Source organism: Pseudomonas sp. SWRI51 (assembly GCF_014268825.1).
Taxonomy (GTDB): domain Bacteria; phylum Pseudomonadota; class Gammaproteobacteria; order Pseudomonadales; family Pseudomonadaceae; genus Aquipseudomonas; species Aquipseudomonas farsensis.
Genome location: NZ_JABWRG010000001.1, coordinates 112645 through 170315, shown reverse-complemented (window position 1 = coordinate 170315; position 57671 = coordinate 112645). Strand labels below are relative to the sequence as shown.

The 57671-nt window shown below is 62.2% G+C and carries 43 protein-coding genes, 2 pseudogenes and 1 riboswitch (1 of these 46 running past the window's edge); of the genes and pseudogenes, 22 read left to right on the top strand and 23 right to left on the bottom strand.

Translation table 11 applies throughout. The features are described from left to right. The first annotated feature begins 481 nt into the window (after nt 1-481). The 8 genes from HU720_RS00755 to HU720_RS00720 all read left to right on the top strand — a co-directional run bounded on the left by HU720_RS00755 (nt 482) and on the right by HU720_RS00720 (nt 9843). A complete protein-coding gene (locus tag HU720_RS00755; protein WP_186516428.1) occupies nt 482-1537 on the top strand; it encodes a 3-deoxy-7-phosphoheptulonate synthase in 1056 nt (351 codons plus the stop codon). Between the two features lie 250 nt (nt 1538-1787). Beyond that, nucleotides 1788-2069: a peptidylprolyl isomerase gene (locus HU720_RS00750; RefSeq protein ID WP_186516427.1), complete on the top strand. Its 282-nt coding sequence runs from the start codon at nt 1788-1790 to the stop codon at nt 2067-2069. Between the two features lie 13 nt (nt 2070-2082). Beyond that, nucleotides 2083-4008 (top strand): extracellular solute-binding protein, encoded by a 1926-nt coding sequence (locus tag HU720_RS00745; RefSeq protein WP_186516425.1) that lies wholly within the window; start codon nt 2083-2085, stop codon nt 4006-4008. After that, on the top strand, nt 4005-5063 hold the full coding sequence (yejB, locus tag HU720_RS00740; protein ID WP_186516422.1) for a microcin C ABC transporter permease YejB: 1059 nt from the start codon (nt 4005-4007) through the stop codon (nt 5061-5063). Before HU720_RS00745 ends, yejB begins: the two co-directional genes overlap by 4 nt. Further along, entirely contained in the window at nt 5063-6079 is a 1017-nt protein-coding gene (locus HU720_RS00735) for an ABC transporter permease (RefSeq protein ID WP_186516420.1), read from the top strand. Before yejB ends, HU720_RS00735 begins: the two co-directional genes overlap by 1 nt. Before the next feature lie 197 nt (nt 6080-6276). Continuing rightward, nucleotides 6277-7047, top strand: a complete 771-nt coding sequence (gene hbdH, locus HU720_RS00730; protein ID WP_186516418.1) for a 3-hydroxybutyrate dehydrogenase — start codon at nt 6277-6279, stop codon at nt 7045-7047. Between the two features lie 87 nt (nt 7048-7134). After that, entirely contained in the window at nt 7135-7410 is a 276-nt protein-coding gene (locus HU720_RS00725) for a peptidylprolyl isomerase (protein ID WP_133323846.1), read from the top strand. A 129-nt stretch (nt 7411-7539) separates the two neighbouring features. Continuing rightward, complete coding sequence (locus HU720_RS00720; protein WP_186516417.1) at nt 7540-9843, top strand: autotransporter outer membrane beta-barrel domain-containing protein; 2304 nt, start codon at nt 7540-7542, stop codon at nt 9841-9843. Here HU720_RS00720 and HU720_RS00715 read toward each other — a convergent pair. Then, entirely contained in the window at nt 9840-10463 is a 624-nt protein-coding gene (locus HU720_RS00715) for a LysE family translocator (protein WP_186516416.1), read from the bottom strand. The two genes, HU720_RS00720 and HU720_RS00715, sit on opposite strands and share 4 nt — an antisense overlap. A gap of 121 nt (nt 10464-10584) precedes the next feature. On the opposite strand from HU720_RS00715, the gene HU720_RS00710 reads away from it, so the two are divergent. Then, on the top strand, nt 10585-11418 hold the full coding sequence (locus HU720_RS00710; protein WP_186516412.1) for an AraC family transcriptional regulator: 834 nt from the start codon (nt 10585-10587) through the stop codon (nt 11416-11418). A 46-nt stretch (nt 11419-11464) separates the two neighbouring features. Here the strand turns inward: HU720_RS00710 and HU720_RS00705 are convergent, their stop codons facing one another. Beyond that, nucleotides 11465-12487 (bottom strand): zinc-dependent alcohol dehydrogenase family protein, encoded by a 1023-nt coding sequence (locus HU720_RS00705; RefSeq protein ID WP_186516403.1) that lies wholly within the window; start codon nt 12485-12487, stop codon nt 11465-11467. A gap of 208 nt (nt 12488-12695) precedes the next feature. Between HU720_RS00705 and HU720_RS00700 the strand changes: the two genes are divergently transcribed. The 5 genes and pseudogenes from HU720_RS00700 to HU720_RS00680 all read left to right on the top strand — a co-directional run bounded on the left by HU720_RS00700 (nt 12696) and on the right by HU720_RS00680 (nt 16240). Further along, complete coding sequence (locus HU720_RS00700; RefSeq protein WP_225917129.1) at nt 12696-13610, top strand: LysR family transcriptional regulator; 915 nt, start codon at nt 12696-12698, stop codon at nt 13608-13610. 277 nt (nt 13611-13887) lie between these two features. Further along, complete coding sequence (locus tag HU720_RS00695; RefSeq protein ID WP_186516401.1) at nt 13888-14466, top strand: NAD(P)H-dependent oxidoreductase; 579 nt, start codon at nt 13888-13890, stop codon at nt 14464-14466. A gap of 163 nt (nt 14467-14629) precedes the next feature. Next, on the top strand, nt 14630-15013 hold the full coding sequence (locus HU720_RS00690; protein WP_186516399.1) for a MerR family transcriptional regulator: 384 nt from the start codon (nt 14630-14632) through the stop codon (nt 15011-15013). Between the two features lie 276 nt (nt 15014-15289). Further along, a pseudogene (locus tag HU720_RS00685) lies at nt 15290-15874 on the top strand (N-acetyltransferase); the annotation flags it as partial. 6 nt (nt 15875-15880) lie between these two features. Further along, on the top strand, nt 15881-16240 hold the full coding sequence (locus tag HU720_RS00680) for a cupin domain-containing protein (protein WP_186516444.1): 360 nt from the start codon (nt 15881-15883) through the stop codon (nt 16238-16240). A 114-nt stretch (nt 16241-16354) separates the two neighbouring features. Here the strand turns inward: HU720_RS00680 and HU720_RS00675 are convergent, their stop codons facing one another. From HU720_RS00675 to HU720_RS00660, 4 genes are read right to left on the bottom strand one after another with little or no spacing between them, the layout of a single operon-like run. Beyond that, the gene (locus HU720_RS00675; protein ID WP_186516397.1) at nt 16355-17407 is read right to left on the bottom strand and encodes a hypothetical protein; all 1053 of its coding nucleotides are present in this window, start codon (nt 17405-17407) and stop codon (nt 16355-16357) included. Continuing rightward, nucleotides 17407-18888 carry a hypothetical protein gene (locus tag HU720_RS00670; protein WP_186516395.1) on the bottom strand — a complete coding sequence of 494 codons (1482 nt, stop codon included), beginning with the start codon at nt 18886-18888 and terminating at the stop codon, nt 17407-17409. Before HU720_RS00670 ends, HU720_RS00675 begins: the two co-directional genes overlap by 1 nt. After that, the gene (locus tag HU720_RS00665; protein ID WP_186516442.1) at nt 18889-19695 is read right to left on the bottom strand and encodes a hypothetical protein; all 807 of its coding nucleotides are present in this window, start codon (nt 19693-19695) and stop codon (nt 18889-18891) included. Continuing rightward, nucleotides 19695-21140 (bottom strand): hypothetical protein, encoded by a 1446-nt coding sequence (locus HU720_RS00660; RefSeq protein WP_186516393.1) that lies wholly within the window; start codon nt 21138-21140, stop codon nt 19695-19697. The genes HU720_RS00665 and HU720_RS00660 overlap by 1 nt, the downstream gene beginning before the upstream one ends. Nucleotides 21141-21575: 435 nt before the next feature. Between HU720_RS00660 and HU720_RS24575 the strand changes: the two are divergent. Then, nucleotides 21576-21668 (top strand): annotated as a pseudogene (locus HU720_RS24575) (cupin); the annotation flags it as partial. A 33-nt stretch (nt 21669-21701) separates the two neighbouring features. Here the strand turns inward: HU720_RS24575 and HU720_RS00655 are convergent. The 11 genes from HU720_RS00655 to HU720_RS00605 all read right to left on the bottom strand — a co-directional run bounded on the left by HU720_RS00655 (nt 21702) and on the right by HU720_RS00605 (nt 41306). After that, a complete protein-coding gene (locus tag HU720_RS00655; protein ID WP_186516391.1) occupies nt 21702-22532 on the bottom strand; it encodes a hypothetical protein in 831 nt (276 codons plus the stop codon). A 505-nt stretch (nt 22533-23037) separates the two neighbouring features. Next, entirely contained in the window at nt 23038-24363 is a 1326-nt protein-coding gene (locus HU720_RS00650; RefSeq protein ID WP_186516389.1) for a carbohydrate porin, read from the bottom strand. 78 nt (nt 24364-24441) lie between these two features. After that, a complete protein-coding gene (locus HU720_RS00645) occupies nt 24442-25761 on the bottom strand; it encodes a cytochrome c (RefSeq protein WP_186516380.1) in 1320 nt (439 codons plus the stop codon). Nucleotides 25762-25769: 8 nt separating this feature from the next. Further along, a complete protein-coding gene (locus HU720_RS00640) occupies nt 25770-27536 on the bottom strand; it encodes a GMC family oxidoreductase (protein ID WP_186516378.1) in 1767 nt (588 codons plus the stop codon). A gap of 17 nt (nt 27537-27553) precedes the next feature. Continuing rightward, nucleotides 27554-28276: a gluconate 2-dehydrogenase subunit 3 family protein gene (locus HU720_RS00635; RefSeq protein ID WP_186516376.1), complete on the bottom strand. Its 723-nt coding sequence runs from the start codon at nt 28274-28276 to the stop codon at nt 27554-27556. A 238-nt stretch (nt 28277-28514) separates the two neighbouring features. Then, nucleotides 28515-29543, bottom strand: coding sequence for a LacI family DNA-binding transcriptional regulator (locus tag HU720_RS00630; RefSeq protein ID WP_186516374.1), 1029 nt, complete (start codon nt 29541-29543; stop codon nt 28515-28517). A gap of 143 nt (nt 29544-29686) precedes the next feature. Beyond that, complete coding sequence (locus HU720_RS00625; protein WP_186516372.1) at nt 29687-32086, bottom strand: TonB-dependent siderophore receptor; 2400 nt, start codon at nt 32084-32086, stop codon at nt 29687-29689. 80 nt (nt 32087-32166) lie between these two features. Continuing rightward, nucleotides 32167-33105: a FecR domain-containing protein gene (locus tag HU720_RS00620; protein WP_186516370.1), complete on the bottom strand. Its 939-nt coding sequence runs from the start codon at nt 33103-33105 to the stop codon at nt 32167-32169. Nucleotides 33106-33107: 2 nt separating this feature from the next. Next, nucleotides 33108-33632, bottom strand: coding sequence for a sigma-70 family RNA polymerase sigma factor (locus HU720_RS00615; protein ID WP_186516369.1), 525 nt, complete (start codon nt 33630-33632; stop codon nt 33108-33110). A 354-nt stretch (nt 33633-33986) separates the two neighbouring features. Further along, nucleotides 33987-39149 carry a RecQ family ATP-dependent DNA helicase gene (locus tag HU720_RS00610; protein ID WP_186516368.1) on the bottom strand — a complete coding sequence of 1721 codons (5163 nt, stop codon included), beginning with the start codon at nt 39147-39149 and terminating at the stop codon, nt 33987-33989. 84 nt (nt 39150-39233) lie between these two features. Continuing rightward, entirely contained in the window at nt 39234-41306 is a 2073-nt protein-coding gene (locus tag HU720_RS00605; RefSeq protein WP_186516367.1) for a PAS domain-containing sensor histidine kinase, read from the bottom strand. Between the two features lie 212 nt (nt 41307-41518). On the opposite strand from HU720_RS00605, the gene HU720_RS00600 reads away from it, so the two are divergent. From HU720_RS00600 to HU720_RS00575, 6 genes are all read left to right on the top strand, one after another. After that, on the top strand, nt 41519-43018 hold the full coding sequence (locus HU720_RS00600; RefSeq protein WP_186516363.1) for a diguanylate cyclase: 1500 nt from the start codon (nt 41519-41521) through the stop codon (nt 43016-43018). Between the two features lie 48 nt (nt 43019-43066). Then, the gene (locus HU720_RS00595) at nt 43067-44317 is read left to right on the top strand and encodes an MFS transporter (protein ID WP_186516361.1); all 1251 of its coding nucleotides are present in this window, start codon (nt 43067-43069) and stop codon (nt 44315-44317) included. Between the two features lie 7 nt (nt 44318-44324). Continuing rightward, nucleotides 44325-45578 carry an arsenic transporter gene (locus tag HU720_RS00590; RefSeq protein ID WP_186516359.1) on the top strand — a complete coding sequence of 418 codons (1254 nt, stop codon included), beginning with the start codon at nt 44325-44327 and terminating at the stop codon, nt 45576-45578. 92 nt (nt 45579-45670) lie between these two features. Continuing rightward, on the top strand, nt 45671-45985 hold the full coding sequence (locus HU720_RS00585) for a hypothetical protein (RefSeq protein WP_186516357.1): 315 nt from the start codon (nt 45671-45673) through the stop codon (nt 45983-45985). Between the two features lie 126 nt (nt 45986-46111). Continuing rightward, nucleotides 46112-46516, top strand: a complete 405-nt coding sequence (locus HU720_RS00580) for a DUF2946 family protein (protein WP_186516355.1) — start codon at nt 46112-46114, stop codon at nt 46514-46516. 75 nt (nt 46517-46591) lie between these two features. Then, nucleotides 46592-48652 (top strand): TonB-dependent receptor, encoded by a 2061-nt coding sequence (locus HU720_RS00575; protein ID WP_186516353.1) that lies wholly within the window; start codon nt 46592-46594, stop codon nt 48650-48652. Between the two features lie 78 nt (nt 48653-48730). Here HU720_RS00575 and HU720_RS00570 read toward each other — a convergent pair whose 3' ends face one another. From HU720_RS00570 to HU720_RS00550, 5 genes are all read right to left on the bottom strand, one after another. Continuing rightward, nucleotides 48731-49687 (bottom strand): arsenic resistance protein, encoded by a 957-nt coding sequence (locus HU720_RS00570; protein ID WP_186516351.1) that lies wholly within the window; start codon nt 49685-49687, stop codon nt 48731-48733. Between the two features lie 164 nt (nt 49688-49851). Continuing rightward, nucleotides 49852-50871: an iron ABC transporter permease gene (locus HU720_RS00565; protein ID WP_186516350.1), complete on the bottom strand. Its 1020-nt coding sequence runs from the start codon at nt 50869-50871 to the stop codon at nt 49852-49854. After that, complete coding sequence (locus HU720_RS00560) at nt 50868-51836, bottom strand: ABC transporter substrate-binding protein (RefSeq protein WP_186516349.1); 969 nt, start codon at nt 51834-51836, stop codon at nt 50868-50870. Before HU720_RS00560 ends, HU720_RS00565 begins: the two co-directional genes overlap by 4 nt. Next, nucleotides 51833-52606, bottom strand: a complete 774-nt coding sequence (locus HU720_RS00555; RefSeq protein WP_186516348.1) for an ABC transporter ATP-binding protein — start codon at nt 52604-52606, stop codon at nt 51833-51835. Before HU720_RS00555 ends, HU720_RS00560 begins: the two co-directional genes overlap by 4 nt. 24 nt (nt 52607-52630) lie before the next feature. Beyond that, nucleotides 52631-54766, bottom strand: a complete 2136-nt coding sequence (locus tag HU720_RS00550) for a TonB-dependent receptor (protein ID WP_186516346.1) — start codon at nt 54764-54766, stop codon at nt 52631-52633. A 108-nt stretch (nt 54767-54874) separates the two neighbouring features. Then, nucleotides 54875-55083, bottom strand: a riboswitch (cobalamin riboswitch). Between the two features lie 108 nt (nt 55084-55191). On the opposite strand from HU720_RS00550, the gene HU720_RS00545 reads away from it, so the two are divergent. Beyond that, nucleotides 55192-57282 carry a TonB-dependent siderophore receptor gene (locus HU720_RS00545; protein WP_272968403.1) on the top strand — a complete coding sequence of 697 codons (2091 nt, stop codon included), beginning with the start codon at nt 55192-55194 and terminating at the stop codon, nt 57280-57282. 382 nt (nt 57283-57664) lie between these two features. Here HU720_RS00545 and HU720_RS00540 read toward each other — a convergent pair whose 3' ends face one another. Beyond that, nucleotides 57665-57671, bottom strand: partial view of a TonB-dependent receptor gene (locus HU720_RS00540; protein WP_186516344.1) — the 3' end only. Its footprint extends 2453 nt past the window's final position; the window shows 7 of its 2460 coding nt (coding positions 2454-2460); the start codon falls outside the window, past its right edge — the gene reads right to left on this strand; it ends in the stop codon at nt 57665-57667.

Genomic DNA, 57671 nt, shown 5'->3' with positions numbered 1-57671 from the left:
GCTCGGGCTCATTCACTGGAGAGCATCATGTCGATACCCGCCCGCAACCCCGCCAATCACACCGGTCGCCCCGCGCACCGCGTGCTGGCTGTTGCCGCTCGTAACGCTGCTGCCTGCTCCTATTTTGGGTATTGGTTTAGCCACTAGGCGCCGATACCTACCCGGCGCCCACCTTCGAGGGGCCGCCGAAACTGAGAATACTCAAACCCCCGGTCGGCTCCCCGACCGGGGGTTTTGCTTTTTCGGGCTTTGACTTTCAACATTTTTATTGAGGACAGTTTCATGACTTACATCACTTATGCCTACCCAAGCACCTACGCATGGCGATTTAGCCAATCCCGTTCGGGCCAGCCTGCCGCCTCCGTTCGGTCGATTTCCGGTGGCACTGCCGCACCTCAACCGAATTTGACGATCTGTCGAACACCTCGATAGGGCCGACCGCGCGGGCCTGAACCCGCCGTCCGCCCAGGGAAATAACACCATGCACGCCTCGAACCTCGCCCTGACCCAACCGCAAGCCGCCAATACCAGCGTCAGCAAACGCCTGCCAAGCCCGCACCTGCTCAAGCAGCAGATGCCACTGTCCAGCGAACTCACCCAGCAAGTCCATAGCCAACGCCAGGCCATCCGCGCCATCCTCGAAGGCCGCGACCCGCGCCTGTTGGTGGTGGTCGGCCCGTGCTCGCTGCACGACCCACGCTCCGCCCTTGAATACGCCGACCGCCTGGCTGAACTCAGCCGCGAGGTGGATGACAAGCTGTTGCTGGTGATGCGCGCCTACGTCGAAAAGCCACGTACCACGGTGGGCTGGAAAGGCCTGGCCTACGACCCGCACCTTGATGGCAGCGACGATATGCACGCAGGCATCGCGCTGTCCCGCGGGCTGATGCTGAGCATGATCGAGCGCGGCTTGCCGGTCGCCACCGAGCTGCTGCAACCGGTGGCAGCCGGTTACTTCGACGACCTGCTGGGCTGGGCGGCCATTGGTGCGCGCACCACCGAATCGCAGATCCACCGCGAGATGGTCAGCGGCCTGGAGCTGGCGGTGGGCTTCAAGAACGGCACCGATGGCGGCATTGGCATCGCCTGTGACGCCATGCGCAGCGCCGCGCACCCGCATCGCCACTTCGGCATGGATGCACAGGGCTACCCGGCAATCATCGAGAGCCTTGGCAACCCGGACACTCATCTGGTGCTGCGCGGTGGCCATCAGGGGCCGAATTACGATGCTGCAAGTATTGCCCTGGCGCGCCAGGGGCTGGCCAAGGCTGGGCTGGCAGCACGGATCATGGTCGATTGCAGCCATGCCAACAGCGGCAAGGACCCCACGCGGCAGCCGGCGGTGTTCGAGGATGTCTTGCAGCAACGCCTGGATGGCGACCGTTCGCTGGTCGGGGTCATGCTCGAAGGCCACCTGTTCGACGGCTGCCAGGCGCTGGGCAAGGGCGCGCTGAAATACGGCGTGTCGATCACTGACGCATGCTTGGGGTGGGCATCGACAGAGGCCCTGCTGCGCGGGGCGGCACAACGTTTGTAGTGCCCGGCATCGCTATCGCACAGAGCGTTATACCTACTGTGGGAGCGGGCTTGCCCCGCGATGCGCAAGCATGACCTCCGTCATTGCTCTTGCTGCCGCAAAGTGGACTGCCTTCAAGAAATTGGACACCCATTCAATTCCTGGGCGCAGTCCGCCGGCCTGAGTCAGGGGATGAGGGTTTGCTCTACGGCGAGACATGCCCCAGGCAAGTGCGTTAGTCTTGCCCTTTTTCACCCAAGGAGCAGCTCTCATGGCCAAAGCCACCGCCCGCCACATCCTCGTCAGCAACGAAGACAAGTGCAACGAACTCAAAGCCCAGATCGAAGCAGGCGCCGATTTCGCCGAAGTCGCCAAGGCCAACTCCACCTGCCCGTCCAGCCGCCAAGGCGGTGACCTGGGCTCGTTCGGCCCAGGCCAGATGGTCAAAGAGTTCGACACCGTGGTGTTCAGCGCCCCGGTCAACACCGTGCAAGGCCCGGTGAAAACCCAGTTCGGTTATCACCTGCTCGAAGTGACCAGCCGCCAGGACTGAGTCATCACAGCCGATGAGCAGCCCTATGGGGGCGGGCTTGCCCGCGAATGCGTCCAGCCAGGCATTATTGTCGCCTGCACGACCGCCTTCGCCGGCAAACCGGCTTTCACAGGGTTTGGCGGCAGTAGCACTGTTATGTTCAGCATTCACCGCCCTCGCCGCCCCCAGCCACGCCCTCACCGTCTACGGTGAAGCCCCTCGCTACAACGCAAGCTTTCAGCACTTCGACTACGTCCACCCCGACGCCCCCAAAGGCGGCAGCCTGCGCCGCTCGGCCATCGAAATCGGCCAGTTCGACCATATCCTCCCTTTTATCGACAAAGGCACCGGCGTCAGTGAAGTCGACGGCTGGCTGTACGCGCCCTTGGCCGTGCGCTCGTTCGATGAGCCTTACAGCGTTTATGGCTTGATCGCCCGCACCCTGGAACGCGGACCGGACGATGCCTGGCTGCGTGTGGACATCGACCCACGCGCCACCTTCGCCGATGGCAAGCCGGTGCGGGCCGAAGACGTACGCTTTACCTTCGAACTGCTGATGAGCAAGGGCAGCCTCAAGTACCGCACGTTATTCGCCGACGTCAGCGCGGTCATCGTCGAGGGCCCGCGACGAGTGCGTTTCGACCTGCGAACACCGCACGGTCGCACCCTGGCGCTGGATATTGCCACCCTGCCGGTGCTGCCTGAGCACGACTGGCAGCAGCGCGATTTTGCCAACGGTGGCGGTTTCGACAAGCCGGTCGGCAGCGGGCCTTACCGGATCAGCCGCATCGACAACGGCCGCAGCATCACCTTTGAACGCGACCCCCAGTGGTGGGCCCGTGACCTGCCCGTAAGCCGGGGGCGCTTCAACTTCCAGCGCATCCGCCTGGAATACTTCGGCGACACCGAAGTCGCCCGCCAGGTGCTCAAGGGCGGCGGCTACGATTACAACCGCGAATACTCTGCCACCGCCTACACCCTGGGCTACAAGGGCGCGGCCCTCGACGACGGGCGCTTGCAACGCGCCCATCTGGGCCCGGCCAAGCCCCAGGTGGCTCAAGGGTTTGTGTTCAACCTCGACCGCCCGGCCTTCCAGGACCGCCGCGTGCGCCAGGCGCTGGGCATGCTCTGGGACTTCGAGTGGAGCAATCGGCAGATGATGCGCAATATGTACATCCGCCAGCAGAGCGTGTTCTCCAATACGCCGCTGGCTGCCCGTACGCTGCCCGATGCCGAAGAGCTCAAGCTGCTCGAACCGCTGCGCGGCCAGGTGCCCGACGAAGTGTTCAGCCAGGTTTTCACAGCGCCGGTCACCGATGCCTCGGGCATTATCCGCCCGCAACAGTTGCAAGCCCTTGCCTTGCTGCAAGCCGCTGGCTGGCGCCCGCAGGGCGACCAACTGGTCAACGCCGCCGGCGAGCCGCTGAGTTTTACCTTCCTCAACGGGCAGGCGGGCCTTGAACGCCTGCTGCTGCCGTGGAAGCGCAACCTGGCGCAAATCGGCGTTACGTTGAATATCCGCAATGTCGATGCCGCTCAATATGTGAACCGGGTCATGGCACGCGACTACGACATGATCGTCACCGGCTACCCGGTCACCCTTTCGCCGGGCAGCGAGCTTTACAACTACTTCGGCTCTGCGGCAGCCCATGACCCTGGCTCGAACAATGTGATGGTGCTGCAGGACCCCGCTGTCGACCGCTTGCTTGAAGGCCTGGTGCGCGCCGACAGCCAGGCCGCCATGCTGCGCCACGCCCATGCCTTGGACCGAGTGTTACAGTGGAACTACTACTGGATCCCCAACTACTACCCGCCAGGCAGCTCGACGGTGTGGTGGAACCGCTTCGGCCTGCCCAAGGTTCAGGCGGCGTATGACGAGGGCCTCGACACCTGGTGGGAGGTCAGCCCAACGGCGTTGACCGACCAGCAGATGCGCGCGCTCAAGGGCAATTCACCATGACCGGCTATATTCTGCGCCGCCTGTTGCTGATCATTCCCACACTGCTGGCCATCCTGCTGGTCAACTTCGCCATCGTCCAGGCCGCCCCGGGCGGGCCCGTGGAGCAAGCGGTGGCGCGCCTGCAAGGCATCGGCGGCAGCGCACCTGGCGCGCGCAGCGAAGCGCTGCAGGGTGAGTCGCGTGCCAGCCGTGGGCTGGACCCGAAGCTGCTGGATGACATAAAGCGCCAGTACGGCTTCGACAAGACCGCCAGCGAACGCCTGTGGCTGATGCTCGGCCAGTACGCCCGGCTGGATTTCGGCCAGAGTTTCTTTCGTGGGGGCAAGGTCACCGACCTGATTCTGGACAAACTTCCGGTCACCCTGTCGCTGGGGTTCTGGGCCACGTTGATCACCTACCTGGTATCGATCCCGCTGGGCATCCGCAAGGCGGTGCGCCACGGTAGCCGCTTCGATGCCTGGAGCAGCGCGCTGATCGTGATCGGCTACGCCCTGCCCTCGTTCCTGTTCGCCCTGCTGCTGATCGTGGTGTTCGCCGGGGGCACGTCGCTGAACTGGTTCCCGGTGCGGGGCCTGGTGTCCGACGATTTCGACCAGCTCAGCCTGCTGGGCAAAGTCGCCGACTATTTCTGGCACTTGGTATTGCCAGTGGGGGCGCTGGTGATCGGCGGGTTCGCCACCCTCACCCTGCTGACCAAAAACGCCTTCCTGGATGAAGTTACCCGCCAGTACGTGATTACGGCGCGGGCCAAAGGCCTGAGCGAGCGCCGGGTGCTTTACCGGCATGTGCTGCGCAACGCCATGCTGCTGGTGGTCGCAGGGCTCCCCCAGGCGCTGATCACGGTCTTTTTTGCAGGCTCTTTGCTGATCGAGGTTATTTTCTCGCTCGACGGCCTTGGGCGCATGAGTTACGAGGCGGCGGTGTCGCGTGATTACCCGGTGGTGTTCGGCACGCTGTTCATCTTTACCTTGGCCGGGCTGTTGATTCGTCTGCTGGGCGATCTGTGCTACACGGCGCTGGACCCGCGCATCGACTTCGACACGAGGGCGCACTGATGCTCTCGCCACTGGCTCGCAGGCGCCTGCGCCGCTTTCGCGACAACCGCCGTGGCTGGCTGTCGCTGTGGCTGTTTGCAGGGTTGCTGCTGCTGAGCCTGGGCGCGGAACTGGTGGCCAACGACAAGCCGCTGCTGCTGTCGTACCAAGGCGAGCTGTACACCCCAGCGCTCAAGCGCTACACCGAGCAGCAGTTCGGCGGGCAGCTGCCTTTTCAACCCGACTACCGCAGCCAGTACGTGCGCGAGCTGATCGCAAGCCAGGGTGGCTGGATGCTGTTCGCGCCCATACCGTTCAGCGCCGATACGCCCAACTACGACTTGCAGGTACCCACCCCTAGCCCGCCAAGCGCAAGCAACTGGCTGGGCACCGATGACCAGGGCCGCGACGTGTTGGCGCGGGTGCTCTACGGCACCCGAGTGTCGTTATTGTTCGCCTTCGCCCTGACCGCGGTCAGCGTGCTGATCGGGCTTGCTGCCGGGGCATTGCAGGGCTACCACGGCGGCTGGGTCGACCTGCTTGGCCAGCGCGTGCTCGAAGTCTGGTCCGGGCTGCCGGTGCTGTATCTGCTGATCATTCTGTCGGGGTTCGTCGAGCCGGGTTTCTGGTGGCTGCTGGGCATCATGGCGTTGTTCTCGTGGCTGACCCTGGTGGATGTGGTGCGCGCCGAGTTTTTGCGTGGGCGCAACCTTGAGTACGTAAAAGCTGCGCGTGCGCTGGGTTTGAGCGACCTGCAGGTGATGCTGCGGCATATCCTGCCCAATGCCATGAACGCGACGCTGACCCTTGTGCCGTTTATGCTGACCGGGGCGATCACCACCCTGACCGCGCTGGATTTCCTCGGTTTCGGCATGCCCGCCGGCAGCGCCTCGCTGGGCGAGCTGGTCACCCAAGGCAAGCAGCATCTCGAAGCGCCGTGGCTGGGCTTTACGGCGTTCTTCGCCCTGGCGCTGATTCTGTCGCTGCTGGTGTTTATCGGCGAGGCGCTGCGCGAGGCGTTTGATCCGCGAAGGTAAAGAGCAGCCCGGCCCTCATGGCAAGCTGGGCACGGTCGGTGTAGGAGCGGCCTTGTGTCGCGAACGGGCTGCGTAGCGGCCCCAGAATTTCGAGGCCACTCAAAAGCGCCGGGGCTGCTGTGCAGCCCGTTCGCGACACGAGGCCGCTCCTACGCAAGCAAATGCGGCGCAACACCAAAACAACCAAGGAGAACTGCATGACCCTAAAAGGCAAGACTGCACTGGTCACCGGCTCTACCAGCGGCATCGGCCTGGGAATCGCCCAGGTACTGGCCCAGGCCGGTGCGAATATCGTCCTCAATGGCTTCGGTGACCCGGCCCCGGCCATCGCCCAGATCAAGCACCAAGATGTCGAAGCCATCCACCACCCAGCAGACCTCTCCGACATCCGCCAGATCGAACAACTGTTCGGCGCCGCACAACGCGCCTTTGGCGCGGTGGACATTCTGGTCAACAACGCCGGCATTCAGCATGTCGCCCCGGTGGAGCAGTTCCCGGTCGAGGACTGGGACAAGATCATCGCCCTGAACCTTTCAGCCGTTTTCCATGGCAGCCGGCTGGTACTGCCGGGCATGCGCGAGCGCGGCTGGGGGCGCATCGTCAATATCGCCTCGGTGCATGGTCTGGTCGGCTCCACCGGCAAGGCTGCCTACGTGGCCGCCAAGCATGGTGTGGTCGGCCTGACCAAGGTGATCGGCCTGGAAACCGCCACCAGCAACATTACCTGCAACGCCATCTGCCCCGGTTGGGTACTGACACCGCTGGTGCAGAAACAGATCGACGACCGCGCCGCCAATGGCGGGGATGCCCAGCAAGCACAGCACGACCTGCTGGCCGAGAAGCAGCCATCGCTGGCCTTCGTCACGCCCCAGCATCTGGGTGAGCTGGTGCTGTTTCTGTGCAGCGAGGCCGGCAGCCAGGTACGCGGCGCGGCCTGGAACGTCGATGGCGGCTGGCTGGCCCAGTGATGACCGCCGCGTGCGGGGCAAGGCCCGCACAGCGGCGCGGCTTCAGGCATAATGGCGGCCTTTTTTGCCCCGAAACACAGGTGTTACATGAAAGCTCAAGCCCGCCACATCCTGGTAAAAACCGCTGAAGAAGCCGAAAAGCTCAAGCAGCGTATCGCCAATGGCGAAGCCTTCGACGTGCTGGCCAAGAAGTTCTCGACCTGCCCATCCGGCAAACGTGGCGGCGACCTGGGCGAAGTCCGCCCCGGGCAAATGGTCGGCGCAATCGACCAAGTGATCTTCAAGAAGCCGCTGCGCGTGGTCCATGGGCCGATCAAGAGCAAGTTCGGCTACCACCTGGTGCAGACGTTCTACCGCGACTGACCGCCTACCCGCAGCGGCCACCTGTCATTTTTGCCAGTTGCGCCGCGCCGCAGTGCCTCTGTAAAACCGCGGTGACCCCGCACAGCTTTGCTGTCGTGCCGGCCCTTCTGCTATGCGGAGGATTCCACGATGGCGGCGCGCCTGTACCTGCCCGTTATGTTGTGGCAAATGCTGGGTATCTGCACGGCCCAGGCCGACTGCACATTGCTGCCAGGGCCTGGCGATGACAACTTCGTTTGCAGCAGCGCAAGCGCCCCTTCACTGACCGATACCAGCGGCGACAACAGCCTGCTATTCCCTGCTGGCGGCAACGGCAGCATCATCGGCAACGTCACCTTTGGCGCAGGGCGCGACCGCCTGGACATGGCCTCAGGCCGCATCGCAGGCAACGTCAACCAAGGCGCCGGCATCGACGACTTCAGCATGAGCGGCGGTGTGATCGAGGGCAATCTCAACCAGGGCGACGGGCTGGACACTTTTTACATGTCCGGCGGCTGGATCCAGGGCACCTTCGACAGCGGCGACTACGCCGAAATGGACGGCGGGCGCATCGGCAACGTCAACATGCGCCTGGACCAGAACACCTTCATCATGCGCGGCGGCGGCATCGACCAGAACCTGATTACCGGTTTTGATACCGATTACGTAGAGGTTTTCAACGGCAGTATCGGCGGCAATATCAGCGTCAGCGGTGGCAATGACCAGGTGCTTGTGCACGGTGGCCAGATTGGCGGCAACGTGCTGCTGAGTACCGGCGACGACCGCTTCGTCTGGGACGGCGGGCGGATTGGCGGTTCGGTCGACCTCGGCCCAGGCAACGACACGGGTGACGTGCGCGGGCTTGGGGCCGATGTGCTAGCGATCACGCTTGATGGCGGCAGTGGCGAGGACAGCCTGACCTTTGCCGGCAGTAACCCGCTCGGCGGCGCCAATTACAGCAACTGGGAGCAGATCCACCTGACCCAAGCCAGCCGGTTGGCGCTGGACGATACGCTGCTGTTAGGCGATGCAGTCAGCGGCAGCGGCACTCTGACCATCGACCCCAGCAGTACCCTCACCTCCCGCCAAGGTACCATTGCCGCCCTCGGTGCAGGCGGGGCTACGGTGCGCAATGCCGGTACTTTAGACCTGAGTGCCGGAAACGACGCCCGAGGTCGGCTTACCATCGTCGGCGATTATGAGGGCAGCAATGGCAGCGTGCGCCTGAACAGCGTACTGGCCGGCGATGGCGCGGCCTCCGACCGGCTCATCGTCAGCCAAGGCACAGTCAGCGGCAGCACACGCCTGCACATCACCAACCTGGGCGGCAGCGGCGCAGCCACCGTCAGCGATGGCACTCTGGTGGTTGAAGCAGTACAGGGCGCCACCAGCAGCGCCGCTGCTTTTACTCAGGCCGCGCCGGTGTCTGCCGGGGCCTATGACTACCAACTGTTCAAGGGCGGCCTAACCGCCGGTAGCGAAAACAACTGGTACCTACGCTCAAGCCTGCTTGCCACCCAAGCGCCACTCTACCGGCCGGAGGTGCCCGTTTATGCCGCAGCTCCACGCGGTGCGGCGGTGATCGCACGGCTAGCGGTGGGCACACTGCATCAGCGTCAAGGTGATCAGCGTGTGCAGTCCGGCAGTTGGGGGCAGGCGTATGCCGCTAACCTGCATCAGCAGTGGAGTGGCACCGTCAACCCAAGCCTGCAGGGGGATATCAATGGCTTCAGAGTGGGCCAGGATCTTTACGCCAATACCGACGCTGAGGGTGCGCATCAGCAGGCTGGGGTGTACCTGGGCCACAGCCGTCTGAATGCGCGGGTCGAGGGTTATGCCCTGGCGCAAGCGAACCAGCGCGTCGGCGAGCTGGAACTGACTGGCGACAGCCTCGGGCTGTACTGGACTCGGGTTGGAGCCAGAGGCGGCTATGTCGATGGCGTGGTGCAGTACACCTGGCTCGACGGCCAGGCTCGCTCCGACCGAGGCGGCAAGCTTGACCTGGATGGCCATGCGTGGACCGCCTCGTTGGAAGCCGGCCTGCCCATGGCGCTGTGGCCGGGGTGGACGCTGGAGCCCCAGGCGCAGTTAGTTGCACAAAAAGTTGTGCTCGACGATGGCAGTGACCGCGTCTCGCACGTGGCTCACGAGGCCCAGGTAGAGATCACCACCCGCCTGGGTTTGCGCCTGGAGCGTGCAACAACCGCACGCTGGCAGCCGTATGCGCAGCTCAATGTGTGGCACGGCGATGGCGGCCATGACAGCGTGGTGTTCGACCGGGCCGAACGCATCAAGACCGACTACCGCTACACCTCGCTGCAAGTGGAAAGCGGCTTGCTGGTGCAGGCCAGCGAAACACTGACGTTGCATGCGGGCGCCCAGTACACCCGCAATCTCGACAGCCGCCAGCAACAAGCCAGCGGCGTAAACCTTGGCCTGCGCTGGCGCTTCTAACGCCGCGCAGCCAGCAGGCCCAACCCGGCACAGCCCAGCAGCGAGGCGCTGACCCGGTTGAACACGCGCCTCGGGCCTGGTCGCTCGAACCAACGCTGCAAATAGGTGCCGAGCCCTGCGTAAATAGCGATGGCCGCCCACTCCAGCAACAGGAACAGCACACCCAAGTACACAAACTGCTCGCCCACCGGCGTGCTGCTGCCAACGTCTACAAACTGGGGCAGGAAGGCGGTGAACAGCAGAATCGCTTTTGGGTTGCCCGCCGCCACCAAAAACTCCTGACGCGCCAGCTTCCAGATGCCGCGAGACGGCTCCGAGGCCAAGGCGGCCTCGCCCACCGGCGCGCGCCACAGCTGCCAGGCGACGTAGAACAAGTAGCCGGCACCCAGCACCTTGATTGCCAGGAACAAGTATTCGCTGGTGTGCAGCACCACAGCAAGGCCCAGGGCGGCCAAGGCAATCATGCCGCTGAACGCAAGCAACCTGCCGCCTCCGGCGACACAAGCGGTGCGCAGCCCGTAACGGCTGGCGTTATGCAACGACAACAGGTTGTTCGGCCCCGGCGCCATGTTCAGGGCAAAGCAGGCGGGGATGAACAGCAGCAGGCTCGACAGGTCCATTTTGTTCTCCTTCTGGGGCTTGCCAGCGTCGCTTCGGCGCGGCGTTTGCGTCAAGCACAGTGGCGCGGCAATTGGGCAGAACAGTAGACTGGCAGCTTCCATGCCCTGCAGGCTCTACGCGATGCCCACTTCCAGCTGCGAATTCTGGCACGACCCGGCGCTGCCCCATGTCGAGAGCCGGCGCGCCTGCCATAGCCGGGCGTGCTACAAGGCGCACAGCCACCCCACCTTCTCCATCGGTGCGGTAGATGCCGGCTTCAGCCGTTTTACCGGGGCCGGGCGCGGCGAGGCCCGGCTTGCACCGGGCACCCTGGTACTCGTGCCGGCGCAGCGGGTGCATGCCTGCAACCCTGAGCCTGGCCAGGCCTGGAGCTACCAGATGCTGCACCTGAATGCCGACTGGTTGCAGCGCCTGCGCCTGGAGGCCGGCATCGATGCCGAAACTGCGCAGGCCCCAGCGCGCATCACCCGCGTGCCGGCGCTGTATCGGCAGTTCTGCAGGCTTAACGAGGTGCTGTTTTCCAGCGCCACTGCGCTGGAAAAGGATGCAGCGCTAGTGGCGTTCATTGGCGACCATGACTTTTCCGGGCAGCCAGCCTTGCCGGCAGCGCCTGCCCTGGCGTCGTCGCTGCTGGGCGAGCTGCTGGAGCAGATCCAGCGCCAGGACCTGGCAGGCCTGAACCTCGACGCGCTGGCGGCCCAGGCCGGGCTTGGCCGTTATCAGCTGATTCGCGCGTTTGCCGCAGCGACCGGCATGACCCCCCACGCTTATCTGCTCAATGCCCGGGTCAACAAGGCGCGCGAGCTGTTACGCCAGGGCCAGGGTTTGGCGGACGTGGCCTACGCGCTGGGCTTTGCCGACCAGAGCCATTTCCAACGGGTGTTCAAGGCCCATGCCGGGGTAACGCCGGGGGACTATCGGCTGACGGCTTCGAGCCAGACGCGGCCAGCGTAGGTGCAGCCTGGTGTCACAAAAAGGGCCGCAAAGCGGCCCTACTCTCTCAATGGCTACCCATATCCAGCACAACCCGCCCACCGCAGGGGCATTCATCCATATGCCGGTGCGCATCGACCACCTTGTCGAACGGATACACCTTGATGATCTGTGGCGTCAGCAACTGGTCGGCGGTGAACTGGTTGATATCGCGCAACGCCCGCTGCAACGCGACCTGGTCCTGCGCGATCCCCAGCTCCGGCTTGCCAGTGAAGTTGCCAATGCAGTGCACATGGAACTGGATATTCTTCTGAAACGCCGCACACGCTGGAAACGGTGTCTGGTTGCCGCCTTGCAGCCCATACAGCACCAGGCTGCCACGCGGTGCCAGCACATCGCCGAGCAATGACATCTGCGGCCCGCCCATGCCGTCGAGCACCATATCCACGCCACGGCCATCGGTGTATTTGCCGATCTGCAGCAGCAGGTCCTGCTCTTCGGTCACAATGACCTTCTCGGCGCCAAGGCTCAGCAGGTACTCGCGCTGATCGGGCTCTTTGGTGGCAGCAAACACGCGCAGCCCCAGGGCTTTGCCCAGTTGCACGAAAGCCGGCCCTGCGCAGTGGCTGGCATCGGTAATCAACGCCGTCTGCCCAGCCTTGGCCCGGGCCAGATCGACATAGGCAAAGTAGGCGATCAACAGCGGCGTGTAGTGCACGCTGGCTTCGATCGGCGTCAGTACATCGGGGTAGCGGGTAATGGCGTTGCGCGGCAGCACGATCACATCGCCGTACACCGGGTGGTCGTTGGCGCTGGTGGCCGGGAAGCTGGCAACCCGGTCGCCCACGGCAATGTCATCCACGCCTTCGCCGACCGCGGTAACCACACCGGCCATTTCATGGCCGATGCCTGCTGGCAGGCGGGCTTGGGAAGGGGCCAGGTTCTGCCGCCAGAGCACGTCGTACCAGCTCACGCCGATGGCTTCGACGCGGATCTGCAGCTCGCCGGCAGCCGGCGACGGCTCGGCCTGCTGTTCGCAGCGCAGCACATCGGCCTGGCCGAACTTGTGGAAACGGATCATGCGGGACATGGCATACCTCGCCTTTGTGAATCTCGTATTACCACGGACTTTATCCGGGCTTTGCATTAAGGGCCATCAGTGGCCGTTAATAGTCGACATGCCTGTCATTGATTGGGCCCCTGGCGAATCGGCAAATTGGCACCCGGAAAACGGTGCAGGGTAACAGCCTTTGCCCGTAAGATTCACCCCTGCCCCATTTCCAGGCGAGCTGCACCGAATGAATCGCAACGACCTGCGTCGTGTAGACCTCAATCTGTTGATCGTGTTCGAGACGCTGATGCACGAGCGCAGCGTGACCCGCGCCGCCGAAAAGCTGTTTCTTGGCCAGCCGGCGATCAGTGCCGCGCTGTCGCGCCTGCGCAACCTGTTCGACGACCCGTTGTTCGTGCGCACCGGCCGCAGCATGGAACCCTCGGCCCGCGCCCACGAGATCTTCGCCCTGCTGTCGCCGGCGCTGGACTCGATCTCCACCGCCGTCAGCCGCGCCGCCGAGTTTGACCCCGCCACCAGCAGCTCGGTGTTCCGCATCGGCCTGTCCGACGACGCCGAGTTCGCCCTGCTGCCGCAGTTGCTCAAGCGCATCCGCGCCGAAGCCCCAGGCATCGTGCTGGTAGTGCGTCGGGTCAACTACCTGCTGATGCCCGCCCTGCTCGCCTCCGGCGAAATTTCGGTGGGGGTCAGCTACACCAGCGACCTGCCCGCCAACGCCAAGCGCAAGGTGCTGCGCCGCAGCCGCCCCAAACTGCTGCGCGCCGACACCAAGCCCGGCAGCATCACCCTGGACGACTTCTGCGCCCGGCCCCATGCGCTGGTGTCGTTTGCCGGTGATCTATCTGGGTTCATCGACGAAGCCCTGGCTGAAATCGACCGCAAACGCCATGTGGTGCTGGCCGTGCCGCAGTTCAACGGGCTGGGGAGCTTGCTGGCGGGGACGGATATTGTCGCGACAGTGCCGGATTACACGGCGGATGCACTGACAGCGGCGGGCGGGTTGCGGGCCGAAGACCTGCCGATTGAGGTGCGCAGTTTCGAGCTGCATATGGCGTGGCGCGGGGCGCAGGATAATGACCCGGCGGAGCGGTGGTTGCGGTCGCGGATACAGATGTTTTTTGGCGACCCAGATAGTCTTTAAGGGGAATCCGAACAGGTCCCCCAACCCCCGACAATTGCTGCCCCCGGGCTCAGAAAAGCTCGATTCGCATGCGCGAACTATTGATAACCGGGGCAGCGCCTAATACCAGTCAGTTAAGCCCATCAGGGCCGCTTTGCGGCCCATCGCGGTGGTTCAACGGTGTGCCGGGTGCGATCGAGCGCTGCTGGCCTGTTTGTCTCTACCGGTAGCAGGCAAGGCTTGACTCTACCGTTAGGGGCAGACTTTACCCTTCACACTCCATTATCTGGAGTTCGTCATGAAGAGCAAACGCATGCTCGTAATCCTCGGCCACCCTTCTAACCACAGCTTTTGCGGCGCCGTGACCGAACGGTATGTCGAGGCCGCTACGCAAGCAGGGCATGAGGTGCGGCTGCTACGCCTGGACACCCTGAGTTTCGATCCGGTCTTGCACGATGGCTATAACCAGATCCAGTTGCTTGAGCCCGATTTGATCAACGCACAGAACGACATTACCTGGGCGGAACATTTGACGTTCGTGTACCCGATCTGGTGGGGCGGTATTCCGGCGTTGCTCAAGGGGTTTTTTGATCGCGTGTTTCTGCCCGATTTTGCCTTCAAGTATCACAAGGGCTCGGCATTCCCGGACAAGCTGCTCAAGGGCCGCACGGCTCATCTTCTGGTGACCATGGACACACCACCGTGGTACTACCGATGGGTGTATCGCATGCCGGGCCTGCACCAAATGCGCAAGACCACCCTGGCGTTTTGCGGCATAAAAACCCTGAAAACCCTGACGTTCGGTCCGGTATTGGGGTCCAAGCCGGAACAACGTGAAGCCTGGCTCAAACAAGCCCAGGCGGTCGCCAGCCGCTGATCGGGGCGGTTGGGCTGCACCTGCGCTGCCCTGCCGAGTCTCCCTCCTGTGACAGCTTGTCCAACCTGACTTCCCGCTCTTTGGCAGTTGTGCAAAGATGCCGCGCGCTCTTGTGAGCGCGCGACATTGTTTGTGCTTCTGATGCGTCAAAAAAGGGATTTTCATGTACATCGGCAAAGCAGCCCAGCTGTCGGGCACCACTGTCAAAAGCATTAGGCATTACGAAGAAATCGGCCTTTTGCCACCCCCGCAACGCCAAGGTAAATACCGGATCTACAGCCAGCAAAGCGTCGAGCTGCTGACCTTCATCAAATGCGCTCAGCAACTGGGTTTCAAGCTCAAGGAGATGCAGGCCATTCTGCAGGATCACCGCGGCCAGGAGCTGCCGTGGGATCTGGCCATGCAGGCCATCGAAAACAAAAAACAGGAACTGTTGGGGCAGATCCAGGCTTTGCAGCAAGTGCATGACGGCCTGGTCGAGTTTGAACTGAACCTCAAGAATGCTCAGGTGCAATGCCAGTTCGAACACCCGGCAAATGCCCGGTGAATCCGCACCGCCGCCCTGTACAACTATTCTTTGGCGCCTCCGACAGTCTGTGAACAGCTGGGCTACCTCTCAACTGCATTGATAGCGCCCGCCAAACGGGTCAACCATTCCCGCGCGTTTTTACCGCCAGATCCATTTGAGCATGGGCGCAACGTCGCACGCCGTGCCGACGGTGTTCGCCCCGAGCATGATGGGCACCGTTCAAACCACCTACCCTGCCCCCCGTTAACGGCGTAACCCTCAAAAACCAACCACCCGTTCCCAGGGAAGCCCAGCATGCCTGTCGACTTCAGACCCGCTCAAACCACGGACGCGCACGATATTGCACGCTTCTTTCAACTGACCTCGGAGGGCATGGCCGATTACATATGGAGCAAGCTTGCCGAGCCGGGGCAAGCCTTGCTCAGTGTCGGTGCCTCTCGCTATGCACGGGAACAGGGCGACTTTTCCTACAAAAACTGCCTGATGGCCACGTCCGAAGGGTGCGTCATCGGCATGATGCATAGCTATGCCTTGCGCGCGAACCCCGACGGGCCTGTCGAGACCGACCCGGTCCTGGCGCCTTATTCCGACATGGAAATACCCAACACTTTGTACATATCCAGCCTTGCGCTGGATGAGACCTGGCGCAGCCAGGGGTTGGGCGTTCAGTTTCTTCGCCATGCGCAGCAACGGGCTGAGGATGCTGGGTTGGAGGGGCTATGCCTGATCGACTATGAAGAAAACCACGGTGCCCGCCGCTTCTACGAACGCCACGGTTTTCGAATTGTTAAAACCTGCCAGATCATTGCTCACCCGATGCTGCGCGTAACCGGTGAAGCCTTTTTGATGTATCGCCCTCTCCACGACGTGCTCGAGAAAAACAGTATGAACAAGCAACTGACCGTATTCCGCGAACTGGATATTCAACCGCTGCGCGACCTGCCCTTTTTTGAAGAAGTTCTGGAAGGCAGCCCCCACACGCTGACGTCCAAGTACTACCACGATGAACAGCAAGGTCGCATTTGCGGAGAGTGGGAAGCCAGCACCGGCGCGTGGCGCATCGACTACAAGGTTTGGGAGTTCTGCCACGTTCTGAGTGGGCGATGCGTCATCGAGCTTGAAGGTTGCAACCCGGTCACACTGGCGGCTGGCGACACGTTCATTATCGAACCGGGCGCCAGGGGCAAATGGACCGTGCTGGAAGACATGAAAAAGAACTTTGTGATTCTTCTGCCTGCGAACTAGGTTTTACACGAGAAACTGAAACGCCGAAAGTGCACTGGCCCAGGCAGAGTGATCAGCCATGTCTTCAACACTTTTCAGATAGAGCATAAAGCAAGCCATTTCGGCAACTACCTACTACCGCCTAATTTCAACCTTGTAGAACAACGTTTCAACCACAAGGCGCCGCCGATCTGAGATAACAGCATCTTGAATCTGGCTTAGCAGCCGCACGTAGTATTTACACTCTTTTTGCGAGCCAAAATCGGAAACCGGCTTGGCTGCTCGTGTAAAGCTTTCATACGTGCGTGTGGGCGTGGCCATCAATTCTGTAATACCTGGCAATGCCATCGCATCCTCTCGGCGTGCAGGAGGCCAAGCGGGTTCGAAAGTGAGATTATTTTCGCTCAGTTTCACCGTGAGGAACATCTCGGCTTTGCCAGTAACTTCATTCACCCAGCACGGCGGGAGGTCGCCGCCCCGTCCCTTGTTCAAGCGGTTCTGCAAGAACTGGACTTGGCCTCGCAAGTCTCTATTGGCCTTCTGTAACTCGACTGGACTCCCCCCTTTTTTTGACTCTTGTACGAGGGTCATGGCGTGTTTGATCGTGTCTTGTATCTGGTCCTTCGTCTTGGTGGCGTCTGCACCGAATGCAGCCGCCAGCATGTCATCCTGTGCCTTGAGCGCAGCGACGCGTTTAACCACATCCGTAGGCTGTAGCACGCCGTCATCGGTTGGGGCGACCACCAGTTTCTTGAGCTGGTCAAAGGACATCATTGTCTCCAAAATGAGTTGCTTGGCGTCGTCCCCTTTCTTCTGGCCTGCGGTCTCCATCAAGGCTTTTTCGATCGACGCAAGAGCAGTTAGCTCCTGATCTTTTTGGGTCATAAGCACCTTCAAACGATCCAATTCTGCGGTAGCTTTGGATGCGTCCACTAGTTTGCTGATGATCTCATCGGGTTTGCGCACCCCCAGCGCTGTCATTCGTGCTTTCAGTGCCTCGGCTGCCTTGTTAATCGCACTTTCCCGGATATCCAGATCTTGGACGGACAGCATTTTTTCATGCAGCGCCTCATTCTTATGGGTTAACTTAAAGATCTGGTACCCCATGAGCAGAAGCAATATGAAGCAGATAATGATAAATATCTCGGTCAGTGAAAGCTGAAATACTTGATCGTTCTTTCCGCTCATCAGACGGATCTCGCTTCAGCCAAACTCTCAGGCTCTATACAGTAAGTGGGTGCATTGCGTCTGGTTGCGCCGAGATCATCAACCTTACTGACTAGCACGCCCAATTGGCTGCAAGCGGCTTCGACTGAACGATTGCTCTCCTCCACCCGAACGGCAATGCCATGGGTTTTTTCGTTACTAGCAACCAGAGCCTGAACCAGCGGCGCCAAACTATTTTGAATACTTTCGGTTAGCACGTCTTGATTGACGTCGCGGACACCTTTCAGCGCGTCAACAATACCACTACCCAGGCGCTCCACAGTATCGGCGTTCTCAATACGAATATTCAAAGCATCCAGCTTGTCTGCAATGCGCTCAACAGACTGCTGACGCGCCTTGATTTCGTTGAGGTATTCCTCTTGGTGGTCATCCAGAGAGTCCAAGTACTCTTTCTGTACGCGCTCAACACTGTCCATTACTTCTTTGCTCTGTAGCCGCATTGCATCAACCAGGCGTTCCTGGCTCGTTACAATGGCACCGACGGCTACCAGGCTCTCATCAAGTGTTTGAGTCTTAGCGTTAAGGCTACGAATGGCGGTTGTGACTTGGCGTGAGGCTGCCTTAACGTCTTCAACCAAAGAAGCGACACCTTCATTCACTGTGTGCGTTGTACCCGCCAACGTTTCGATGGGACCATCCAGCTTGCGGGTGAACAAGTCATCCGGAAAGATCATTCGCTCCACACGATCGCGCGCTAGGGTGCCGAAATCCAAGGCGTTATCTTCCATCTGGCGCAGTGTGATGCCGCTCTTCTCGGCCAGCTCATTGATAGTGCTCAACAAGTTTCCGCTAGATTGCCGGGTATTTTCTAGTATCAGCGCGAAGGCCTCATTGCTCTGCTGCGTAGCATTCGCGAAGTAGGCGTCTGTGGCAGCAATATTATGCTCGTACAGCGCCTTTACCTGCTCTTTGACGCTTTGAACCGCTTCGCGAGAGGCGACGTCTACCTTATCCCGAAATACTTCGAGTTGTTGGAAGGTGTTGTCAAATGAAATAGCGAGATTTTCGGCTGCGTGAATTGCACGTTCCTCGACGCTCCTCACCGCATCATTGGCATCGATACGAAACCCGGTATGAATAATCCGCGCCAGCATCCCCAACGCTGTGCTGACCATCGCGGCACCGAACCGCATTGCCATACCATTGAGATTGTCACCCATGCTCTCAATGTCCAACAAACAGATGATGATACTTGCAACCGTAAACAGAAAGCCCAGATAGTAAACCGAATCGGCAAACTTCGCCAAGGTGAGTTGTTTATCCCATTTTTCGCGAACTTTATAGCCAACACCCCAGTAAGCGACCATCACAGCAATAGGGAAAACCAACCCTAACCAAAAAGGATCATGCAAAATCAGGCTTGCAACGGATAAGCCGATTTTCAACATCACCGCAATCAGAAAGTACGTACCGACACGCTTGAGCAATTTATTGGCGTTCACTTAGAGCCCCTCAACCCGGGAAAAACCTTCTACCGATGCGCCGTTATCTTGAAAGTATTGCTCCCAGAAAACGGACAGCTTGGTGTTCTGCAAGGTTTTTTGATCAGCGGCTAACAGGTTGATGGTTACACTGCTGCCTTGCAAGCCTGGCGCTACTGCATTTTGCCCATAAGCGGTCTTTCGAAAATCTTCGTACGCTGCTAGGTTCGACCTATACATACTGAACTCCGGCATGTTCGCCAGCATGTCAGAATAGATCACAAGCCTACGTTCGCCCGTGACGTGCGCGCGCTCGAAACCATTGATACCAACGAGTTGCAGCATCTGGAAGATCGGAGAGTTTTTGCTGCGTTCTTCGAGAGAGATCTTGCGCACGATATCGTCAAAGGGCTTTATGAATTTCTGGTTGAAATCGCGGTCAACAAATTTCTTGTTGCTTGTACTCTGATTCCTATCCTTCCACTGACCCGGGTTGCAGCGTTCAAATAAAGGCTTTTCGTTACTCTTGAAGTCTTCACCGAGAAGAAATACCGACAGCAGATAGCCTTCAGGAAGTTCCTCAGCGACTAACGTTTTAAGCCGTTGACCTAAAGCGATTTTCTGCGTAAACGGGAAGGGCGAGGTATTATCAATCAGCACAACGTATTGCCCTTTGGGGCCTGTCGACGGACATAGCGTCTCCTTATCAAGCACCTCGCGCGTGGCATTAATATAGAACATTACCGCAACCGCGACAGTCGCAACACCACCGAGCAGCAAGCCGACAGCCTTACCGCTAACGCCTTTCTTTTGCGCATAAATTGCCATCATGCTCTCCCTGAAACGAGTTGCTGCAGCGGCTGTACTTGATCATACTTTTGATTAAACGATGATTGAATTCGTGCCCTGATCGTTTCCAGGCTGGCAGTCATCGCTGCCATCAAGCGCTCTTGCTCAGCTAGTTTGAGCTCATCTTTATGCGTACTGAAGTCAGGCATCGTGACCTCAACAAATGCTACCGGCTCATCGAAATAGACCGGAGGCGCATTACCGCTAGGGCGGGCCATTTCGTTTTCAATTCGATACTTGCGAACGAGATTGGTGAGTGTTTCGTCAGCCAGCACCATTCGCTCATCCACTACTTTCTTGATGACCGTTTTCTGGCTCATACTTCGCTTAAAGTTTTGGATGGCTGCCGCGGCACGCTCAACGTTCTGATCTAGCAGAAGCAGGTATTCGACTTTGCGCTGTTCCAATACTTGCCGCAGCGCTTCAATTGCAAAGACATAACGACGCTGTGCGTCTTCGTAAGCGAGATACACTTTCGCATAGCCTGGATAACTGTCAGTCCACGTGTAGCCCTTATAGACCGCGGCCAAGCCAAAAAGAACAGTCAAGGCAAACAAGCCGCATGAACTAATATCCTGAAATGGAAGGATCGACTCCTGTAAATAAGCACGAATCAACTGGACAGCTGATTGCGACTCATCTTCAAGCTGGGGCAGCACAAAGCGGAAATATGCAGTTCCCAAGCCGACAATGACCATGCTAATCAGCCCCGCACCCAATGCAAAATAGCCAGCGCACATCCGGGACGGCTTGATATGGTTTTTATAGGTGCTTGCCCTGCCCAGAAAGAAGCATACCAGCACATTAAAGGCCGACAGCATTAACGCGGTCACAAACCCCCCGACATATCCGCTGGACATGCCCTCAGAAAATAAAAACGCGTTCCCAAAACCTTCGCCCACCGTCATCGCGAATAGCAAGCCACCGCTCTTCCACTTGTCATCTCGATCCGCAGCGTCGGCAGTCCTATATTGCAACTTGTTCTGCTCCCGGAACGAATCGAGCGCAAGGGCTTTGTCCTCGGCCGCTTGCCGAAGCTCCGCCAGCTCGCCATCCATTTTGGAAATGTCCTGGTCGGCGTACCGCTCGAACTCCTCTCCCAGTGCTAGGGTGCGTTTGATGTCACGGGTCACGTCAATGGCGCCGAGACGGTTGTCTGCGCTTTTCAGGGATCGCTCACCGTACTTGAGGATCTGCTCACGCATTTCGCCGAGCTTGCCCCGAATGCTGTGCTCCACATCTGAAAGCTGGGTTGCACTGCTGGAGGGAACTCCGGCGGCTCCGCGAATCCGCGCTAGCTCAACGACTCGCAGCTCTTTCTGGATTTTCTCAGGATCAATCTTCGGCAACACATCGCTATCTGGCTCATCTTTCCGGCTAAATAGCTGGGCGATGAAAGCCAGGAGCTTTCGGAAAAAACTCATTTGGAGAACCGCAAAAGGTTAGAAATTTGGGGGGAATGCAGAGATAGATGGCCCTAGGCTGGCGTCGAAATCAGCGCACAGTAACGGGCCGCATGTCGCGGCCATCCCTGCGCCGGCATCGAGTGATGGCCAAATAATGCCAATCCGCACCGCGAAGGGCAACAAATCCGTACAGAATCGTATGGTTTTGGATAAATGGCCCGCGTCGCAGTTGGCACAAGGGTATCCCGCCGCACGAACTCTGGGCGGTCGGCATACAACCTGAAACAGCGCCAACCGCTGCAATGCTGCCTTAGGATGGGGCCCTAACCGCTCGCTGTAGCCCTATTCCATTCGCTTGTAGCTCGTCTCCACCGAGACATAGTGATCGACCTTGCTGGCCTTCTTTGTTGTGCACAATTCCCATGGCAAACAGGCTCCGGCTGCGGGTCGCCCGACACGTTCATTATCGAACCGTGCACCAGGGGCAAATGGACCGTGCGGGAAGACATGAAAAAGAACTTCGTGATTCTTCTGCCTGCGAACTAGGTCTTGCAAGCCACCCCCACGGTGATTGCAAGGTTAGTCCAGTGCCAGGGTGCCAGAGGGCAAGCGGTGGTTCACTTCAAAGCGTTTCAGGTATTCGGTGCCTTGTTGAAGAACCGTTTGCCAGTTAGGCAACTGGCTTTGGTCAAAGCGCAACTCGACTACGAAGCCGTTGGGCCACATCATCTTCATGACGCACTCTGCGCCTTTGACGTTCAACACAGGGTCGTAGCCGAAAATCACGGGTTCCCCATGGCAGCCGAAGTATACGGGCAGCCCATCGGGGTACCGGATGTTCAAATCCGTTGCGCGGAAATAACTTGGGCTGCCTTCTAACGCATATTCCTGCAGGCCGGGTATGGAGGGGACAGGCTGCGGGGCGCTCCTGCGGCTCACCATGTCATCCTCGAGTGCCTGCGCGGAGACCGCGCGCAGCCTGCGCTCGCTGTCGTAAAAGATCACAGTGAGCGCGTTGCGCTTCTTCTGGATATCTTTCATGGCGCCTTGGCGCCTTTGCTCTAGCGTTACAGGGGTTAAATCAGGCAGCCAAACCCCCAGCACGCTCCCGATAGTTGCAGGCTTGGCGTGAAGCATCCAGTCCGGAAAGGACTCGTCGGGCACGACCAGCTTCAGCCCGCTCAATTCATACACCGTGCTCGTCGTGCCAGGGCGATCCCCCTCAACCTGATAGGTGCAGTTATGACGCCGCTCGCACACAGCCTGCAATGCCTCCACCCCGATTGACTGTTTCGGTTCGACTGTATTCGAACTGGCAACACTGGTATGGGAGTAAAGAGATACAAGCCCGCACAGGCTTGCTAAAAACAGTCTACTAACTGCACTGCGCGGGGACTTATCAGTGTCCATGGCAACCTGGCATCCATTTCTTTGAAGGGGGGAGTACTTGACGTTTCGGCGGCGAGTGTATCGCCAAAACGGCTGCTGTTGACAGGCTTGAGCGTCTCAGTGCTTCGTACACAGCCTGGTAACCCAGGGTACTCAGCCCATAGTGCCCTGTTTATTCGGCATACCACGTACACTCGCCACAACCGTTACAACGAGGCCCAGGACGTCCCCCACCGCGCTGTCTCGACTCCCTACCCGATAACTGCCGAGCTCTGCTCTATGCACTGGCGACTGGGTAGGCTACTGGAGCGCTCGGGTGACCATCGGGGCCCAACCCTCGGCCCCGACCAACCCAGTTGGTTTCTAGGCTCTGTCTGAAATGTATCTGCACTCGCCCATACTGCGTTGAAACGGGGCTCGGAATGCTCATGTACTCCAGTACAGTCGAGCGCGACCCCGGCCGTTCCTCGCCCCGTTTCGCCTTGTCTGGCCTTCGCGCAGACACATTTCAGACAGCCCCTAACAATCAGAACGAGGCTTGCACTTTGATCCCGCCAACCCAGGCGTCCTCCACCGCGCTCACCCCTCCGGGGTGGTGAACGTACTGCAAGTTGGGGCGTACGGTCAGCCAGTCGGTGACATGTACGCCATAGTTAAGCTCGGCGTTGTACTCGGTGTCCTGCACCGGCAGGTAATCCGGGTCATCGTAATCCGCGACGCCATTGGCCAGGTTGGTCAGCTCGGCGTTCTTGCGATACGCAGGGTTCACATGCACCTCGGAAATGGCCAGGCCGATATCATCTTTTGGCCGGCCCGCAAACAGCCCTTTGTACACCGCGCCGACCGACACATAGTGGTCGACCTTGCTGGTTTTCTTGTCATGCACCGTGGCCATGGCAAACAGGCTCAGCCCACGCGTGGCATCACTCGCCTCGCGCGTGACTTGCTGCATCGCGCCCAGCCACAGCCCGTGCTTGCTCGATGAACTGCGGTAGGCGGCGCCGCTGATGACCGCAGGCTGACCGTTGCTGTCCTTGAGTACGTCGCTGGCGTTGGCGCTGCTGTAGTAATAACCGGCGCGATACTCGCCTGGCAGCCCATCGATGCGTGGCTGCCATACCAGCTCTACTGGCACCACGGCCCCTTCTGTACCACTGCCGCTGAGCTTGAAGCCGTTGCCCGACTCGGTGTTGGACGGGTTCTGCTCATACACGCCGACCTGCGCATACAGCTCAGGGCTGATGGCGTATTTGACCCGCAGCGCCCATTGGGTGATAGGCCAGTTGTACCAGATGCCGCCCCAGTTCCCGACCTGCGAGCCACAGAAGGTCAGGTTCTGGAAATTGCAGTCGAAGCTGTTGAAGTCTTCACCTTCACCAAAACGCCCGGCCTTGATGTCCAGGCGTCGGTCGAAAAAGGCCTGCTGGTAATACAGCTGGGTCATGCGCCAGTGTGAGCCACGGCCCCAGACTTCCTGGGAAGAGCTCAAAGTACCCACGCGCGGGTCACCCACCCGCTCGTTGGAAATGTTTTCACCATTGCGGTCGGCGACGGTCAGCTGAAACCGTGCATCGTGCCAACCGAGCAGTTTTTGCAGGTCGAAACGCGCGCCCAGCGAATACTGGTCGCTGTAACTGGCACTACGGTCATTGTTGTAGCCGCCACCCAGGTTGGCGCCTATTTCACCGACATAGGCAAATTCGAAGTCGATGCCCTGCTGGGCCAGTTCACTGCGCGTGCCGTTCCAGTCGCCCAGGGCCCAGGGGGAATCGCTGGCGAACGGTTCAGCGGCGTGGGCGGCCGGGGCGCAGGCGATGGCGGCGAGCAGAACTCGATGTTTGATGGTGAGCATGGGGTTCTCTTTGTTATTGATTTGCTGCCTGCCAGAGCCCTTTCGCCGGCAGCCCGGCAAAAGGGTTGATGCAGGGACTTACTGAACGCTGGCGCGCATCTGCGCCGGCAAGCCGAGCTGCTTGCGCATCTTCGCCACCTCCTGCTCCGTGACGGCCGTGGCGCTGTTGCCCCAGCTGTTACGGGTGAAGGTGAGGATGTCGGCGATGTCGCTGTCGCTGAGTTTCCAGTCGAACGCTGGCATGCCCGCCCCGGTCACGTAGGTGTGGGTATGCACCGCCTTGGCGCCGCCCAGCACCACGCTGGTCAAGGTATCGGTGTTGGCTGCAAGCACTGCCTTGTTCCCCGCAAAGCCGGTGATCATGTGGCTCACACCCTCACCCTGGGTGCCATGGCACGCCGAGCAATGCACCTCGTAGCCCTGCCCGCCACGCTGCATGCGCGCATCAGTGCTGGCCAGAGCAGCCGGCACCGGTTGTGGCTTGCCGGGTAGCGACTTGAGGTACACAGCGATGGCTCGCAGGTCGGCGTCGGTCAGGTGCTGGGTGGAGTTCTCGATCGCCTCGGCCATTGGCCCGCTGGCCACCGCCACGCCATCACTGCCGGTCTTGAGGTAGTCGACGACCTGCTCGACGCTGCTATCGCCCAGGCCCTGATGCGGGTCGTTGGTGATGTTCGGCGCAAACCAGGTGCCGACCAGGCCACCCTGCAGCGCGCTGGCGGCAATCGGCCCGCCCAGCGCGTTGCGCGGGCTGTGGCAGGCTGCGCAGTGCCCGGCGCCATCCACCAGGTAACGGCCACGGTTCCACTCAGGGCTTTGCGCAGGGTCCGGGGCGAACGGTTTGTTGTCGAAGAACATCCAGTTCCAGCCGGCCATGAGCAAGCGCTGGTTGAACGGGAAATTCATGCCAGCCAGTTCATCGACCTTGTGGTTCTTCGGCTCGAGGGTGCTGAAGAACGCCCAGAGTGCGCGCAGGTCGTCATCGCTCATGCGCACATAGTCGGTGTAGGGCATGGCCGGGAACAGCAGCCCGTGACGGCCCTGGCCCTGACGCACGGCATTGAAGAAGTCGCGCTCGGTGTAGTTGCCGATCCCGGCTTCGCGGTCAGGGGTGATGTTCGACGACTGAATGTCACCGAACGGCGTGCCGATCACATAGCCGCCTGCAAAATCGCCGCTCTTGGCGGTGTGACAGGCTGCGCAGTCAGCGCCGCGCATCACGTACTCGCCTTGTTTGATCAACGCAGCGTCGGTGGCCTTGAAATCGGCCAGGCGCACGACGTCGTCAGCCACGGCCGAACGTGCGGTGGAGTTCGCCTGAATCACCAGGCCAAGCATGACGGCGCCGGCCAGGACCGCCAGCCCGCCGCCAATCAGGGCAGTTTTTTTCTTGATCATGGCGGGCCTCAGACCAGGGAGCCGGGGTTGTGCTGGTACTTCTCGTGGATCGCGCGGGCGGTACGAATCGCCAGCGCGCCGACCGTACTGGTCGGGTTGTAGCCAGCGTTGGTCGGAAACGCCGAAGCGCCAACCACAAATACGTTATGCGCGTCCCAGCTCTGCAGGTAGGTGTTGACCGCGCTGGTACGCGGGTCTTCGCCCATGACCATGCCGCCTTGGGTGTGGTTGGAGTTCTCGTCGTACGGGCTCCACGACTTGGCCGCCGAGTTGAAGGTGTGCACATGTTTTGCGCCCATCTTCTTGCCGATATCCACGGCGCGCTGCTCAATGAAACGGGCCATGTTGCGGTCGTTCTGGTTCCAGTCAAAGGTCATGCGCAGCAGCGGCGTGCCCCAGCGGTCTTTGTAGTTGGGGTCCAGGGACAGGTAGGCATCGCGGTCCGGCATCGAGGTGCCTTGGCCGAAGATGATCCCGTAGTTCTGGTAATTATCCTTGTAGGTCTGCTTGAAGCCCTTGCCCCAACGCGGGCTGCCCGGTGGCAGCAGCCCGGAGCGGCCGATCGGCATGCCTTCACGGGACACGGTCAACAAACCCGCGCCACCGATGAAATCGAGGTTGCTGTGGTCGAAGTTGTCGCCGTTGTAATCGTCGACCTGAATGCCCAGGCCGCCAGCACCGATGAACGGGTTTAGCGTTTCGTCCTCGAACCACACATGTGCACCTGCGCACGTCTGGTAGTTGTAGGCGCGGCCGATGGTGCCAGTCTGGGTGACCGGGTCATATTGCTTGCCAATATCGCTAAGCATCATGAGGCGGGCGTTGTCGTAGGTGAAGGAGCACAGCGCAACGATGTCGGCAGGTTGCACCACTTCGCGCCCCTGCTCGTCGAAATAGCTGACGCCGGTGGCGGTCTTGCCGTCTTCGGCCTTGTGGATCTTGGTCACGTAGCCTTGGGTGATCAGGGTAAAGTTCTTGCGCCGCATCAGCGCAGGAATCACACAGGCCTGGGGCGAAGACTTTGAGTAGTTGCCGCAGCCGTGGAACATGCAGTAGCCGCAGTAGGTGCACGGCGCCATGCTGACGCCCAGCGGGTTCACATAGGCCGAGCCCACGTGGGCGACCGGGATGTAGAACGGGTGCATGCCCATCTGCGCAGTGCTGTCGCGGTACATCTGCATCAGCCGCGAATCTTTCAGCGGTGGGGTCGGGAACTCACGGCTGCGCGGCCCTTCGAACGGGTTGCCGCCCGGGCGGATTTCGCCATTGATGTTACCGGCGACGCCGGAAATCCCGGCAATGCGCTCGAAGCGATCATAGAACGGTTCGAGGTCGGCGTAGGTGATGCCCCAGTCCTGCACCTGGTCCAGGCCCTTGAGTTTGGCAGCGCCGTAACGCTCGAGGGTGGCCGAGCGCACACGAAAGTCCCACTCGGAGAAACGCCAGGCCATACCGGCCCAGTGGAAGCCTGCGCCACCGACCGACTTGCCCATCTGGAAGGCTTTCAGCTCCCGAGTGGGTACGGCGGTCTGGCCGGAGTTGTTACGAAACGTCAGGGTGTACTCGCCCGGTTGCAGCAACAGCTCCCGGCGAATCGACCAGCGCAGTTCATCAGGATCGACGGCAGGCGGCGTGTCGGTTGCAGTGTCGAGCCAGGGGCCGCGGTCGATGGCGACTACTTCCAGCCCGGCACGGGTCAGTTCCTCGGCCATCAGCGAGCCGGCCCAGCCCAGGCCGACGATTACCACGTCAGCTTTCTTGCGTTGAATTGCCATGTTGTTGTCCTTTGGGCTCAGCTAACCGGGATGAGACTGATGGGCTCAAGGCCCAGGTCCTGTCCGCGACGGTCGATATACTGGCGGTAGTCGTAGCGGGCGCCGGGGAAGCCCACCAGCTTCCAGCCGACCATGCCGCGGTTGCCACCGTACAGCGGGTCGGCGAAGTACCCTTCGCGCACGCTGAGCAGCAGGAATTCAAACAGGCGGCTACCGCTGCCGACGCCCTCCCAGTCAAGGCGGCCTTCGTCCAACTGCCGCAGGATCGCGTCCATCTGCTCGCCGTCTAGCTCGGCGAAGGCACGGCCATGCAGCTTTTGCGCGTGGTTGTCGATGAACAGAAGGCCAGCCAGGGTGTAGTCGCGACGGGTGCGCAGGCTGATGGTCAGGCCCATCAGTGCGGACTCATCGACGCGCAGCGGGCGGTCCAGGTAGAGGTCCTTGGACTCGCCGTAAGGGCCGTTCATCTGGGCATCAAGGTAGTCGACGCAGCCGGCTTCGCTGGCTGACGCACCCAACTCATCGTGTGGAATCAGGCGATCGAATACGGCAGTCAGGGTGGCGCGGGCCTGGCCCTTGAACACATTGCCCTGGCCGCCGCTCATCACCGGTGACGGCAGCATTTCGCGGTTCAGGCCGGTTTGCGGCGGCACCGACTTCAGTTCGACCGCGCCGACCTTTGCCAGGCCGGCGGCGGCAAACAACGCACCCATTGAACGCAAGGCGTCCCTACGTTTCATGGAGTTCTCCTTATGGACAATCACGGGGAGCCGTGCGGCAGGTGGCGGATGTTCGGGCGCGCAAAAGCACACGCCGAGCCAGGTCGAGCTCGACGGGTCAAGAATATTGGGCGGACAAACGATAAACGCAGCGCGTTCTGGGGCGTTGCTGGCAACCTGCCGGTTACGGCGGCGCCAGTCTATGGCGCGACAATCCGCCACGCCATCAGGCCTTTGACGTGTTTACGTCAAAAGACCTTCAGCTGAGTGAACCTTCCAGGGTTTCATCGATCACGATGCGCAGCTGCGGCTTCACCTGAGGGGCCTCATCAAGATCGCCGTTGGCATACAACAGGTGCTGGATAGCCGCTTCAGCCTGCCCTTCCGGGTCTTGATCGAGCACCAGCGACAACACCCCTTCGCGCAGCATGCGCGCATGCTGCGCAGTGGCTTCATGACTGATCCAGACCGCCTGGCGGGAGCTGCCGAGCAGAGCCCGATGAACGCCGGTCGAACCGCTGCCCGTGGTATATAGGCCACAAACACCGTCAGGACGGCCGAGAAGATCGCTTATTTTCGAGGCGTTGAGGTCGTCGTCGTCAAAGCACTCAATCGGCCCGATCACCGGTACCTGCGGAGCGCGTTCGGCCATCACCTCCAGGAACCCCTTCACCCGCAGCTGATGCGCGTGGTAAAGCAACGAATTGGTTACCAGCAGTACCGCCCCCTGACCCGGCCCGACCCACTGGCTCATCAGCCGCCCGGCAGCGCGGCCAGCTGCCTGGTTATCGATGCCCACATAGGTCGCACCCGGCATCCCCGGCAGGCTGCTGGTCAGCAACACCACAGGCACACCGGCAGCCATCTGGGCCTGCAAGGCTTCGCGTACCTGAGGGGTATCCTGAGCTACTACGATAAGGCCCTGACGGGGCACCCGAGGCTGGCTTATGAGCTCTGGCAGTTGCTGGGCAGCGCGCTCCTGCCAAGTGCTGCGCTGCAGCACCAGCCGCGAGCGGTGCATCTGCGCCTGTTTGGCGAAGGCCACCGCCAGACGCCGAAAATGATCGGTCGCGCTGTCTACCAACAGCAGGTCGAACCGCAGCAGCCCATGCACTGCAGAAGGCAACAGCCGTTTCAAACCCAGCGCTTGGGCGGCCTGTAGCACCTTGCGCCGCTTGCTGTCGGAAACGCTGCCGCGCTCGTTCAGTACACGGTCCACGGTACTCAGGCTCACGCCCGCCTGCTGGGCGACATCGGCCATGCCTTGACGGCGGTCAGTCTTGTCCACGGCGAAACATCCAGTAACCAAAAGCGCGGAGTCTGCCACGGGCGCAGATTTTCGCCTACTCCGCTGGCCCGGCTGGCAGCCTCAGGTCAGGAGGACTGCGATGCGAACATGGGCACAGCCTTCACCAGGCATCATTTCGCGTATCACCAGTTATAACTAACCGCCCCCACCAAACTGCGCTCATCGCCATACCGGCAAGAATTAGCGCAATACAGATACCGCTCATTACCCAGATTCTGCGCTCGTGCGCTCACCTGCCAGTTCTCGTCCACCCGGTAGGTAATGCGTGCATCGAACAAGGTGTAGGCCGGGATCTTGCGGTCGCTGATGCTCGGCACGGTGTGCGTAGTGCCGTTGTAACGAGCGCCGGCGCCGACACTCAGGTTGGGCAAGCCCAGCAAAGCCAGGCGGTAGTCCAGCCACAGTGCAGCGCTGTGGTACGGCGTGCCTTCGATGCGCGAGCCTTCCAGCGTCTTGTCGTTGTCGGAAATGACATGCGCATCGGTGTAAGCGTAAGTAGCGTTCAACCCAAGGTTTTCGCTCAGTTGCGCCTTGGTTTCCAGCTCGAACCCGGTGCTGCGCTCCTTGCCGGTCTGCTCGTCGAAGTCCGAGCCTGGGATCGAGGTCAGTACATTGCGCTGGGTCAGCTGGTATACCGCAGCACTGATCAACAGCTCGCGGTCGGCGGGCTGGTAGCGCACGCCTATTTCATATTGCTCGCCTTCGGTAGGCTCGAAGGTGGCGCCACTGCTGTCGGTTCCGGCGGACGGCAGGAACGACTGGCTGTAGCTGATGTAGGGCGCCCAACCGTTGTCAGTGAGGTACACAAGGCCGACCCGGCCGGTGGTCTTGCTGTCACTGACGGTGCTGCGCGAGCCGTCGCGGTAACTGCGGGTGTTGTTTTCAGCCCAATCCTGGCGTACGCCCAGCATCACTACCCAGCGCTCATCGAACTTGGCCTGCTCTTGCAGATAGATGCCCATCTGCGTGCTGTGCAGGTCTGACCCGCTATCGACGGCGGTATTGACGGTGGGCAGGTTGCCGTAGACCGGGTTGGCCAGGTCCAGGGTCGGCGCGCTGCCGCTGTGGCGGTGGCTGTCGTAGGTCTTGCGGTAGTAGTCGATGCCGCCCAGCAAGGTGTGTTGCCAATTGCCATGGGCGAGGTCCAGCGTCAGGTTGCTGTCGCTGGTCCAGCCGGTGGAAATGTCCTCGCGGGAGTTGTAGCTGCGGGTCAGGTTGTTCAGGTTCGCCCCGGTGACGCGGCTGTTGTTCAGGGTGATGTAGTCGTAGTCGCTGCGCGATTCGAAATAACGGGCGGCATGGCGCAGTTGCAGGTTGTCGCTCAGGCGGCGCTCGAACAAGTAGCCGAAGGTCTGCAGGGTGCCGTCGTAGTCGTCGTAATCCGGCTCGCCGGGGAACAGGTCGTACGGCACCTTGTAGCCGGGGGTATCGCTGAACGTGGTCAGGTTGTAGCGGATTGGCGGGGTGAGCGTGGTTTGCGTGCGCTGGTGGCTGGCCAAGAGCGTGAGGCGCGTGTCGTCGTCCATCTGCCAGGTCAGGGCGGGCGCGATGTACTGTTTATCGTCATCGATCGCATCGAACTGGGTGCCGCTGTCACGCACCAGGGCCGTCAGGCGGTAGCTGAAACGGCCCTCCTCATCCAGTGCACCACTGTGGTCGGTGGAGATCTGCCGGCGCTGATGGTTGCCGTATTCCAGGTTGAGCTCATGCAGCGGCGCCAGGGTCGGGCGCTTGCTGATGGTGTTGATCAAGCCGCCCGGTGCCAGTTGCCCATACAACACCGATGACGCGCCCTTGAGCACTTCGACGCGTTCCAGGCCGTACGGCTCCTGGCCGCCTTCAAACTGCGTGCTCTGCATTTTCATGCCGTCGCGCAGCACGCTGCCGGTCCGCGGGCCGATGTCGAAACCGCGCAGCCGGTAGTCGTCGGCCACTCGGCTGTAGCCGTTGGGCTGGGTGACGACACCTGCGGTGTAGCCGAGCACGTCGGCCAGGCTGTCGTGCTGGCGCGAAAGCATTTCTTCGCGGGTGATGACCGAAATCGACTGGGGGATTTCCACCAGCGGGGTGTCGGTTTTGCTCATGGTTGCGCTGCGCCGGGCCACCTTGCTGTAGGCCGGCCCCCAGGCATCCTGCTCGAACGCCTGGGCCGACACGTTGATGTCAGCAAGGTGCAGCGCGTCGGTTGCGCGTGGCTCGATGCTCAAGGCGCCGCTGGCAGTCACATTGAGCTGCAACGCGGTGCCTTGCAACGCGTGATGCAGGGCCTGCTCGGGGCTGAACTGGCCACGCAATGCAGGCGCGTCGAGCCCTCGGGTCAGCGCAGCGTCATAGGAAATGCTGCGCCCGCTGTACCGGGCGATGGCGGTCAGGGTGGCATCCAATGGGCCGGCTGGCAGGTCGAAAGCCAACTGTTGCTGCTGCGCATCGGCTTCGCTGGCCAGCGCGGCACATACGGGCAATGCGCTCAGGGCCAAGGCCAAGGCCAGCGGGGTCAGGCTGAAACGGTGTGTCCGGTACATGGGCGGCGGTCCCGATAGGTAGTCGATACCCGCTATGTGGCGCGAGGGGCTGCGTTATTAAGGGGGCAACGGAAATAAAATCAGCGCAGGCTCACCTGGGTCCACAACGGCAGCGGCTGCTCGACACGCACCGGCAAGGTTTCTTGCAGCGTGCGTAACACGTGTGCGCTGTCGTCCAGCAGAAAAACCCCGGAAACCCGCAATGCAGCAGCCTCAGGGCTGATGCGCAGCAAACCCCGCCGATACGCACGCAAGGCATCGATCACCACGCCCAGCGGCTGGTCATGGATTTCCAGGTAGCCGTCTTCCCAACGGCCTTCTGCGGCACGATTGGGGTCCAGGGCATGAACGGCGTTGCTCGTCAGTACGGCGCCCTCCCCGCTGCGCAACTGCACAGTAGCGCCATTGGGTGCTTTTACCTGAACGCGCGATTCCTGCACCCAGACATCGGCTGCGCCTTCACGCAGCGTGACGGTAAAGCGCGTGCCCAGGGCCTGAGCCTCACCAAAGGGGGTGACTACGATCAGCGGCCGCTGCGGGTCGGCAGCAACCTGGATGCTCAACCCGCCCTCGCGCAGGATCAGCGTGCGCGTGTTACCAGCAAACGCCAGGTCCACCCGGCTTTTGGCGTTGAGCACCACACGGCTGCCGTCGTCCAAGGTGAATGCGCGGCGCTCGGCAAGCCCGGTGTGCAGGTCGCCCTGGGCAAAAGGTAGCAGGCCGGTGCGCTGCAACCACCAGCCGCCAACGCCGATACCTGCCACCGCCAGAGCCCCGCGCAACAGACCGCGCCGGCTAGTCGCCGGGCTGCTGAGCACGTGATGAGCAAGCGGTGGCACATCGGCGAAGGCCTGGCCAACACGTTGTTCAAGGCGTTGCCAGGCAATTGGGTGATCGGCGCTTAAGCGCAACCAATGCTCAAAACGCTGGCGATCTGCATCGGTCATGCAGCCTGAGCGGTGCAGCGCCAGCCATTCGATAGCTTCGGCCACTGCCGGTGGCAGTCGGTTGTGCGCCATGCTCACTCCAGCGCCAAGTAGCACAAGGCCAGTGCCTTGGCCACGTACTGATGCACCCGCGGTGCGGAGATGCCCAGGCGTGCACCGATTTCGGCGTAGGTGAGGTTTTCCAGCTGGCTGTACAAAAAGGCGCTGCGCCCCAGTGGCGACAGCCCGTTCAGGATGCGGTCAAGGCTGGCGAGGGTTTCGATGGCCTGCACCTGCTCCTGTGCCGACGGCTCGTACCCCGGTATCTGCTGGGCCAGCGCTTCGAGGTAGGCACGCTCCAGATCGCGGCGTCGCCAAGTGGCGAATACCAGCCGCTTGGCGATGGTCGTCAGTAGCGCTCGCGGCTCTTGGATAACTTGCGGGTCGGGCAACTGGACTACTTGGGCAAAGGTCTCCGACGCCATGTCGGCCGCATCATGGCAGCAGCCCAGCCGCGCTCGCAGGCGCTGCAGGAGCCAGTCATGGTGGTCGCCGAACATCTGATGCAACACACGGTTGCGCAGGGCCAGACGCTGATCGTCGAGGGGGATGGAGGGCATGCGGTGATTTGCTAATGGGAACTATTAGCAAATGATGCCGGGAGATTGGGTTTATCGCAACTGAAGGCTAGTGAATCGGAGGTTTTGCGGTGCTGGAGCTAGTTGACCTTCGCTATATGGCACCGGCGACGCCGGTGATCGCGGGGCAAGCCCGCTCCCACGCTGCCCGGTTCTCTGCGCGAAAGCACAAGCCCATTCGATTGGGGCCGGGCGCAACCTAGTGTAGGAGCGGCCTTGCGCCGCGAAAGGGCTGCAAAGCGGCCCCGGCAATATCAGCTTGAAGCACAAATCCAGGGGCGCTGCGCACCCCTTTCGCGACACAAGGCCGCTCCTACACGAGAGCGTGTTGAGTCATTAACCCGGCACCCCGCTAATCCGCGGCACCACCACCGCCCATTGCTCACAACGGCAACTCTTGCGGTATGGCTCTTCTGTCTCGTACGCATACCGAACCAGCACCTCTGCCACCTCGCAGCGCTCAATGGCAAACCCCGGCTTGAACGAACTGGCGGTCCTTCCAACCACGGTGCCATAAGCATCCATCAGCAAAAACCGCCCACCATCGGCCTGCAAGGTCAGTTCCTCGCCCCGGCGCAACCGACGCAGTGCCGAATGGATAGCATGCCCCTCGACATGCCGGCCCGCGTATCCAATATCGATGTCCTTCAAGCCAAGCTGCTGATAGAGCTTGCCCAGGCTCGGCACCGGCTCGCCGTGGAACAGCTGGCGCGGCACCTGGGCCGGCAGGCAGCCGCTGAATGGGTTTTCGGCGCTGAATTCGCACAAGGTCAAGGTCTGTTCGGCGCGGGTCATGCCGACGTAGTACAAACGCCGCTCATCATCCAGGCCCTCTTGCTTGGTGTTCCAGCCGCCGTCCAGCAGCACCACATGACGGAACTCCAAACCCTTGGCCGAATGCACGGTACCCAGGTACAGCCCGCTGCCCGGCTGCTGGCGCACCTCGCGGGCATAGTCATACAACCATTCGATAATCGCCTTGCACTGCAACTGGCAGTCACCCAACTCCACTTTAAGTTCGTCGAACGCAGTTTCGAAGAACGCAGCCGAAAACTCATCAAGCGCTGGCTGCGCCTTGTACAGCGCCTGTTCGGCAGTCAGCGCATCGCGCTCTCGCTCCAGCAGCCCGACCACTTCGACAAAACTGCGCTGGCGGGTCAGCGGCAGGCTGCTGTCCTTGTCCGCCGCCAGGTGGTAAGGCACGCCGTGCTGCTCGCACCAGGCCTGCACGGTCAACAGATAGTGATGGGTGCGGGCCAGTACCGCGCAACCGTCCCATGCCACCTCATCCAGCGCCAGCAGGCGCTGCAACTCGTGCATCGCCGCCTGGGCCTGGCGGTTGCCGCTTTCGCGGTCGGCCGGGTCGATCAGCAGGCGCAGCACCTGGCCACGGCGCTGTGGGTCCATAGCGTGCCAATCGCCACCTGCAGGGTCAGCGGCGCGGCGGGTATCAATAGCGACGGGGGTGTCGATCTTCATGCGCTGGGCATTGCAGCCAATCAGGTGATTGGCCGCTGCGATGATGCAGGCGCTGGAGCGGTAGTTCTCGACCAGAAACGCGTCCTTGGCAACGAAAGTGCTGCGAAATTCCTCGATATAACGGTTGTTGGTGGCGCGCCAGGCGTAGATGTTCTGGTCGTCGTCGCCCACGGCGATGATGCAAGGCTTGCCCTCATCGGACGAGCCGCGATGCGCCAGGGCGCTGACCAGGCGGTACTGCACCTCATCGATGTCCTGGTATTCATCGACCAGAATGTAGCGGTAACCCCGCAGCAATGCGGCGCGCTGGTCGGCGCGGGCATCGTCCAGGTCGTCCTGGGTCAGCGCTTCGTCATCGTCTTCATCGGCGTGGGCGGCAAGCGAGCCCTCAAGCAGCTCCACCGCCTCCTTCATCAGGTTGCCCAAGGTGTGCTCGTCCACCTCGTCGCCGCGTTGCAGGCGCGTGCCAGTCAGGCGCATGGCCAGGCTGTGGTAGGTCATCACACTGACCCCATAGGCATCGGCGCCAACCAGCGCCAGCAGGCGCTTGCGGATCTGATGGGCGGCGTGACGGTTGAAGGTCAGCGCGACGATGGCGCCGGCCGGTACCCGCCGCACCCGCAGCAGATAGGCGATGCGGTGCACGATGACCCGCGTCTTGCCGGAGCCTGGGCCTGCGAGCACCAACCGATTGCTGTCCAGGTCATCGGTGACGATGGCGCGCTGGGTGTCGCTCAACGCCTGCACGATCATCCGCCAGGACGCCTCGCTGGTCGCGTACTTGAGCACGCCCTCGCGGCCGGCGAAGTACTGCTTGAGGAAGCTCGACTTGTCACCATTGAAGTAGTCGGCCACCAGTTGCCGGGCGGCCTGAGGGTTGCCTTGGGCAAGCTCTGCGTACTCGCGCATCACATGCACCTGGAAGCGCTTTTCGCGGTAGTGCTCGTCCAGGCGCTGGTAATCCTCGTTGAGAAAACGCGTGCGCTGTGTATCGACCTTCAAGGTCATGGCCCGACGCATCACAGTCATGCCGTGATTGAGGCTGAACACCTCCTGGCGATGCAAAAACAACAGCACCCGCTCTATGTAAGTGCCCCGGTTGCTTGGCACCCGATCATTGAGTTCCAAGTCCTGTTCGATCAGTTCAACCAGTTCACCGAAAGTACCCTCGGTTGTCTGGTTCTTGCGCTGGCTGGGCAACTTGGCCAGCAGATGTTCCAGCACTTTGCTGGCAACTACCGCGCGGGTTGCGCGCACGTGCTCCAGCCGGCTCCAGCCACGCGGTTCATGGATGCGCAGGCGGATGTAATCATGGCTGAGCTGGCGCAGCTCGAAGCTGTTGACGCGCCGCTGGCCGCCATGGCCATCGCGGTCCGGGGAGAGCCCACGCAGCAGCCGCAGCACGCCCAGGGGCAAAATGTCATTACGCTCAAGGCGCACTTTCAGCGCTGAGGTGAGCACCGCGAGGTTGATATCCTGCCAGGTGCCATCAGTGGCATCGGGCGCCTGTTCGGCCAGGGTTTCCAGCAGGGCTTTTTCCAGTGCCAGCAGCGCTTTGAGTTGCTGGCGCGCGTTTTCGGTGCGGCCATTGCTCAGCACCACCGTGAACTGCGTATCGGTGACCAGCAGCTTGCGGGCTTCAAGGTCCTTGAGCACATGGGCGACTTCCTGGGGCTCAAGGGCGGTCAGCGTCACCAGGTTGTCAGTGTTGATCCGCTCAGCGCCATTGGCGCTGTACAGATAGCGCAGAATGGCCAGGTACTCGGCCTTGCGCCGATCAGGCAGATTGGACTCGCGCAGCTCGCGCTCGGCATCTTCACGCGCCTTTGTCAGGCGCGAGGCGAAAATCTGCGTGTGGTTTTCTTCACGTGCCAGGTACCCCCCACGGTCCAGCCAGGCCACGGCGGTAATCACCTTGGTTTCGGCGTCCAGGGCGTCAGCCTCGAACGAGGTCTGGATGCTGTCATCCATAAGCACCTCGCCGGCGGTAATCACCAGTTTGGCCTTGCCCCGGCGCCTGGACTCGGCGATGACCTTCTTCAGGATCTGCTGAATGTCGCGCTGGCTCAGGCAAGCCCTTTCGCACAGGCCAAACTGGGTCTCGATATCCTGCGGGTCGTAGAGCAATACTGCATGCGCGGGCTGCTGGTCGCGCCCTGCCCGGCCAGCTTCCTGCAAATAGTTTTCCAGAGACCCCGGTATGTCAGCGTGCACCACCAGGCGGATATCCTTCTTGTCCACACCCATGCCAAAGGCATTGGTGGCAACCATGATCGGGATCCGGCCGTGTTTGTAGTCCGACTGCACGGCAAGTTTCTCGGCTGCGTCCATGCCAGCATGAAAGTGCCTGGCATCAAGCTCCTGCTGGCGCAGAAACTCGGCCAATTGCTCAGCCGCCTTGCGGCTTGCAACGAATACCACGGCCGCGCCCGGCAGCTCGGTCAGGTACTCATGCAGCAGGCGATGCACCCGTGGCCATTTTTCGGCGCGCGTGCAGGGCATGACTTCAAGGGTCAGGTTGGCGCGTTCGTGGCTACCGATATATTCCTTGAAGCTGACCCGCAGCTCATCTTTGAAGTGCGTGCGGATATCGGCCAGCACCTCAGGCTTGGCCGTGGCGGTGAAGCAGCCAATCGGCGCTGGCTTGCGCCCTGCGTGGTACCTCGCGATATAGCGCGAAACGTAGTGGTAATCCGGGCGGAAATCGTTGCCCCATTTGGACAGACAGTGGGCCTCGTCGAACACCCAGCCACCTACCTCGCGTTGCTCGATGGCGGCGCAAAACGCGCGGTTGCGAAACTGCTCCGGCGACACCAGCAGGATACCGATATCGCCCAGGCGGATTTTCTCCAGCACATCGGCGCGCTCGGGCATGTTAAGCAGGCCGTTGAACGCCGCAGCGCAATGGATACCTTTTTCCAGCAAGCCATCGACCTGGTCTTTCATCAGCGACTGCAACGGCGAAATGACCACGGTCAGGCTGGCGTTGCGGTGGTAACGGTTGAGCGCCGGCACTTGGTAGGTGATCGACTTGCCACCCCCGGTGGCCAGCACCGCCAGCACATGCTCCCCGCGCATGCCCGCCAGGGTGATGTCATGCTGCAGCGTTGCGCCAGAGGGCTCGACACGGAAATCCGGGTAGTTGAAATAGCGCTGCAGTTCGTGGCGTGGGTCGTGGGTGGTCAGGCAGTACTGGCACGTTTCATCGCCGCAGGGCACATCACGCAGCTCGCGAATCAGCGCGCCGACCTTGGGGAACTGATAACGCACCCAAGGGGCCAGCACCGAATTGCCGCCAGAAACCCGCAGCCAGGCCAGAACGTAGGCTAGCGGCAGGTGCGCCTGCGGGTCGTGCAGGTCATCGTTGAGCAACGTGTTCAGGCGGGTGCGGCAGACTTTGAGATCGCGGTCGGCGTGAGCATCGCGCTCGGCCATCTGCTGCTCGATCAGCGGGCCGATTTCTGCAACAGGCACCGATTCTCGGCCCGTCAACGCCGCAAACAGCTGGCCGGCGTCCTGGGCTGTGGTGGGCGCCAACAGTGCCTGATAGCACAGCAGCTCAGCGGGCTCCAACTGCTGCAATTGGGCAAAGGCCTGGCGCTGGTCATTGAACAGTGTCAGCGTCAGCCGGCAGTCTGCCAGTGGCGAATTGAGCGTGTCGCGCACCAGTTTGTAGTCTTTCACCAAGCGGTGATAAGGGTTGCGCGGAAAAGCCAGCGGCGAGAGGCGCAAGGTATCGAGGGTGGGCAGTTCGTGCAGCAGCATGTTCGACGCCTGCTCACGCAGAATGCGCAAGTCATGGGCAATCAGGTTATGCCCCAGCAGGTAGTCCGCGCCTTCGGCCAGGTCGTCGACTTGGGCGAGCACCTGGGCCAGGTCTTTGTTCACAGCACATTCGAGCGTTGCGTCCAGGTCCTGGCGCAGCGCCCCAACCTTGAAGATTTCCTCGGGTTTGCCCGGCTTGGCGGGGATGACTTCGAGGTCGACGACCAGACTTTTATCCTGAAGAGATGGGAACATGCCTTACGCAATCCTTGCTTGCAGCCTACAAAGTTCGCAGGTTACAGGCAAAGGGCCACAGGCAAAACCCTGTTGCGCGCCGCGTCAGTCCGTGCTCGGCGTCAACTTTTTGATCCCACCCAGCAACCCCTCCAGGCTGAAGGGCTTGGTCAGTACAGCGGTCGGCCCCGGCAAGATGCACGCGTCCGCCGGCTGTGGCTCGGCGTAACCGGTCATGAACAGCACCGGCAGTGAGGGCCGTGCGCTGCAACCGGCGTGGGCCATCTTGCGGCCATCAACCCCACCTGGCAGGCCGATATCGGTGATCAGCAGGTCGATCCGGGTGTCTGAGCGCAGCAGTTGCAGGCCGGCCAAGCTGTCGGCAGCCTCGATCACGACATAACCCAGTTCATTGAGTGCTTCACTGACAAACAGCCGCACCGAGGCTTCATCGTCCACCACCAGCACCGTGGTACCAGGCGCAGGCTTTGCCGTTTCGCTACTGGCCGGGGTTTGCGCTGCTGGTGTGCAAGGCTGCGAATGGCTGGGCAGGTCTAGGTACACCCGAGTGCCCTGCCCCGGTTGCGACGCGATGCGCACGCGCCCACCGGACTGCTTGGCAAACCCGTAGACCATCGACAGGCCAAGGCCGGTGCCCGCGCCGACCGGTTTGGTGGTGAAGAACGGCTCGAACACCTTGCCCAAGGTCGCCGAGTCCATGCCGACCCCGTCGTCGGCAACGCAAACCGTGAGGTAACGGCCAGCGGCAAGCTCGCCATCGGCGGGTGGCTGCTCGGCAAAGCTGTGTTCGACCGTGCTGATGGTGATATGCCCGCCCCCGACCAGCGCATCGCGGGCGTTGATACACAGGTTAAGTAGCGCATTTTCGAGCTGGGTCGGGTCTACCAGGCAGGTGCTGTGGGAGGTACCGCGCTCAACATTGATTGCCACCGAAGGCCCAACCGTGCGGCGGATCAGCTCTTCCATGCCGTCGATCAAGGCATTGACGTCGGTAGGTTCCGGGATCAGCGTCTGCCGCCGGGCAAAGGCCAGCAGCCGATGGGTCAGTGACGCGGCGCGCTGGGTCGCGCCATGGGCCACAGCCAGGTAGCGCTCCAGGTCCTCGGTGCGGCCCTGCTTGAGCCGCAACCGCATCAGGTCAAGGCTGCCGGCAATCCCGGCCAGCAGGTTGTTGAAGTCGTGGGCAATGCCACCGGTCAACTGGCCTACGGCTTCCATTTTCTGCGCCTGGCGCAGCGCGGCTTCGGCGTTTTCGCGCTCGGCGATGGCTTCACTGATGCGTGTTTCCAAGGTCTGGTTGAGCTCGCGCAACTCGGCCTCGGCTTGCTTGCGCGCGGTCACATCAATGGAGGAGCCAATCAGACCGATCACCTCGCCCGCGTCGTTGAACAGCGGCGCCTTCACCGACAGCCAGCAGGCTGCCGAGCCGTCCGGCATGTCCACCTGCTCTTCAACCTGCACGGTTTTGCCGCCAGCCATGATGCGCTGGTCGGTTTCCATTACCTGGCGCGCCTGCGCCTTGTCTTCAAGGAATTCGAGGTCAGTCTTGCCGATATAGAACTGCGGCGGCTTGCCGATCAGTTGCGTCGCACCATGGTTGGCGACCAGCATGCGGCCGTCACGATCCTTGGCGTAGACCACCCCCGGCACCGCTTCGGTGAACGTGCGCAGCAAGGCAGACATGCGGTCGCGCTCGGCCTGGGCATCGCGTCGCGATTCGATATCCATGAGGATGCCGGGAAAGCGCACTGCGCGGCCCTGGGCGTCCAACTCAACCCGGCCGCTAGCTTCGACCCAGCGGTAGTAGCCGTCCTCCTGGCGCACGCGGTACTCGCAGCGAAACGGCCCGCCCCGCGCCAGCGCTTGATCGATGGCCTGCGACACGCGCTCGCGGTCATCGCCATGGATCGAAACGAAGGCTTCGGCTATCGGGATACCCGCCAGGCAGCGCTCGGCGGGCAAGCCGAACGAACGGGAAAAGCGCTCATCGGCGGTGACGCAGTCGTTGGCCACGTCCCACACCCAGGTGCCGATGATTGCACCGGCATCCAGGGCGAGCTGCAGCCGCTCCGCGGCATCCACGGCGAAGGCCTGCACCGGCGCAGGCTGGCTGGCAGCACCGGCCTGGTCTGGCCGAGCAATGCGCTGTTGTTCCATGCTGACCTCAAAGAAACACGCGTTGAATGCGAGATGCGGCTTTGGTGAAACGCTTAACGAATGTGCCACAGCATATATAGGTAAAGCGCGTGTGGGTACTGCACTTCCCAGCGACTCCTTGTATCCTTGCGCGGCGCCAGGAATGGCCTTTTGCTATGGGGCTCAGCCACTGAACGCCCACTCCGGGACTCGGATTTCCATCAGGTATCAACGTGAAGCGTGACATCCAACTCGTTATCCTTCTGCTGTCGGTCATTGGTTGTTCGCTTGCCTCGTTGACGCTGTGGAAGGTCATGGCCTCCCGCGAACGGGCGCTGGAAGAAATCAATACTCACGGCCTGAACCTGACCCAGGCGCTGGTGACCTATTCCGAAGGCATCGTGCGCCAGAGTTCGGTGCTGTTGCTCGGCCTGGTGGAGCGCCTGGAAACCGAAGGCAGCGGCCCTGCGCAGATCAAGCGCTTGCGCGAGCTGGTTGGCCGCCAGCAGCCATTGATGCCGCAAATGAGCGGAATCACCGTCTACAGCCGCGACGGGCATTGGCTGATGTCGTCCAACCGCGCTATCCCGGTCGGTGCCAACAGCAGCGACCGCGCCTATTTCATCCACCACAGGGACAACCCGTCGCGCGAACCGTTCATTGGCCTGCCCATTCGCAGCCGCGCCAACCAGGAATGGGTCATCACCATCAGCCGACGCTTCAACGACGCCCAAGGTGAATTTGCAGGCGTGGTGGCAGTAACCCTCGGAGTGGAAAACTTTCTGCGCCTGTTCGGGCAGCTCGATGTCGGCCAGCAAGGCGCCATCAGCCTGACCTACACCGACGGCTCGTTGCTGGTGCGCTACCCGTTCCGCGAGCAGGACATGGGCCGCAATTTCTCGCACTCGCCGATTTACGCCAAGTACCTGCAGGGCCAGACGGTCGGCACGGCCTCGTTCAGTTCAAGCCTGGACGGCGTCGAGCGGCTGTACGCCTTTCGCAAGAGCGACAAGCTGCCACTGGTGACCACCGTCGCCCTGGGCAAGCGCGAAGCCTTGGCCGCCTGGCAGTTCGAGGCGCTGCTGTCGTTGCTGGTGGTGTGTGGCCTGCTGGGCCTTACCGGGGCCATTGGCTGGTTGCTGATTGGCGCCATGCGCAGGCGTGACGTGGCCGAAGACGAATTGCGCGTGGCACAGCAGCAACTGGTGGCCAGCAACCAGCAGCTCGAACAGCTGGCCATGCACGATGCCCTGACCGGGCTCGCCAACCGGCGCTGTTTCGATGAAACACTGGCCCAGGAAAGCGGCCGGGCGCGGCGCAGCGCTACGTCGCTGGCATTGCTGATGATCGATATCGACTATTTCAAGCGTTACAACGACCACTACGGCCACTTGGCCGGCGACGCTTGCCTGCAGCGAGTGGCCACAATGCTGGCCAGTTGCACGCGCCGCCCTCCCGACCTGCTGGCGCGTTATGGCGGCGAGGAAATGGCGGTGATCCTGCCGGAAACCGACAGCGCCGGCGCCGCGGTAGTGGCGCGCGCCATGCTTGAACGCCTGACCCTGGAACCTATCGCTCACCACGACAGTCCGTTTGCTCAGGTGACTGTGAGTATTGGCATCGCCTGCGCCAGTGGCGCCGATGCCGACAGTTTGCAATCGCTGGTGCAGCGCGCTGATGCGGCGCTCTATGTTGCCAAGGACGCAGGCCGCAACCGTCTGCATATCGGCTGAATACGGCGCGCCCCAGCGCGCTCCCCTGGCCCTTTCGAGATTGCACCCTTGGACACTCTCCAGCATCGCGATTCGCACAACCGCGCCCTCGACTGGCTGAACTTCTTTCTCGCCGACGTGCGCGACGGGCTCGGGCCTTATCTTGCGATCTATCTGCTTGCCGTGCACCAGTGGCAGCCGGCAAGCATCGGCCTGGTGATGACCCTGGCCGGCGTCGCTGCGCTGCTGGCGCAGACCCCAGCCGGCGCGCTTATCGACAAAACCCCGGCCAAGCGCGCAGTGGTGGTGATCGCCGCCGTGCTGGTCACGGGCAGTTGCCTGTTGTTGCCGTTGCTTTCGTCGTTCGGCCTGGTCGCCCTGACCCAGACGGTCAGCGCCCTGGCAGGTTCAGTGTTCGCCCCGGCCATCGCCGCGATTTCCCTGGGCCTGACGGGGCCAAAGGCGTTCACCCGCCGGGTGGGCCGCAACGAGACCTTCAACCACGCCGGCAATGCCTGCTCGGCGCTGCTGGCGGGTGGGCTTGCCTACCTGTATGGGCCGGTGGTGGTGTTCTACCTGATGGCGCTGATGACGGTGGCCAGTATCTTTGCAGTCAGCCGCGTGCCGGCAGGCGCCATCGACCACCAAGTGGCACGAGGCCTGGCCCATGGGCCGAGTGGCGATGATCATCCGGCCGGGCTTGGCCTGCTGCTGCATAACCGCACCTTGCTGCTGTTCGCCGTGTGCTGTGGGCTGTTTCACCTGGCCAATGCGGCAATGCTGCCGCTAGTAAGCCAGAAACTGGCGCAGGTCGACCTGCGCCTGGCCACGCCGTTGACCTCAGCCTGCATCGTGGCCGCGCAACTGGTGATGGTGCCGATGGCACTGCTGGTCGGGGCCAAGGCTGAAGATTGGGGGCGCAAACCGTTCTTGCTGGCAGGTTTTCTGATTCTGCCGCTGCGAGGAGCGCTGTATGTGCTTTCCGATAACCCGTTCTGGCTGGTAGGTGTGCAACTGCTCGACGGCATCGGCGCGGGAATCTTCGGCGCGTTGTTCCCCATCATCGTCAAAGACCTTACCGAAGGCACCGGGCGCTTCAATGTGAGCCTGGGCGCGCTAAGCGCGGTATTTGGCCTGGGCGCGGCGCTGAGCCCAGGCATTGCAGGCCTTGTCGTACAGAGCGCCGGTTACGATGCGGCGTTCCTCACCCTGGCCGGCATCGCCGCAGCCGCCTTCACGCTGGTGCTGCTGGCCATGCCTGAAACCCACCCCCGTTCGCGCCATGCGCCAACGGCCATGCCTGACCCTGCCGGAAACTGAACGCACCATGCCTGTCTCCTCTACCGCGTTGATCATCTGGGCCGTTGCCGCCCTGGCCACCTGCGGCGTCATCCTGCGCCCATGGCGCATTCCTGAGTACGTCTGGGCCATGGGCGGTGCGCTATTGCTCACCGCATTCGGCCTGATTGCCCCCCACAGCGCCCTGGCAGCGGTTGCCGAGGGCGGCGATGTGTACCTGTTCCTGATCGGCATGATGGTGCTGGCGGAACTGGCCCGCCAGGAAGGCCTGTTCGACTGGTTGGCCCGCTATGCCGTGCGCCATGCCCGCGGGTCCGGGCAGCGGCTGTTCGACCTGGTGTTTCTGGTGGGCACGCTGGTCACGGTGTTCCTGTCCAACGACGCCACGGCCGTGGTACTGACGCCTGCGGTGTACGCGGCGTGTAAAGCCGCTCGCGCCGAGCCATTGCCCTACCTGTTCATCTGCGCGTTCATCGCCAATGCCGCAAGTTTTGTGCTGCCGATCTCCAACCCTGCCAACCTGGTGGTGTTCGGCAGCAAGATGCCGCCACTGCTGGACTGGCTAGCGCAGTTCACTCTGCCGTCGCTGGCCGCCATCGGCCTGACATACCTGATGCTGCGCCTGACCCAACGCCGGCAGATCAGCCAGCCATTGGCCCTTGATGTCGATGCCCAACCCCTGCCCTACGGCGCCAAGCTGTGTGCCGTGGGCATCGTGTTGACCGGTGCACTGCTGCTCAGCGCCTCGGCCTTGGACCTGGCACTGGGCCTGCCGACGTTCTGCGCGGGGCTGACTACCACAGCACTGATCCACTTGCGCCAGCGCCGCAGCCCGATGCCGGTACTGCGCCATGTAGCGTGGGGCGTGCTGCCGCTGGTGGCCGGGTTGTTCGTGCTGGTCGAGGCCGTGGCGCAGACCGGTGTCATCGAACGCCTGGCACACGCCTTGGCAGGCCTTGCCGAACGCTCGCCGGCACTCGCCAGCTGGGCTGCAGGGGCCGGTGTGGGCATTGCCAGCAACCTGATGAACAACCTGCCCACTGGGTTGATTGCCGGGTCCATGGGCTCGTTGGTGGAACTGCCGCAGCAGACCACCGCAGCGCTGTTGATTGGCGTGGACCTGGGGCCGAACCTGTCGATTACCGGCTCGCTCGCCACACTACTGTGGCTGGTTGCCATTCGCCGCGAAGGCGAGCATGTCGGCGCCTGGCAGTTCCTCTGCCTGGGGCTGCTGGTAATGCCGCCCGCCTTGATCGCAGCGCTGCTGGCCTTGACGCTTTGACGGGCAGCAATGCCCGTCTGTCGATCTCAACGCACGGGGCGGTGCAGTAGCATGCCCAACGCAAGGTGAACAACCAGATAGGGAGATTCACCATGAAGATCATCAAAGGCCATTCATTGCTGCTTGCGCTATGCCTTACCGTCGGCGCGCCCTTCGCGCTGGCCGCCACAACCCCCGAAGATCAGCGTCCACCCGGGGCGCCACCGCATGATAGCGGCCAGATGAACGGCGCCGGCGATGCGACCGGTTCCGGTACGCCCGGCGATGGAGTGGGGAGCGGATCGGGTGGGACCGACGACAACGGCACCGACAGCACCGGCGGCGATGGCACTACCAGCGGGTCGGGGAATGGGAGCAGTGGTTCTGGCGGGAATAGCTCCGGTAGCGGTGGATCGGGCTCCAAATAAGTCAACAGCGCCGCTCCTGCACTGACCGGGTAGAGTCGGCCTCTGCGACAAGATGGCGCACCGCTGAACTTTTACAGACGCATGCAAATACGGCTTAATGCCCACCTTACCGCTGTGGGAAGGTTCATGCGTCTACGCTGCCGCACTAATCTGTTGCTCATCGCCTGTTTTGCAGTGTTGTTCAACCTGCTGGCGATGCCGCTCGACCGTGCCTTGCGTGAGCCGGTTCTCGACGAGTCGCTGATCCTCGGCAGCTTCTGCAGCCTGCATGGCGTACAAAGCCTGCCCAAAGCCTTGCTGGCTCAGCTCAAGCTCGACCAGCACGCCCTGACCGAACACGGCGACAGCAAGATGCAAACCGGCGACTGCTGCTGTGGCCACGCAGGCCAGGCCGCGCCGCCTGGCGACTATTTCAAGCACCTGTTCCCGCGCTTCTGGCCTGATGCGCTGCTGCTGGGCGACGCCCCGGTGCTGCCCCTGCCGCGCCAGCAAAGGCCCGGCCTTACTCCACGCGCCCCACCCCTGGCCTGATCCGTCGCTACCAACGCCCGTTGCGCCGCTTGCGCGCCACGGCCGTACCCGACTTTCCAGCCAGGAACCGTTTTGATGAATGCGTCCGCAACCCCCGCACGTGCCGTGCTGCCCGTGCTCGCCCTGACCTGCGTGTCTGTTTTAAGCCCATTGTCCCAAGCCGTGGCCCAAGGCCTGGCGCAGGACAACTCCACCCTCACCCTAGGCGCGGTAACCGTCACCGGCGCCAGCACCGGCCCGCTGGCCACCAGCAGCGTGCTCAGCTCGGTGGATATCCTCGGCGGCGACATCCTTGAGAAGATGCCCGTCGCTTACAGCTGGGAGCTGTTCAACCGCGCGCCCGGCGTAATGCTCACCGGCTTCAACCAAGGCACCACCTCCGGCAAGCTGTCGTTTCGCGGCTTCAACGGCGAAGGTGAAGTCAACGCCGTCAAACTGCTGATCGACGGCATTCCCAGCAACACCAACGATGGCAACATGCCCTTTATCGACTCGGTGTTCCCCATGGACATCGACAGCATCGAGGTGGTGCGCGGCACCAGCGACCCGCGCTACGGGCTGAACAACATCGCCGGCAACGTCAATATCAACACCCGCACCGGCGGCAACTACAACAAGGCGCGACTGCGTTACGGCAGCTTCAACACCCGTGAAGTGCAATTGGCCAAGGGCATCGAAACCAGCAACTGGACGCAGAACTATTTCTTTGCCCGCCAGCAGGTCGATGGCTACCGTGACCACGGCGATACCGAGCGCTACAGCTTCAGCGGCAAGTGGTTCTACACCCCCGATGCCGGCAATTACCGCCTGGGGCTGATCGCCCGCCACTATGAAGCAGACGCCCAGGAAGCCGGTTACCTCAGCGCCGACGATGCCCGCCACCACCCACGCATGAGCAACGACTTCAACGCCACCGACAAGGGCACCCGGCGCACCAACCAGGTCAGTCTGCACCTGGACGCCGACCTTGCCGACAGCCTCTCGTGGTCGGCAAAAACCTACCTGAACACCTTCGACGACCGGCGCTGGACGCAATACTGGCGCACCAGCTCACAGCAAGAGCGCGACGCCTACGAAACCCAGTACGGCGCCCTCACCTCGCTGACCTGGCGGCCTGAAGTGGACTGGCTGCACGCCTTTGCCCTGGAAGGCGGCAGCGATGTGCAGCAGCAGCAAAACCGCAGCGAGCGCTACCGCACCCTAAGCCGTGTGCGCCAGGCGCAGACCCGCGACCAGCAGTTCGACTTCAATACCGTCGGGGCCTATGTGCAGGCCGAAATCGAGCCGTGGGAGTCGCTGAAAATCGTCCCGGCCTATCGCGTCGACAAGCTCAGCGGCGACTTCACCAACGAACTCACCGGCCAGAAGGCGGACATCAACGATTACGGGCTGATCAAGCAGCCCAAGCTGAGCGTGGTCTATAGCCCGTGGCAATTCGCCAGCCTTTACGCCAACTGGGGCCGCACCTTCCAGGTGGGCACGGGCGCTGCGGCCTATAAAGTGCCGCCGCGTAACGAGGACCTGGCACCGTCGATCAACGAAGGCTGGGAGACCGGTGTCAAGTTCACCCCCGCCAGCTGGGTTGATGGCCGTGTCGCCTATTGGCGCCAGGACGCGACCGGTGAAGTCAGCCGGCGCCTGAACGACCCCAGCGGCGAGTCGGACAACGTTGGCCAGACGCGGCGCTGGGGCTATGACCTGCAGGTGAACCTGCACCCGGACGCGCGTACCGAAGTGTGGATGTCGTATTCCTGGCAGTACTCGAAGATTCTCGAGCCCAGTAGCGCCCTGCCCGGCAGCAAGGGCCAGGAAATCGACCATGTGCCGCACCATCTGTGGAACACCGGGGTCAGCTACCAGGCCACCCCGGCGCTGCAGCTCACCGCGTGGATGAATGGCCAGACCAACTACTACCTGGAGCGGGAAAACACCCAAGGCACCTACGGTGGCTATGTGCTGATGAACCTGGGGGCTACCTACCAGGTCAGCGAGACGCTGAGCGTGGATGTGCAGTTGAAGAACCTGACCAACCGCTACTACGAATATGTGTGGTACGACCCCGATGGCGCCGATGCATCGCTGCACTCGCCGGGTGACGGGCGTGCGCTGTATGCCGGGTTGACGGTCGAGTTCTGAGCTCATCGCAACAAGCGACGCGGCCAGTGCAGGAGCGGGCTTGCGTCGCAACAGGGCTGCGTAGCAGCCCCTGCCCCGCTACATCCGCACCACCCTGGGCACCACCCGCACATACACCAGCTCACTCACCAACTCCACCAACGTCTGGGTAATCACCGCCGCCGCCGCCAACCCGCGGATCGGCTCCGGCAGCGCCAACGCCAACGGCAGCACCACCAGCGAATTACGCGTCGCCGCACTGAACGTCACCGCCCGCGCCGCGCCTGTGGGCAATCCGAACACCCGCGCAGTGCCCCAGCCCAACAAGGGCGCCAGCAAGGCAAAGCCCACATACACCGGTAGCACCGGCAGCAGCTCATCCAGCTGGCCGACCACCACGCCCACCTGCGAGCCAATTACGGCCACCAGCACCAGCGCCATGGCTGGCACCGGTAGCCATGCCCAAGCGTCGTTCCAGGCCGCGACCGACGAAAAGCGCCGTCCCCCCGCGCTGGTCGCCACCGCCAGCAGCAGCGGCAACACAATCAGCAGCACAAAGGCTTCAACAAACGGCGCCAGTTGAATGTGCACCTCGCTCGCCCCGCCAAGCATCAGCGCCAGGTACAGCGGCAGCAGCGCCAGTTGCACCAGCAACAACACCGGCGTGGCCGCCAGGGTCAGGCGCGAGTCGCCCTTGCCGATATGGGTGAACACCACCACGTAATCAATGCACGGTGTCAGCAGCACCAGCAAGGCGCCGGCTAGCAGCGCCGGGTGCGCGCTGAGGCCGCGGGTGGTGGCCCAGACCAGCAAAGGCACCAGCACGAAGTTGGCCAGCAGCAGCGCGGCCATGAAGCGCCGGTTGCCCAGCCCTGCGCGCAGGTCAAGGAAGGGGATCTGCAAGAACATCGCGTACATCAGCACGGCGATGGCCGGGGTCACCAGTAGCTCCAACGCCCGTGCGGCGGCGGGGGCCAACAGGCCAATGGCGGCGGCAAACGCTACGGCAATGAAGTAAACGGGGATCTGGTTGCGTTCGAGCTGCTCTCTGTCCAAGGGCGTCCTGGCATTTGCGGGTAGCGGGTAGGCCCGGCAGGGTACCCCCTGACGCAATGCAAAGGGAGTGGCAGTCACGCAAAAACCGTTGGCTGATGGGTGGGGCCTGCGCGCAGCTTGGAGCCTTACAAGGCTGCGCCTACACCGACCGCATTCAATTCGCCTCAGCGCCTGAGCAGCGCGATAAAGAACAACCCACCCAGCGCCGCTGTGGCAATGCCGATCGGCAGGTCCTGCGGCGCGATCAACGTGCGCGCGGCTACATCCACCCACACCAGAAATATCGCCCCAAGCAGCGCACTCACCGGCAGCAAACGCCGGTTGTCGGCCCCCACCAGTGCCCGCGCCATGTGTGGCACCATCAGCCCGACAAAACCAATCGCCCCGGACAGCGCCACCAGCACCCCGGTCAGCAGCGAAGTGCAGATAAATACCTGCAGGCGCAGCCTGCGGCCGCTGAACCCCAGGCTGATCGCGGTCTGCTCACCACTCATCAGCGCGTTCAGGCCGCGCGCCATGGCCTGCAATGCAAGCAGCACCAGCACCACGCACAGCGCCGGTAGCCAGATCACATCCCAGCGCGCCGCCCCCAGCCCGCCAAGCATCCAGAACACTACCGAAGCGGCCGCATGCTGGTCGCCGCTGTACAGCAGCACGTTGACCAGTGCCATCAGCACGAACGACACCGCCACCCCTGCCAGCAGCAAGCGATCGCTCTCCATGCGCCCGCCGCGGCGCGCTACCGCGATCACCAGCAGCATGCTCCCGGCAGCGCCCATGAACGCCGCCAGAGGCAAACTGAACACGCCGATGAACTCGCCCAAGTAGAGCATCACCAGCACAGCGCCCAGGGCCGCGCCCGAACTCACACCGAGCAGGTGCGGGTCGGCCAGGGAGTTGCGGGTAACCGCCTGCAATGCTGTGCCCACCAGGGCCAGCCCCGCACCCACCAGCGCCCCCAGCACTACACGGGGTGCGCGGATCAGCCAGACGATATGCGCCTGGCTTTTGCCTGGTTCCCCGGCAATGTCCAAGCCCAACTGCCCGGCAACCACCTGCGCCACGTTGCGCATCGGGATCGAGGCCGGGCCAAAGGCCAGCGACATGACGCAGGACGCCAGCAACAGCACCACCAGCCCCACCAACAAGGCTCGCAAGCCTGTCGGGCTGCGCACAGGCGTCATGGCTGCGCGCCCTCAAGCGGTTGCGGATGCAGGGCGTCGGCGAGTTTCTCGATGGCCTGGGCGTTTTCGACCGAAGGCGTTACCTCGACATAGCTCAGCACCACGAAACGCTGCTCGCGGATTGCCCGCACGCCCTTGAGCGCCGGCTGACGCAACAGGAAATCGCGCTTCTGCTGCCAGGTGAGCGGGCCGTAATCGACGATCACGATGACCTCAGGGTCGCGCTCGACCACGCTTTCCCAGTTCACCTCAGTCCAGCTCGCCGCCACATCGCCCATCACATTGACGCCACCCGCGGCATCGATCAGCGCTTGCGGCATGCCTAGCCGGCCGGAGGTGGTCGGGCGGTCTTCGCCGCTGTCGTAGAGAAACACCTTGGGGCTGTGCCGAGCCTGGCCAACCCGCTGTTGCACCTGGGCGATGCGGCTGCGCATCTGCGCGATAAGCGCGCGGGCCTGCCCCTGCACGGCAAAGATGCTGCCGAGGTTTTCCAGGTCGCGATACACATCGTCGAGGCTCGCCCGTTGCTGCGGCATTACCCACGAGCACGACTCACTCAGTTCGTAAACCGCCACGCCGAACGGCGCAAGGGTTGCCGGGGTCAGCGGGCCGCCGACATGCATGCCGTAGTTCCAGCCAGCAAAGAACAATTCGGTGTCTGCCGCCAGCAGGGTTTCGATGGACGCCGAGCGGCTAGCCAGCTGCGGCACGCCTTCCAGCGCCTGGTCGATCCACTGCTCGCGGTGTTTGCTGCGGGTGAACCCGGTGTAGCCGACAATGCGCTCACGCAGGCCCAAGTGCAGCAGCATCGCCGTCATGTTCACATCGTGCACCACCACGCGCTGCGGGGCTTGGGTGAAGGTCACCGAGCGCTCGCAACTGTGTACGCTCACGGGGAAGTCGCGGGCAGCGGCAGGCAGCAAAAACAGCAGCCAAAGCAGGCCAAAGAGGTAGCGAAGGGTCATGAACGGGTAATCCAGGTAATACGTGGATAGGGGTGCAGCGGGTGCTGGTCAACCAATGCATCGACGCCGAACACCTGCCTGAGCAGCTCAGGGGTCAGCACCTGGTGCGGTGTGCCGCTGGCGACGATGCGCCCGCCATCAATGACATACAGCCGGTCGCAGAAGGCAGCCGCCAGGTTGAGGTCGTGAAAGCTTGCCAGAATGCTCAACCCTAGCCCGCGCAGGTGCTGCAGCAGCTCCAGCTGATAGCGCGGGTCGAGGTGATTGGTGGGCTCGTCGAGGATCAGCAGTTCGGGCGCCTGGACCAGCGCCCGCGCCAGCAGCACGCGTTGTTTCTCGCCGCCCGACAGCGTGGCGAAGGTGCGCCGGGCGTGCTCCGCCAGCCCCACCTGGGCCAACGCCTGTGCGCTGCGGGCCCGGTCCTCGGCGGTTTCACCGTCGAACAGGGCCTTGTGTGGCGTGTGCCCCATGGCCACCACCTCGGCAACGCTCAGGCCAAACTCCTCGGGAAATTCCTGCAGCACCACTGCAATGCGCTGCGCGCACCAGCGCGGGCTGCGCTGCCACAGGTCTTCCCCGCCCAGGCTGACCCGCCCGGCCGTGGGCTGCGTGGCGCGGTAGGCGCAACGCAGCAGGCTGGTCTTGCCGCTGCCATTGGCGCCGATCAGCCCGACGAATTCGCCTTGCTGCACCTGCACGTTCACGCCATTGAGCAGCAGGCGCGGCCCAGGCAGTGCCCAGCGCAAGTCGTCGATGGTCAAACTGGTCATGCTCGGCGCCTCCTGCGGCAACGGTCAGAAGCTGTAGTCAGCCGTCACGAAGAACGAACGCGGCTCGCCCAGGTACCACTGCCGGCCGCCGTTCTCGCTGGTGGTGGCGTACTGGCGGTCGAACAGGTTGTTCAGTTGCAGGCCCAAGGTCAGGTCCGGCTGCACATGCCAGTCGAAGCTTGCGTCGAGCACGGTGTAGCTCGGCACCTTGACAGTGTTGGCGTTGTCGCCATAACGGCTGTCGACGTACCGCGCGCCTGCACCTGCGCTGAAGCGTTGGGCAAAATCCTTGCTCAGCCACAGGTTGGCCGAACGACGCGGCACGTTGGTCGGGCGGTTGCCGCTGTAGTCGTTGCCGTCAGCGGTAAAGTCGTCGTACCTGGCGCGCACCCAGGCGGCGTTGGCAGACAACTGCACCTCATAGGGCAGGCGCAGTTCAAGGGTGGCCTCGATGCCGTCCGAGGACTGCTGGCCAACCTGTTGCTGCACTTTGGGGTTGAGCGGGTCGGTGCTGAGCAGCTTCTTCTTGACGATGTGGTAGGCCGCGAGCGTCCACTCGCCGCGGCCTTCGGGCAGCATCTGCTTGATGCCAACTTCGGTCTGCTTGGCGGTACTCAAGTCCCAGCTTTGCTGCTCCGAGCTCAGGGTCAACAGGTCGCTGACCCCTTCGGTGCTGGTGGCGTACTGGCCGTACACCGACAGCTCTTCGCTTAGCGCAAACACCAGGCCCGCGCGCCAGTTATCGCCTGTCAGGCTGCGGTCGCTGCGGGTGTCGTCATCGAGGTTGTCGCGGTTCAGGTGCACCTGGTCGCGGCGGGCACCGGTGACCAGCGACAAGCGTTCGGTCAGCTGCGTGCGGTTTTCGGCAAACAGCGAGAACTGCCGCGCCTGGTTGGCTTCGCGCGAGCGGAACGGGTCGTCGCTGATGTAGCTGCCGCCGCCAGAGCCTGTCACCGGCACGGTATCGGCCAGGGTATAGCCAAAGTCGTGCTTGCGCAGGAAGCGAATGGAATTGTAGTCCGCGCCCACCACGGTCTGGCTGTCCAGGCCAAACAGCGGGTGCTGCAGGGTGAACGACTGGCGGTCGCCAATCTGCTCCTGGGTCTGCTTGATGCTGATGAAGCTGCTGCGCTCGATCAGGTTGCCGGGCTGCCAGGTGTAGCTTTCGGCGTTGCGCCAGCGGCGTTGGGCCTTGAGGTAATACAACTGGTTGCTGGCGGTGAGGGTGTCGCTGATTACCCAGTCGGTGACCAGGCGTGTGGACTGGTCGTTGTAATGCAGCTCGGCGTTGGCCACGTTGTAATTGTGGTCGCGCAACGACTCGCGGTAATGCCCGTCGATCAACGGCGTGCCGAGGTACTGCTGCGGGTTCTGGTCGCCGTAATCGTGACTCAGGGTCACGCTCAGGTCTTCGTTGGGCTGCCAGCGCAGCGCACCGCTGAGGGCGATGCTGTCGGACTCGCCGCGGTCCACCCAGCCATTGCTCGCCAGCTTGTTGAGGTTCAAGCGATAGCTCAGGGTGTCGCTCAGCGACCCGCCGCTGTCCAGCGCCATCTGCTGGCGGTCATTGGAGCCGTAACCCAGGCGCAGGCGATTGCGGATGTCACCTTCGAACGGCTTTTTCGGCACCACGTTGATCACCGCCCCCGTGGCGCCCTCCCCGTACAGCACTGATGCTGGGCCGCGCAGCACGTCGCTGCGCTCCACCGCCCAGGTGTCGACCGGAAAGGTCACGGTGCCGGCGCCGACATACAGGCGGGTGCCGTCGTACAACTGCATGGTCGAGCTATGGCCGGTGAAGCCACGTGCCGACAGCGCCGTGCCGCCGTTGCCGGGCGTGCCGATGAAGGTGATGCCAGGGGAACGGGTGACGGCGTCCTGCACGGTGGCGTTATTGCGCGCCTGGATCTGCTCGGCGCTGATGCTGGTGACGCTGGCAGGGGTTTGCAGCGGCGTGAGGTTCAGCCTAGAACCGCTGGTGCCAGGGGTGCGCAGGTCGGGCTGGGCAGCCGCGTCAGCGAATTCGGTGATGGCCGTGGCGGGCAATGCCAGCGGCTCATCTTCAGCGGCTTGGGCGCCTGCGCTGAGGAATACACAAGGCACCAGGCTTGCACGCAGCATGTGGCCAGGGAAGGAACGGAACAACGAATAACGGGACATATCTTTCCACTTGAAACAGGAATGAAAGAATCCCGGAGGGAACAACGCATAGGGAAAGCGCAGGCGCACGCGCCTACGAAAACCGGCCTGCGCCCGCCCACCGCGGGTTTGCCAAACGATGCTTCAGGCCGGTCTCCGGGCTCACGAGGGTCATGAAACATTCGCCTTCCCATGCCGGAGCACAGTGGCGTATCGAATGCTTCGCTCGTATACCGTTGCGGGGGCAGCGCCGGACTGATCACCGCGAGGATGACGAACCGGCTTCCCGTTTCACCCCATGCACGGCGGCAGGGGGCACCTGAAACAGGCGCGCAGATGACCATCAAAACGGCCCGTGGTCAACAGGCACGTTGCCATCGTGCGGCGATAGCGTTTTAGCCAGCGCAGATGTTATGTTATTACATCTGCCATGGAGAACCCCCCTGTTGAAACATCACGCACCCCTGCTGGCCGGTTTGACCCTCGGTATGTTTGGGCAATCGCTCTACGCCGCAGAACCCCTGACGCTGGAAGCCATCTCGATTACCGACGCCTACGTTGAAGAACGCGCCGACGGCCCGGTGCAAGGCTATCGGGCGACCCGTTCGGCCACCGCCACCCGCACCGATACCGACATCCGCGATACCCCGCAAAGCATCGAGGTCATCCCGGCGCAGGTACTCAAGGACCTCAATACCACGCGTATTGACCGAGCCCTGGACTTTGCCGGCGGCGTGGCGCGGCAGAACAACTTCGGCGGCCTGACCTTCCTCAACTACAGCGTGCGCGGTTTCACCACCGGCGAGCTGTACAAGAACGGCTTTGCCGTCAACCGAGGCAGCTACAGCGCCCCGGACACCTCCAACATCGAGCGCATCGAAGTGCTCAAAGGCCCGGCGGCCAGCCTGTACGGCCGTGGCGACCCCGGCGGGCTGGTCAATATCGTGACCAAGCGCCCGCAGGCCGAGACCTTCAGCAACCTGAGCCTGAGCGCCGGCAGTTGGGACCGCTACCGCACCAGCCTGGACGCCAACGCGCCGCTGGACAGCGAAGGCAGCCTGTTGGGGCGGATAAACATGGCCGTCGAAGACAACGGCAGCTTCCGCGACCATGTGAACAGCGAACGGCGCATCGTCAGCCCGTCGTTGAGCTGGCAGTTGTCGCCCGATACGCGGTTGCTGCTGGACACCGAGTTTTCCCGCACCGAGTCGGTATTCGACCGGGGCATTGCGGCCGTCAACGGTGACCTGGGCTCGGTCAAACGCTCGACTTTCCTCGGTGAGCCCAATGATGGGCAGATCCGCAACGACAACCAGACCGTGGACCTGGCGCTTGAGCACATGCTCAGCGATGACTGGAAGCTGCGCCTGGCCAACCACTACACCCAAGGCACGCTCAAGGGCGCCAGCTCCGAACCACAGGCGGTGGTCGGCAGCACCATCACCCGCTTCTACCGCGAGCGCGACTTCGAGTGGAACGACAACATCACCCAGGCCGAGCTGCACGGCACCTTCAATTGGGCGGGCTGGGAGCACCAGACGCTGATCGGCCTTGAATACGAGAATTACCGCAACAGCCAGAAGTACCCACAAAGCGCCACCCTGCTCGGCTACGGCCTGGACATCTACAACCCGGTGTACGGCCAGGCCAAGCCCGCGCTGACCCGCGCCAACGATTTCCACGAGCACACCGAAAGCTACGCACTGAACCTGCAAGACCAGATTGCCTTCACCGAGCGCCTGCGTGGCTTGGTGGGCGTGCGCCTGGAGCACATCGAGCAGACTTCCCTGAACCGTACCAGCGGGGTCAGCAGCAGCCAGGAGAAGGACGTTGCCACCCCGCGCATCGGCCTGCTTTACCAACTGACGCCGCAGGTGGGCGTGTTCGCCAACGCCTCCACCTCGTTCAAGCCCAACACCCTCGGCACCCAGGGCCAGGTGTACAAACCGGAAAAAGGCTTGGGGTACGAGACCGGCGTGAAGCTCGACCTGCTCGACAGCCGTCTTGGCGCCACCATTGCGCTGTTTCGCATCGACAAGGAAAACGTCCTCACCACCGATGCCCTTGGCGACAGCGTTGCCGCTGGCAAGGCGCGCAGCCAGGGCCTGGACATGCAGTTCAGCGGCCAGGTAACCGACGCTGTGCGCGTGATAGGGGCGTACGCCTACATCGATGCAGAAGTGACCAAGGGTGATGCCAGCCTGCCTGAGGGCAGCGACCTGCTGGGTATTGCCCGGCATAGCGGTAGCCTGCTGGGCGTTTACGAGTTCCAGGATGGCGCGCTGCGCGGCTCGGATGTCGGCGCTGCATTCAACTATGTGGGCGAGCGTTCAGGCCAGGCCGGCGGCAACTTCACCCTACCCGCCTACAGCACGGTTGACTTGCTTGCGCACTACAAGGCCAGCGAGCAAGTCACCTTGGGGCTGAACTTGAACAACCTGTTCGATCGCACGTACTACGAGCGTTCGTATAACAGCGCGTGGGTAGTGCCGGGCGAGCCGCGCAATGTGAGTGTAAGCCTGAGCCTGAGCCTGTGACTCAGCTGCTGGGTGCCCCGGGCCCGCCCCGTTCTCAGGCAGCACGCGGTCCTAGCAGGAAATCGCCCAGCTCTTTGGGCTGAGCTGTCACGTAGAGAACTGGGCGGCGTGTGAGATTCGATGGTTTTGTACAGCCCTGTTCTCGCCAGGCATATCTCCTTGTGGCGAGCGGGCTTGCCCCGCGCTGGGCTGCGCAGCAGCCCTGAAAACCCAAGGGTAATCCTCAGGGGCTGCTGCGCAGCCCAACGCGGGGCAAGCCCGCTCGCCACAACTGTCTACCATTTCCCACTGGATTGGGTCCATCAAGCAATGTTGCGGTTGAGCAGGGCCTGGGAGGGAGATTCTATGGTTCTGTACAAGCCTGCTCTCGCCGGCACTGCCCTCAGAAG

Bases quoted from the DNA above. Each gene is read 5' to 3' on its own strand.
- HU720_RS00615 (WP_186516369.1), bottom strand. From the start codon at position 33,632: ATGCCCTCCATCCCCCTCGACGATCAGCGTCTGGCCCTGCGCAACCGT.
- HU720_RS00645 (WP_186516380.1), bottom strand. From the start codon at position 25,761: ATGATCAAGAAAAAAACTGCCCTGATTGGCGGCGGGCTGGCGGTCCTG.
- HU720_RS00720 (WP_186516417.1), top strand. From the start codon at position 7,540: ATGGCGGCGCGCCTGTACCTGCCCGTTATGTTGTGGCAAATGCTGGGT.
- HU720_RS00650 (WP_186516389.1), bottom strand. From the start codon at position 24,363: ATGCTCACCATCAAACATCGAGTTCTGCTCGCCGCCATCGCCTGCGCC.
- HU720_RS00735 (WP_186516420.1), top strand. From the start codon at position 5,063: ATGCTCTCGCCACTGGCTCGCAGGCGCCTGCGCCGCTTTCGCGACAAC.
- HU720_RS00635 (WP_186516376.1), bottom strand. From the start codon at position 28,276: ATGAAACGTAGGGACGCCTTGCGTTCAATGGGTGCGTTGTTTGCCGCC.
- HU720_RS00640 (WP_186516378.1), bottom strand. From the start codon at position 27,536: ATGGCAATTCAACGCAAGAAAGCTGACGTGGTAATCGTCGGCCTGGGC.
- yejB (WP_186516422.1), top strand. From the start codon at position 4,005: ATGACCGGCTATATTCTGCGCCGCCTGTTGCTGATCATTCCCACACTG.
- HU720_RS00745 (WP_186516425.1), top strand. From the start codon at position 2,083: ATGAGCAGCCCTATGGGGGCGGGCTTGCCCGCGAATGCGTCCAGCCAG.
- HU720_RS00715 (WP_186516416.1), bottom strand. From the start codon at position 10,463: ATGGACCTGTCGAGCCTGCTGCTGTTCATCCCCGCCTGCTTTGCCCTG.
- HU720_RS00585 (WP_186516357.1), top strand. From the start codon at position 45,671: ATGAAGATCATCAAAGGCCATTCATTGCTGCTTGCGCTATGCCTTACC.
- HU720_RS00660 (WP_186516393.1), bottom strand. From the start codon at position 21,140: ATGAGTTTTTTCCGAAAGCTCCTGGCTTTCATCGCCCAGCTATTTAGC.
- HU720_RS00725 (WP_133323846.1), top strand. From the start codon at position 7,135: ATGAAAGCTCAAGCCCGCCACATCCTGGTAAAAACCGCTGAAGAAGCC.
- HU720_RS00690 (WP_186516399.1), top strand. From the start codon at position 14,630: ATGTACATCGGCAAAGCAGCCCAGCTGTCGGGCACCACTGTCAAAAGC.
- HU720_RS00580 (WP_186516355.1), top strand. From the start codon at position 46,112: ATGCGTCTACGCTGCCGCACTAATCTGTTGCTCATCGCCTGTTTTGCA.
- HU720_RS00555 (WP_186516348.1), bottom strand. From the start codon at position 52,606: ATGACCAGTTTGACCATCGACGACTTGCGCTGGGCACTGCCTGGGCCG.
- HU720_RS00625 (WP_186516372.1), bottom strand. From the start codon at position 32,086: ATGTACCGGACACACCGTTTCAGCCTGACCCCGCTGGCCTTGGCCTTG.
- HU720_RS00610 (WP_186516368.1), bottom strand. From the start codon at position 39,149: ATGTTCCCATCTCTTCAGGATAAAAGTCTGGTCGTCGACCTCGAAGTC.
- HU720_RS00560 (WP_186516349.1), bottom strand. From the start codon at position 51,836: ATGACCCTTCGCTACCTCTTTGGCCTGCTTTGGCTGCTGTTTTTGCTG.
- HU720_RS00750 (WP_186516427.1), top strand. From the start codon at position 1,788: ATGGCCAAAGCCACCGCCCGCCACATCCTCGTCAGCAACGAAGACAAG.
- HU720_RS00655 (WP_186516391.1), bottom strand. From the start codon at position 22,532: ATGGACACTGATAAGTCCCCGCGCAGTGCAGTTAGTAGACTGTTTTTA.
- HU720_RS00605 (WP_186516367.1), bottom strand. From the start codon at position 41,306: ATGGAACAACAGCGCATTGCTCGGCCAGACCAGGCCGGTGCTGCCAGC.
- HU720_RS00680 (WP_186516444.1), top strand. From the start codon at position 15,881: ATGAACAAGCAACTGACCGTATTCCGCGAACTGGATATTCAACCGCTG.
- hbdH (WP_186516418.1), top strand. From the start codon at position 6,277: ATGACCCTAAAAGGCAAGACTGCACTGGTCACCGGCTCTACCAGCGGC.
- HU720_RS00550 (WP_186516346.1), bottom strand. From the start codon at position 54,766: ATGTCCCGTTATTCGTTGTTCCGTTCCTTCCCTGGCCACATGCTGCGT.
- HU720_RS00665 (WP_186516442.1), bottom strand. From the start codon at position 19,695: ATGGCAATTTATGCGCAAAAGAAAGGCGTTAGCGGTAAGGCTGTCGGC.
- HU720_RS00675 (WP_186516397.1), bottom strand. From the start codon at position 17,407: ATGAGCGGAAAGAACGATCAAGTATTTCAGCTTTCACTGACCGAGATA.
- HU720_RS00710 (WP_186516412.1), top strand. From the start codon at position 10,585: ATGCCCACTTCCAGCTGCGAATTCTGGCACGACCCGGCGCTGCCCCAT.
- HU720_RS00575 (WP_186516353.1), top strand. From the start codon at position 46,592: ATGAATGCGTCCGCAACCCCCGCACGTGCCGTGCTGCCCGTGCTCGCC.
- HU720_RS00695 (WP_186516401.1), top strand. From the start codon at position 13,888: ATGAAGAGCAAACGCATGCTCGTAATCCTCGGCCACCCTTCTAACCAC.
- HU720_RS00620 (WP_186516370.1), bottom strand. From the start codon at position 33,105: ATGGCGCACAACCGACTGCCACCGGCAGTGGCCGAAGCTATCGAATGG.
- HU720_RS00700 (WP_225917129.1), top strand. From the start codon at position 12,696: ATGAATCGCAACGACCTGCGTCGTGTAGACCTCAATCTGTTGATCGTG.
- HU720_RS00565 (WP_186516350.1), bottom strand. From the start codon at position 50,871: ATGACGCCTGTGCGCAGCCCGACAGGCTTGCGAGCCTTGTTGGTGGGG.
- HU720_RS00755 (WP_186516428.1), top strand. From the start codon at position 482: ATGCACGCCTCGAACCTCGCCCTGACCCAACCGCAAGCCGCCAATACC.
- HU720_RS00705 (WP_186516403.1), bottom strand. From the start codon at position 12,487: ATGTCCCGCATGATCCGTTTCCACAAGTTCGGCCAGGCCGATGTGCTG.
- HU720_RS00590 (WP_186516359.1), top strand. From the start codon at position 44,325: ATGCCTGTCTCCTCTACCGCGTTGATCATCTGGGCCGTTGCCGCCCTG.